The sequence below is a fragment of the Nonomuraea aurantiaca genome, from assembly GCF_020215705.1.
Lineage (GTDB): Bacteria > Actinomycetota > Actinomycetes > Streptosporangiales > Streptosporangiaceae > Nonomuraea > Nonomuraea aurantiaca.
The window spans coordinates 280,325-336,535 of the sequence record NZ_JAIWNB010000004.1 but is presented as its reverse complement, the minus strand read 5'-3'; the positions used below and the strand labels follow the sequence as shown (position 1 = coordinate 336,535).

Genomic DNA, 56,211 nt, shown 5'->3' with positions numbered 1-56,211 from the left:
TGGACGTCCCCGCGGGCGCCCGGCCCTATTACCGCGCGCTCGCCGACGCCGTGCGCGCGCTCATCATGGACGGTCAGCTGCCGGTGCGGGTGCGCCTGCCCGCCGAACGCGACCTGGCCAAGACCCTGGAGGTCAGCCGCACCACTGTAACGGCCGCCTACGACCTGCTGCGCGAGCGGGGCTACCTGGAGAGCAGGCAGGGCTCGGGCAGCTGGACCGCGCTGCCGGACCCGGCCATGTCGGCGGACAACCCGTGGCTGTCCGTCGACGGCGACGGGCTCATCCCGCTGCACTGCGCCGCCCCGCCCGGGCCGTCGGCGCTGGCCGAGGCCATGACCGAGGCCGTGGCGGACCTGCCCAGGTACGGCATGGGCCACGGCTACGACCCGATGGGCCTGCTCGCGCTCAGGGAGCGGATCGCCGCCCACTACACCGGCCGCGGGCTGGCCACCAGGCCGGAGCAGATCCTTGTCACCACCGGCTCCCAGCACGCGATCCAGCTCGTGCTGGGCCTGCTCGTCGGCGCGGGCGACCCGGTGCTCGTCGAGTCGCCCACCTACCCGCACGCCATCGACGTGGCCCGCCGGCGCGGCGCCCGGATGGTGCCCGTCGGCATCTCGCACGAGGGCTGGCAGGCCGACCTGGTCTCCTGCGCCATGCGCCAGTCCGCGGCCCGGCTGGCCTACCTGATGCCCGACTTCCAGAACCCGACCGGCGCGCTCATGGACGACGCCACCAGGGCCGCGATCGCCGGGGCCGCCAGGCGTACGGACACCGTGCTCGTGGTCGACGAGACCTGGTCGGAGCTGGCCCTGGACGAGGTGCCGCGCACGGCGCCCATGGCCGCCTTCGACACCGACAGCCGGATGATCAGCATCGGCTCGGCCTCCAAGCTGTGGTGGGGCGGGCTGCGCATCGGCTGGGTGCGCACCACGGCCGCGCTGGCCCGCCGCCTGGCCGTCCACCGCGGGGCCGTGGACATCGCCAGCCCGGTGCTGGAGCAGCTCGTGGTGGCGCGGCTGTTCGACCGGCTGGAGGAGACCAGGGCCGAGCGCCGCCGTACGCTGCGGGCCTCCCGCGACGCGCTCGTCGCCGTGCTCCGCGAACGGCTGCCCGGGTGGAGCTTCACCGTGCCGAAAGGCGGCGGCACGTTGTGGGTGCGGCTGGACGGGGGCTCCTCGGTCGCCCTCGCCGACGCCGCGGCCCATCAGGGGGTACGCCTGGCTCCGGGGCCCTGGTTCGGGCTGGAAGGCACGCTGGAGGGCTACCTGCGCCTGCCGTACACGCTCCCGCCCCAGGTGCTCGCCGAAGCCGTCAGCCGGATCGCGGCGGCCCACGAGCGCGGAACCGCCGGGATCAGCCCGCGGCTGCCCGATTCGCTCATGCCGATGGTCTGACGCGCCTGGGTCATTCGGGGGGTTTGACGCCCCTGGCCAGCGGGGCGCGCCAGTTGTAGCGCATCGCGGCGATGCGCAGGCCGAAGGCCAGCACGGCGGCGGCCAGCGTGGCGGGCCAGCCGTACAGCCCGTGCGTGTAGAGCGCGGCCATCACCGCCGAGCCGAGCATCGCGGGCACCGCGTAGAGCTGGCGGTCGTACAGCAGCGTCGGGATCTCCCCGGCCAGCACGTCGCGCAGCATGCCGCCGCCGATCGCCGTGGTGACGCCGAGCAGGGCCGCGTGCAGGGGGCCGAGCCCGTAGTCGAGCGCCTTCTCCGTGCCCACCGCGCAGAACAGCCCGAGGCCCGCCGCGTCGAGCACCAGGATGGCGGGCATCACCTTGGCCACGTGCGGATGCCAGAAGAACACGATGACCGTGGCCGCGAGCGGCACGAGCACGTACCCGGAGCTCTGGAAGGCGCTGGGCCGGACGTTGAGGATCAGGTCGCGCACGACGCCGCCGCCCAGCGCGGTCATCTCGGCGATCATCGCCATGCCCACCACGTCGAGCCGTTTGCGTACGCCCATCAGCGCGCCCGACAGGGCGAAGACGAAGATGCCTACGAGATCGAGAATTTCCGACACGAGAGAGATTTCTACCTGAGCTGCTCGGTGTGGTGCTCCGCCATCAGTACCCGCAGCCGCCGGGTGAACACCAGCAGCACCACTCCCGCCACGACCGCCGTCATGGCCAGGAGCAGGTAGTACGCGGGTTCGGACAGCACATCGCTGAGCCGCCCGGTCTGCCCGCCGACCGCGTCGCCCACCGACACCGCGATGAACCAGATGCCGAGCATCTGACCCTTGAACGCCCGCGGCGCCAGCTTGCTGGTGACCGAGAGACCGACCGGGCTCAGCGACAGCTCGCCGAACACCTGGATCAGATAGACCAGCACCAGCCACCAGACCGAGATCTTGCCCGTCTCGGCCAGCTTGGCGGCCAGCGCCATGACCACGAAGCTCAGCCCCGCCATGAACAGCGCGAACCCGAACTTCTGCGGCGTGCTCACCCGGGTCCCCAGCTTCGTCCACAACGCCGCGAACACCGGCACCAGGAGCAGGATGAACAGCGAGTTGAACGACTGCGTGGTCGCCGCCTGGATGGGGATGCCGAACAGCGACAGGACGGTGTTGTGCTGGGCGAAGAACAGCAGCTTGCTCGGCGCCAGGTCGAAGATCATCCAGAAGATCGCGGCCGCCACGAAGAGCCAGATGTAGGCCTTCATCCGCAACCGCTCGTCCTCGGTCAGGTCGTGACTGCCGAGCATGATGTAGCCGAAGTAGAGCACCGGCACCGCCAGCACCACGACCGTCACCACGACCGTGAGCCGGGACAGCGTGAACGTCCCCGTCGCCACCCAGATCGCCATGGCCACCACGGTCACCGCCACCGCGAACGAGACCAGCTTGACGGCCCGTGCCCGTTCGGGCGGCGTCAGCGGCAGGCCCGGCTCGTCGCCGACGCCTCTGAGGCTCTTCCTGCCCAGCGTGTACTGCAGCAGGCCGAACGCCATGCCGACCGCCGCCGCGCCGAAGCCCAGGTGCCAGCGGTCGTCCGCGGCCAGCGCGCCCACCACGATCGGCGCGAGGAAGGCGCCGATGTTGATGCCCAGGTAGAACAGCGAGAACCCGGCGTCCCTGCGCCCGTCGTCCTCGTCGCGGTAGAGCCGGCCGACCATGACCGAGATGTTCGGCTTGAGCAGGCCGGTGCCCGCGATGATCAGCAGCAGCCCGAGCCAGACGAAGAACGACCCGCTCACCGGGAGGGCCATGCTGATGTGGCCGCACATGATGATGAAGCCGCCCAGGAAGACCGACCTGCGCGGGCCCAGCACCCGGTCGGCGATCCAGCCGCCGGGCAGCGCCACCAGGTAGATCAGCGCGCCGTAGACGCCGACCACCGCCTGCGCGGTCTGCTCGGTCATGCCGAGGCCATGCTGGGCGGGGGAGGCCGCCATGAAGGTGGCCAGGATGGCGCGCAGGCCGTACCAGCTGAAACGCTCCCACATCTCGGTGCCGAACAGCGTCGCCAGGCCCCACGGATGCCCGAAGAACGTCCTTTCGCCCTTGCTCATGCGCCGCCCTCCTTCGTGCGCGACACATCACTCTACGTGACGAGAATGCCGTGCTCTTGCCGCTACCCCGGCGGTGTGGTGCGATGCATGCCAGCTGAGCAAGTGAGTACTGACTGGAGGCGGGTGCCATGGCAGATGTCCTCGAAGTCCGGGCGGAGATCGAGCGGTTAATCGCCGGCCGTACCGTATGCGGGCAGCTCGGCGAGCTGGCCGAGCGCTACCCGGACGCGCCCGCCTACTCCGACCCCGCCGACGACGGCTGGAACACGCTGAGTTACGGCGAGGCCCGGCAGCGGGTGCTCGAGATAGCGGCCGGATACGCCGCGCTCGGCCTCGAACCCGGCGAATCCGTCGCGCTGATGATGGTCAACAGGAGCGAGCACGTGCTCGCCGACCTCGGCGCGGTGCACGCGGGCGGCGTCGGCTGCACCGTCTACTCGACGTTCGCGCCCGACCAGATCGCGTTCGTCGCCGCCGACGTGAGTGCCCGGATCGCGGTGCTCGGCGGGCCCGCCGAGCTGGCCCGCTGGCAGCCGGTGCTCGATCGGCTGACGGGGCTCCGCAAGATCATCATGCTGGAGGGCGCGCCCGACGACGACCGGTTCCTGTCCTGGCCGGACTTCCTGGAGCTGGGCCGCTCCGCGCTGGCCGCGCGCCCGGACGAGGTCGAGGCCCGCTGGCGCGCCGTGACGGCGGACGACGTGGTCACCGTCCTGTACACCTCGGGCACCACCGGCCGCCCCAAGGGCGTCCCCCTCACCCACGCGAACGTCTTCTACGAGGTCGAGTCGACCGACCGCATCACCTCGCTGCCCCTCCAGGGCACGCAGATCTCCTACCTCACCTACGCGCACATCGCCGAGCGGGTGCTCAGCCTCTACCTGCCCCTGGTGAAGGTCTCCCACGTGTACTTCTGCACCGACCTGGCCAACCTCGGCGCCACGCTCGGGCAGGTCAAGCCGATGATGTTCTTCGGCGTGCCGCGCGTGTGGGAGAAGATGATGGCCCGCCTGCTGGCGGTCCTCGCCACCCAGACCGAAGAGCAGCAGGACGCCGTACGACGGGCCATGGCCGCCGGCGTCGCCTACGTCGAGGCCGGGCAGTACGGCGGCACGCTCACCCCCGAGATCGCCGCCGCCTACGAGCAGGCCGACTCCTCGCTGCTGTCCATCATCCGCGGCATGATCGGCTTCGACCGCGCCGAGTGGACCGCCACGGGCGCCGCGCCGCTCCCCGCCGAGGTGCAGCGCTTCTACGCCGGTCTCGGCCTCAAGGTCATCGACGTGTACGGCATGACGGAGACGACCGGTGCCTTCACCGGCAACAGCCCCTCCTGCTACCGCCTGGGCACCGTCGGGCGGGCGGAGCCGGGCGTCGAGATCCGCATCGCCGCCGACGGCGAGATCCTCACCAGGAGCCCGCTCAACACCCGCGGCTACCACAACCGTCCCGAGGACAGCGCCCAGCTGATCGACGAGGACGGATGGCTGCACACCGGCGACATCGGCTCGGTCGACGACGACGGCTTCTACCGGGTCGTCGACCGCAAGAAGGAGCTGATCATCACCGCCGGCGGCGAGAACATCTCCCCGGCCGAGATCGAGAACCACCTCAAGGAACACCCCCTCATCGGCCAGGCCCTCGCCTACGGCGACAACCGGGCCTACCCGGTGGCCGTGCTGACGCTCGACGCCGAGGTGTCGCCCGGCTGGGCGCAGGCGCGCGGCATCACGTTCGGCTCGCTCGCCGAGCTGGCCGAGCACTCCGCGGTGCTCAAGGAGGTGGAGGCCGCCGTCGTGGCGGCCAACGCCAAGCTGGCCAGGGTGCAGCAGGTCAAGCGGTGGGCGCTGCTCGGCACCGAGTGGACGGCCGAGACCGAGGAGCTGACCCCCAGCCTGAAGCTCAAGAGGCGGGTCATCCACGCCAAGTACGCCGACGTCATCGAGGGCCTGTACGCCGGCTGATCCTTTGCCGTTCGGGGCGTGCGTCGTGGTCCTGGTCATTACCGGGTGCTTCCTAGCGTCTCGATCATGACCAGAAGTCTTCTTCTCGTCTCGCTCGCGGCGGGGGCCCTCGCGGTGCCCATACCGGCGTCCTCCGCAGCGACCGAGCTCGCCATTCGTGAGATCAGCATCAGGCCCGCAAGCCCCGTCGTCGGAGCCGGGAACACCGTCCGCCTGGTGATCGACGTGGTCGCCAAGGGGGCGAAGGGCAAGGACGGGGTGACCATCAAGGTGGAGCCCGGCGCCACGCCCGGCGCCACGGGCCAGACGCCCATCACCGGCGGATCGCCCGTCGGCCCCCTACCGCCGGCCACGGGCGCCATGCGCGTCACCGCTCCGGGCGGCAAGCCCATTCGAGGTGTCAAGCCCGCTCCGGGCGGAGAGACCGTCGTGGACCCCGCCCAGGCAGCGGACCCGGGTGCGCGGCCCGCCGGGGAGGGGTGGCCGTCCTGGTTCGGCCCGGACATCTGGGCGTCGGCCCGGCGACCGCAGCCGCGACCCATCACCGTGGAGCCCGCGCTGCCGTTCATGCCGGCGTGGCGGACGGTGCCGGTCGGGACGCGGATGCTGGACGGCTGGCAGACCTGGCGGTTCCTGCCCGACAAGGTCCTCACCCGCTTCTACCCGTCGGGCACCTGGACGATCACCGCCACCGCGACGGGCGACGACGGGCAGAGCGTGACGCGCAACCAGACGTTCCAGCTCAGGCGGGAGACCAAGCTGTCGTCCGTACGGGCGGAGAAGGCGGGCGGAGCCGGCTCCGTACGGCTGCGCGGCTCCCTGACCAGGGTGGACCCGCGAGGTTACGAGGACTATGCGCCGTTCGCGGACCAGCAGGTGGAGATCCTGTGGCGCGCGGAGGCCGAGGACACGTGGGAGCGGGTGGCGATCGCGACCACCGGCGAGACGGGCGACTTCGGCAGGACGGTGCGGGGCCGCCCAGGCGGCTACTGGCGAGCCCGCTACCTGGGAACCGACCATTACGCCCCAAAGGTCTCGAAAATCCAAGAAAGCGGGATAAACACCTAAAAACGGCCCTATAAAGCCTGACGGGTGAATTGTCGTTGCAAGATTGTGATCGGGGCTTTCGCAACTTTTCCTTTCCCCAACGCGTCAATGGCGTTGACGTGCTCTGTCCTTGGGGCGCGTTCTCCACACGGGGAAGGAAGTTCATTCATGATGCGACGTCTCGCCGCCGGACTGGCTGCGGCTGCTCTGGGCGCCACGGTCGTGGCGACCGCCGCCACTCCGGCGCTGGCGGAACCCGAGCCCGACGGTGGTCACACCGCCCTGCAGTTCGACGCCAACCCCGAACCCGCCTGGCGCGGCAAGCCCCTCAACCTCGAGGGCAAGCTGTCGGTGCAGTGCGAAGAGGACTACATCAGCGGCTTCGTGTCCGTCCACCACGCCGACTACTGCAAGGAGTCGGAGTCGTGGCACCGCCTCGGCTGGAAGCGGATCACGATCCTCTTCCAGGCGGACGGCAGCGGCCGGTGGGAGTACGTGCGGTCGGTCCGGACCAGCCGTGACGGCTACTTCTCCACCAGCGTCCCGGCCTACACCTCGGGCACCTGGAAGGCGGTCTTCGAGGGCGCCGAGTGGCTCGACGGCTCACAGGCCACCGACTGGGTGAAGGTCGTCGGCCGCCGCCACTGACCGTACGCGGCTCGAGAAATGCCCGGTCCCCGTCACGGGGGCCGGGCATTTCTGGTCTTTACCCTTTTACACCGCTTTTCGGGTCCCGGTAGAGCACCAGGTGCTCGTGGTAGAGGACGCCGTCGCGAATGTCGCCCGTCGCGGTGAACCCGGTGTCGTCCACATAGTCCAGATGGGCGCCCGTCACGGTGTAGCGGCCGGTGTAGGCGCTGCGCCGCTCGCCGCGGGCCTCGTCGTAGCGCCCGTCCGGCAGAAGCTCCTGCCGGATGTAGCCGTCGGCCGTCACCCACATGCCCACCACGTTCACGTCGGACATCGGATCCCCCTCGTCGGTTCTCTTTCCCGTCGTCGTCAGTCTCCCGCCCGCCCCTGTCCGGTGACAGGCAGCGCTGTTCCTAGGTGCGCGCCACCCAGGCAGGCGCATGGCTCAACCGGTGATGGCGTAGAGTCCCGCGGATGATCGAAGAGCCGTTGGCGGGTGGCGGGGTCAATGAGGTCGTCCGGGTCGGGAACACCGTCCGGCGGCCGACCGGTCCCTGGACGCCGGCCGTACACCGTCTGCTGGATCACCTCGCCGCGGCCGGGTTCGACGGGGCGCCGCGCGCGCACGGGCTGGACGAGGCCGGACGGGAGATCCTCGACTTCGTGCCGGGCGACGTGGCGCACTACCCGGTGCCCGCCTACGCCTGGAGTGACGCCGCGCTGGAGGCGCTGGCCGTGCTCATGCGGGCCTATCACGACGCCACCACCGGCTTCGCGGCCCACGACGCCGAGTGGTACTTCCCGGCGCGCGAGCCGGCCGAGGTCGTCTGCCACGGCGACATCGCGCCCTACAACTGCGTCTACCGCGACGGCCTGCCGGTGGCGCTCATCGACTTCGACACCGCCCATCCCGGGCCGCGCCTGTGGGACGTCGCTTATGCCGCCTACCGGTTCGTCCCGCTGTCGGCCGTCGGCAACGGCGAGGCCGTGACGCCGGTGACCGAGCAGACAAGGCGGCTCCGGCTGCTCGCCGACGCCTATGGCCTTTCCGGCGCCGAGCGTACGGCGCTGCCCGAGGTGGCGGCCGAACGGCTGCGGGCGATGGTGGATCACATGCGGCGGCAGGCGGCGGCCGGGAACGAGGCGTTCGCCGCGCACCTGGCCGCCGGGCACGCCGACCTCTACCTGACCGACATCGAACACCTCACCCGCCACGCCACCGAGTTCCGGAACGCCCAGTGAGGAATCACCTGATCGCGAACCGCGTTGTCCTCCGGTGAGATGTCGAGTTTGGGGGCGGCCGGAAGGCCGACATAGGCTGGGCTCTGGCGACGGATTGGAGGTGACGCCATGTTGCGAGACTCGTTCGGACGGGTGGCGACGGATCTACGGGTGTCCCTCACGGACAAGTGCAACCTGCGCTGCACCTACTGCATGCCGCCCGAAGGGCTCGACTGGCTGCCCAACGCCCAGCTCCTCACGGCCGACGAGATCGTCAGGCTGGTCACGATCGGCGTCGAACGGCTGGGGATCACCGAGGTCCGCTACACCGGCGGCGAGCCGCTGCTGCGCCGCGAGCTGCCCGACATCGTCGCCCGCACCGTGGTGCTCGCTCCCCGGCCGCAGGTGTCGCTGACGACCAACGGCATCGGGCTGGCCCGGCTGGCCGGGGTGCTCGTCGAAGCGGGCCTCGACCGGGTGAACGTCTCACTCGACACCCTCGACCGCGACACGTTCAAGCGGCTCGCGCACCGCGACAGGTTCGACGACGTCATCGCCGGGCTCAGCGCCGCCCACGAGGTGGGCCTGCGCCCCGTCAAGGTCAACACGGTCCTGATGCGCGACATCAACGACCACGAGGCCGTGCCGCTGCTGCGCTACTGCCTCGAACAGGGCTACGAACTACGCTTCATCGAGCAGATGCCGCTCGACGCCCAGCACGGCTGGAGCCGCGAGGGCATGGTGACCGCCGACGAGATCCTCGCGATGCTGTCGGCCTCGTTCGACCTGACGGCCGACGATCTGGAGGATCGCGGCAGCGCCCCCGCCGAGCGTTTCCTGGTGGACGGCGGCCCCGCCCGGGTGGGCGTGATCGGGTCGGTGACGCGCCCGTTCTGCGGCGCCTGCGACCGCGTACGGCTGACCGCCGACGGGCAGATCCGCAACTGCCTGTTCGCCACCGAGGAGTCCGACCTGAAGACACCCCTGCGGGCCGGCGCCTCCGACGAGGAGCTCGCCGCTCGCTGGATCGCCGCCGTGTCGCGCAAGCGCGCCGGGCACGGCATCGACGACCCGTCCTTCCTCCAGCCGTCCCGCCCGATGTCGGCGATCGGCGGCTAGCCCTCTTAGTCGTACGTCGTACGGAGCTGCTTGCCCGTGCGGGTGCTGCCCCACCGATCGAGAGCCGTGGCCGAGGTGCGTACCGTGGGGGCGTGACGATCGGCGGAGAGTACGACGCGGTCATCCTGGCCGGGGGACAGGCGCGGCGGCTGGGCGGCGTGGACAAACCCGGCCTGAGTGTCGGAGCGCGGGCGATGATCGAGGACGTCGTCCTGGCCGCCTCCGGAGCCCGCAAGGTGATCGTGGTCGGCCCCGAACGCCCGCTGCCAGGGGTGATCTTCGCGCGGGAGGATCCGCCCGGCGGCGGGCCGGTCCCGGCGTTGCGGGCCGGGCTGCGCGAGGTCACGGCGCCACGGGTGGTGCTGCTCGCCGGCGATCTCCCCTACCTCAGAACCGGACACGTCGCCGAGCTGCTCCGCGCCTCGGCTCGCGCGGCGGGCGCCGGGGCCGACAGCGGCGTGGGCCTTGGGGGCGTCGGTGGCGGGGTTGTGGCGGTGGACGACGGCGGGCGGGAGCAGTGGTTGCTGAGCCTGTGGCCTGCCGAGACGCTGCGCCGGGCGCTGGACGGCTACACCGGGCGCTCCCTGAGAGGGCTGCTCGGACCGCTCGTCCACGCGCGCGTCGCGCTGCCCGGCCGGCCGTGGTTCGACTGCGACACAATGGACGATCTAGAGGAGGCTCGCATGAACGTGCTGAACGAGTGGACCGCCCTGGCCTGCAAGGAGCTGGGCATCGACCCGGCCCGCGTCGACCGGGACCTGATCCTGGACCTGACCAAGGAGGTGGCGCACGGCGTCGCCAGGCCCGCCGCGCCGCTGACCGCCTATCTGCTGGGACTCGCCGAGGGCGCCGGCACCGCGCCGGAGGACGCGGTCGAGCGGATTACCGCGCTCGCCAAGGACTGGCGTGAGACCGCGGCCGAGACGCTGACCGAGAGTTGACACGCCAACGAACTGTTGGTGTCAAGCCATGCTCAAAGTTGCGGATTTCCTGCGAATAATGAGCGCCAGAGAGCGTAAACGATTTTGGGAAAGCGGCCCTACCGGATGGGGTTCCAGGGCATTGGACTGATCGTCCGAGAGAGAGTTTCCCCAGGAAAAGGGCGACGCCGGGTGGTTACGGGGGCAAACCACCCGGCGTCGCTTCATCGGCGTTCCGACGGGGGCCCGGAACGCCGGCACCAGCACTCCGACGGGGGACCGGAGCGCTTGCCTAAAGCGTACACCTACAACCCATGGGATGCGTCAAGACTTAGTCACGACCCGATCTCGCGTCGATGCCTTGGTATCTCGCTTTGGTTAGCTTCCGGTGTGTGAAAGGTAGGCGGAGGGGCATCCTTGCCCCTCTCATTGGCCCCGATTACGGCTATGTATGGCAAAAAGACGGCCGCGGCGATGAACAGCAGCCGGTACGGCACGGGCACCGGCACGACGACGGCCAGGATCAGGCACAGCGTGCGGATCCCCATCTTGATGAGGTAGCTGATCTCCCGCCGGTGGATGTCCGAGCTCAGCGACGGTTTCGCGTCGGTGACCTGGTGGACGTCCTGCTTCTTGCGCCACCCCTTCATGACATCCACGGTAGACCTCGGGTGCGCCGCCCGCGACAGTGGCCGGGGACGGAGGGAGCGGTCATGCGATCATGGCCTTCGGGTAAGGAGCCTTCGCGTAAGGAGCCTTCGTGTAATGAGCCTTCGCGTAATGAGGATGTGGAGATGACGGATCGTACGTACCGGGTGACCGAGATCGTCGGCACGTCGGGGGAGAGCATCGACCAGGCCATCCGCAACGGGATCAGGCGCGCGTCGGAGACGCTGCGGCACCTCGACTGGTTCGAGGTGACCGAGGTGCGCGGGCACATCGACGCGGGCGAGGTGGCGCACTTCCAGGTCGGCATGAAGGTGGGCTTCCGCCTCGAGGACGCCTGACGGCCCCGGGAAGCACGCGAACGCCGGTGAAGCGGCAAAGAGCGCGTCCGGGTGACTCCCGGACGCGCTCTCAGTGCTACGGCGAAAGGGTCAGCTCGCCTGGCTGACCGTGGACATGTTGAAGTCCGGCACCCTGATGGCGGGCATCACGGTACGGCTGAAGTAGTCGCCCCACTCGCGCGGCAGCGTCTGCTCGCTGGCACCCACCTCCGACACCCGCCCCAGCAGGTCGACCGGGCTCTCGTTGAACCGGAAGTTGTTCACCTCGCCCACGACCTCGCCGTGCTCGACCAGGTAGACCCCGTCACGGGTGAGCCCGGTCACCAGCAGCGTCTGCGGATCGACCTCGCGGATGTACCACAGGCAGGTCAGCAGCAGGCCGCGCTCGGTGTCGGCGATCATCTCCGTCAGCGAGCGCCCGTCACCGGGGGCCCGCACGATCAGGTTGTCGATCGAGGGCGTGACCGGCAGCCCGCTGAGCTCGGCCGACAGGCGCGTCTGCCGCAGCGCCATGAGCTGCCCGTCACGCACCCAATCGGTCGACGACAGCGGCAGGCCGTTGTCGAAGATCGAGCTCTCGCGGCTGGAGGCGTGGGCGACCACGAACGGCGCGCACTCGATGCCCGGGGCGGCCGGATCGCTGACCAGCGTCAAGGGCAGCGTGGCCAGCCGCTCGCCGACCCGGGTGCCGCCACCCGGCTTGGCGAACACCGAGCGGCCGTCCAGCGCGTCCCTGGCGCCCGCGGACCAGTACGCGTAGACCATCAGGTCGGCCACCGCGCTCGGCGGCAGCAGGGTCTCGTAGCGCCCCGCGGGCAGGTCCACCCGGGTCTTGGCCCACTCGAGCCGCTGCGCCAGCGACGCGTCGAGCGCCGCCACGTCCACGTCGGCGAAGTCGCGCGTGCCCACGCCCGTCCAGGCCGAGCGCTTCAGGTCGGCCGACTTGGCGTTGAGCTCCAGCCGGCCGGACGGCTGGTCGTGGCGCAGCCGCAGCCCGCTGGAGGTGCCGAGGAACGTCGAGGTCAGCGAGTGCTCCGCGAAGCCGTACAGTCTCCTGCCGCCCGCCTCCGCGGCGGCGAACGCGTCGCCGAGCGCGGGCGCGAACCGTTCGAACACCCCGATGTCGGTCGGGGTCACCGGCTCGGCCCACGAGGCGCTCGCCGGCAGGCCCTCGACCAGCGGCCGCGCGTCCTCGGCCGGCTGCGCCTCGCGCGCCGCCCGGTCGGCCGCGGCCACCACGTCGGCGAGCTGATCCGGTCGTACGGCGGCGCGGGAGACCACGCCCACGCCCTGGCCCGCGATCGAGATCACGGTCAGCCGGGCGGAGCGGGCCACGCCGTTGGTGGTGAGCGTGTTGCCCGCGAACCGCAGGTTGGCCGTGGAACCCTCGTCCACGAGCACGACGCAGCCGTCGGTGGTGGACAGCTCCAGAGCCTTCTCCACCATGTCCTGCGGAGAGATCTGGACGGGCAGGCCGGTATGGCCCGCCGCGGATCGGTGCTCGCTCACTTTCCACCCTCCTGCACGGTGTTGAGGATCCGTACGCCCCTGAACAGGCCGGACGGGCAGCCGTGGCTGACCGGCGCGACCTGGCCCGGCTGCCCCTTGCCGCAGTTGAAGGCGCCGCCCAGCACGTACGTCTGCGGCCCGCCGACGGCCTCCATCGACTGCCAGAAGTCCGTCGTGGTCGCCTGGTAGGCGAAGTCGCGCACCTGCCCGGCCAGCCGGCCGTGCGAGATCCGGTAGGCCCGCTGCCCGGTGAACTGGAAGTTGTAGCGCTGCATGTCGATCGACCAGCTCTTGTCGCCGACGATGTAGAGGCCCCGCTCGACCCGCGAGATGAGCTCCTCGGTCGACGGTCCGTCTGGCGCGGCGGCCAGCGAGACGTTGGCCATCCGCTGGATCGGCATGTGCCCCGGCGAGTCGGCGAACGCGCACCCGTTGGACTGCCCGAACCCCTTCATCAGCGCCATCCGCCGGTCGAGCTGGTAGCCGACCAGGATGCCGTCCCTGACGATGTCGAAGCTCTGCCCCTGCACGCCCTCGTCGTCGAAGCCGATCGTGGCCAGGCCGTGCGTGACGGTCCTGTCGCCGGTCACGTTCATCACCGGGGAGCCGTAGACGAGCTCGTTGAGCTGGTCGAACGTGGCGAAGCTGGTGCCCGCGTAGGCGGCCTCGTAGCCGAGCGCCCGGTCGAGCTCGGTGGCGTGCCCGATCGACTCGTGGATGGTCAGCCACAGGTTGGACGGGTCGATCACCAGGTCGTGGTCGCCCGCCTCCACCGAGGGCGCCGCCAGCTTCTCCGCCAGCAGGCCGGGCAGCTGGGCCAGCTCGTCGGCCCAGTCCCAGCCCGTGCCCGTCAGGTATTCGTAGCCGCGGCCGACCGGAGGCGCGATCGTCGACATGTCGTCGAACCCGCCGTTGGCCGCCTTCATCGCGTTGAGCTTGGGATGCACCCGCACCCGCTGCTGGGTGGTGACCGTGCCCGCCGTGTCGGCGTAGAACTTCTGCTCCTTGACCTGGAGCAGCCGGGCCGAGACGTGGTCGGCGCCCTTGAGCAGCCCGCCCGACCAGTCGGCCAGCAGCGCCACCTTCTCCGCCGACGGCACCTCGAACGGGTCGACGTCGTAGGCGGAGACCCACACCACCTCGGAGTGGACCGGCTCGGGGGCCAGCTCGATGGGCTCCCGGTTGATGGGGGCGCTCACCTCGGCCACCCGGATCGCCTGCTCGGCCACCTTCGCGGCCGCCTCGGGCGTGAGATGGATGCCCGCGGCGAAGCCCCAGGTGCCGCCCTTGACGACGCGGACCGCGTAGCCGAGGTCGTCGGCGTCCATGGCTCCTTCGAGCCGGGCGTCGTAGAGGCTGAGCGACTCGGCTCTCACGCGTTCCAACCGGAAGTCGGCATGCTCGGCGCCCAGGTCACGAGCGCGTTGCAGGGCGGCGTCCGCCAGCTGCCGCATCGGCAGCTCCAGGAAATCGGAATCGATCTGGCGCATGTCCACGATCCTAACCCTGCGATCTTGTATCCCCCGGACAAGGGGATACCCGCCGGTAGGAGATAGCGTCAGGTGTCATGGCACGCTCTGTACTCGTCACCGGAGGCAATCGCGGCATCGGCCTCGCGATCGCCCGTGAACTAGCCGCGACCGGCGACGCCGTCGCGGTCACCTATCGATCGGGGGAGCCGCCGGAGGGGCTGTTCGGCGTCAAGTGCGACGTGACCAGCATGTCCGACGTGGAAGCCGCCTTCGACAAGGTCGAGGCCGAGCAGGGCCCGGTCGAGGTGCTGGTCGCCAACGCCGGCGTCACCAAGGACACGCTGCTGGCGATGATGAAGGAGGAGACCTTCACCGACGTCATCGACGCCAACCTGACCGGCGCCTACCGCGTGGCCAAGCGGGCCATCAGGCCCATGATGAAGCTCAAGCGCGGCCGCGTCATCCTCGTCTCCTCCGTCGTCGGCCTGTCCGGCTCGGCCGGCCAGACCAACTACGCCGCCTCCAAGGCGGGCCTCATCGGCTTCGGCCGGTCCATGGCGCGCGAGTACGGCTCGCGCGGCATCACCGTCAACGTGGTCGCGCCCGGCTTCGTCGCCACCGACATGACGGCCGACCTCGACGTCGAGGCCATCACCAAGAACATCCCGCTCGGGCGCCAGGCGTCGCCGAGCGAGGTCGCACGCGTCGTCCGCTTCCTGGCCAGCGACGACGCCTCTTACATCACCGGGGCCGTGATCCCGGTCGACGGCGGACTCGGAATGGGGCACTGACGTGGGAATTCTCCAAGGCAAGCGGATCCTGGTGAGCGGCGTGCTCACCGACGCGTCGATCGCCTTCTCGGTGGCCAAGCTGGCCCAGGAGGAGGGCGCCACCGTGGTGCTCACCGGGTTCGGCCGGATGAGCCTGGTCGAGCGCATCGCCAAGCGGCTGCCCGAGACGCCGCCGGTGATCGAGCTCGACGTCCAGAACAACGAGCACCTCGACACGCTGGCCGACCGGATCGGCGAGCACGTCGACGGCCTCGACGGCGTCGTCCACTCCATCGCCTTCGCCCCGCAGAGCGCCCTCGGCGGCAACTTCCTCAACACCACCTGGGAGGACGTCGCCACGGCCATGCACATCTCGACCTACTCCTACAAGTCGCTGGCCGTGGCCTGCCTGCCGCTGATGAAGGAGGGCGGCGCGGTCGTCGGCCTCGACTTCGACGCGAGCAAGGCGTGGCCGGTCTACGACTGGATGGGCGTGGCCAAGGCGGGCCTGGAGTCGTGCAACCGCTATCTCGCCCGCGACCTGGCCAAGCAGAACATCCGCGTCAACCTCGTCGCCGCCGGGCCGCTGCGCACGATGGCGGCCAAGTCGATCCCGGGCTTCAAGGAGTTCGAGGACAGCTGGCCGGAGCGCGCCCCGCTGGGCTGGGACCTGTCCGACACGATCCCCGCCGCCAAGGCGTGCGTCGCGTTGATGTCCGACTGGTTCCCGGCCACCACCGGCGAGATCGTCCACGTGGACGGCGGCGCCCACGCGATCGGCGCGTGACCTGAACGGCCTGACAGGCTAGTACGTTGGGCGGCGCCGCACCGGCGTCGCCCTCCTTGTCGTGGTGAGACCCTGGCATGGAGGGCAGGCGAGCGCGGATGCTGGTGTGATGGGGCGTGGTCTCAAGAACCCGGCAAGGCTGAAGACGCTCAGCAGGCTGAAGAACCCGTTGGTGCTGGTCGTGGTGGCCAGTATCGGTGCCGGGGTACCGTCCGTGGTGGTGCCGGGGGAGTGGCCTTGGTGGGGCCGGGCGCTGATCGCGACCGTAGTGGCCGCGTTGTCCGGCGCCAGCGGATCGTACTTCGGTGTGGCGTTGACCCGAGCCGAGAACGCCGCTGCGGCCATCGAGGCGCTGCACTCGGCTCTGGACCCGCTGATCCACCACCCGCAAAGCCCTGCCGGTGAAGAGGGCAGCGTGTTCGAGTTGCTGCTGCCGCAGTCGTGCCCCACCCCGTTCTGGGGACGGCGCGGCGAGCGGGACCGGTTGCGGGCCTGGTGCCATGAGGAGGCGGTGCCGGGGCTGCTGGTGGTGGACGGGCCGGGCGGGTGCGGCAAGACCCGGCTGGCGTTACGGGCCGCCCAGGAGGTCGTCGCGGACGGGTGGGTGGCCGGCTGGCTGCGCGAGGGCAAGGCCGCCGGCCTGGTCGACGCGGCCGCGGCGGTGGCCGATGCGCGGGTGCTGGTCCTGGTCGACAACGCCGACACCCGGACCGACCTGGCGAGCCTGCTGGGCGCACTGTCGCACTATCAGGGGCGGGCCCGGCTGCGGGTGGTGCTGATCACCCGGCACGGCGTCGAACTCGGCCAGGCACTACAAGCCCACCTCCCCGAACAGCACGCCCTGCTGGTGAAGAACGCCCCGGTGATGTCACTGCCCCCGTTCGGGGAGACCTCTGACCTGATCCGCTGGTACGGCGAGGCCGTAGGCGCGTTCGCCTCCGCGCGGGCGACGCCGGCGCCCCCGGTCTCGGACACGATCGCGCCGGTCCGGGAGGGCCAGACCATGGCGGAGGTGCTGACCCAGGCGATGGTGACGGTGTTACGCCGAGCCGCGCCGACCGGCTCACCCGCGCCCCTGGACGAGGTCGCCGGCGTACTGTTCGAGCACGAGGCGCGCTGGTGGCGCGGCACCGCCGCACTGGACCGGTGGGCGGTCGGGCCGGTCACCGACGTGCTGCTGGCCCGGATCATCGCCGCCCTGGCCCTGTTCGCCCCCGCCGACGAGCCGGAGGCCATCGGAGCGCTGAGGCGCGTCCCGGAATTGGCCGACGCCCCCACCGAACGGGTCACCAACCTGGTCCGCTGGGCTCACTCCCTCTACCCGCCCGCCGCGGGGGCGGGAGTGCGGATCGGCCCGAACCTGCTGGCCGACTGGTTCATCACCACCAGCCTGACCCGTACGGAGGGCGACCGCCATTTCGCCCGCCACCTGCTGAACGACCCGACCGAGGAGCAGGCCGCCCGGATCCTGACCCTGCTGGCCCGCGCCGGCGAACATCACCCACCCGCCCGGCTGCTGTTCGAGCAGCTGCTGGGCGGTGACCCGGTACGGCTGGCCCGCCACGCCATCTACGCCGCCCTCACCACCGCCACGAACCGGGGCGAGCTGGACCACACCACCGCCACCGCTCTCGCCGCCGCCGACCTCGACCCCGACACCACCACCCGGCTCCTGCGGCTCACCCCCGCGTACGCCTTGCCCCGCTGCGCCCTCACGCTGACCCGCCGCCGGTTGCAGGGCGCCCGCGCCACCGGCACCCCACTTGAGCTCGCCGACGCCCTGACCGACCTCGCGGCCGCGCTTGAGCGGGTGGGTGAGCACCGCGAGCAGGTTTTGGTGACGCGGGAAGCGGTCGGCCTGCGGCGCGGGCTGGCGGACGGTACTCCCGCCCGCCGATTCGACCTCGCCGAGGCCTTGGGCAACCTGTTGGTCGCGCTGAACGGGGCGGGTGAGCATCGCGAGCAGCTGCGGGTGGTACAGGAAGCGGTCGACCTGTACCGGGAACTCGCCGCCCACGACCCAGAACTGTTCCACCAGGCCTACATCGACAACCGCGCCACCCTACGGCGGCTACGGCCCCAACAAGACGACATCACTTTCGACCTGTGATGCGTCAATCGGGGTGTTGCTCGCCAGCCGGGCAGCTCATCGAAGGGTGGCCACGAACTTCCCGAGCCGGGCGAGCCCCTCGCGAAGATCGTCCGTCGGCGCCGCGTACGAGAGCCGGACGTGTGTCTCCGCGGTGTGGACGCCGAAGTCTCTGCCCGGAGTGAGGGCGACGTGTGCCTCCCGCAGCGCGCGCTCGCAGAACTGCCAGGAGGTGAGCCCGGTGCGGCCGACGTCGAAGTACACGTAGAACGCGCCGTCGGGCGGGACGGGAACCGGCAGCCCGATCCGCGCCAGCCCGTCGAGGACGAGCGCGCGCCGCTCGGCGAACTCGACGCGGCGTGCCTCACAGACCGCCAGGGACTCGGGGGTGAAGCAGGCCAGAGCGGCGTGCTGGGCGGGCGCGGACGCGCAGAGGAAGTAGTTCTGGGCCAGGCGTTCCATCGCCGGCACGAGGATCTCCGGGACGACGCACCAGCCGAGCCGCCAGCCGGTCATGCCGAAGTACTTCGAGAAGCTGTTGATGACGATGGCGCCGGGATCGAACGACAGCACGCTCCGCGGTGGCCGGCCCCGGTCGTCGTGGTCGCTCAGGTTGAGGTAGATCTCGTCGACCAGGCGCCACGCGTCACGCTCGCGGGCGAGTTCGCAGATCGCCGCCAGTTCGCCGGCCGGAACCGAGGTGCCCGTCGGGTTCGACGGGGTGGCGATCATGATCCCTCGAGTCCGGTCCGTCCAGCTCGACTTCACCGATGCCGCGTCCAGTTGGAAGCGGGTCTCGGCGGTGGCGGGGACGAGCGTGACACGGGCGCCGAAGCTCTCGGCGATCTGCCGGTTGCAGGGGTACGACGGGTCCGCGATCAGCACCTCGTCGCCCGTGTCGACGAGTGCCGCGGTGGCCAGCACCAAGGCGGCCGAGGCTCCCGCGGTCACGACGACCCGGGAAGGGGCGACCTCGATGTCGTGCTCGCTCCGGTAGAACCGGGCGATCGCCTGCCTCAGCTCGGGCAGCCCGAGTGCCGCCGTGTAGGGCATCGGCCTGCCGTCCATGGCCGCGCGCATCGCGTCGAGTACGGCCGGGGGCGCGCCGAAGTCCGGTTCGCCGATGCTGAGCTTGATGACGTGATGCCCCTGGGACTCCAGCGCCGCGGCGTGCTTGCCGAACTCCATCGCGAAGAACGGCGCGACAGCCTGCGCGCGCCGCGAGATTCTCACGCCACGATCTACAGCGCCGGTCACGCGGTTTCGCCCCTTCTTCCCACGAAAGTCATGAAATGGAAGCTTATGCGTAGTTTGCGAGAAGGTGTTCCTATCCGGCGGCGCGGCATCGCACGGTGCTCCCGGCGGTGGGCGGCCTGCTGGTCGGGCATCTGGCGGCCCCCGAGGTCGAGGCTCGCATCCGGGCCGGCTTCGAGCTCCAGGGACGATGCGCCACCTCGGTGCCCGACTGTCGCGGATCAGCCCGGGACACGTTCGGATCGTGCTCCCCAGCAGGCCGGAGATCACCCAACAACACGGCTACACCCATGTGGGGGCCACCAGCGCCAAGCTCATCGCGACCGGCCGGCAGACGCTGATCTGCCTGCGCTGAGGATCCGCCCAAGCCGGCCGAGGACCCGCCCGAGCTGTACGCGCGGACGCGCCGGGCCTGTCGAGCAGGGCGCTAAGCCAGGCGGTGGCGGCGGCCGTTGTTCGCTCGGGCCGGTTCGAAGGGGATCGAGTCCGGCTGCTCCGTGCGCTGGCGCCGCTGCTGCACGATGCGGGTCGCCAGGATCGCCGAGGCCAGCAGGGCGATCGTCAAGGAGGTGCCCAGGACGTCCGAGGTGGGTTTCGACGGGCGGATGATCGGCTGGTCGCGGAGGGGAGCCGTGAGGTCCTGGGCGAAGGGGTTGGGCCACAGGAGGTCGATACGGGGCACGTCCGTGTCGGCGGTCTGGATCTTGATCGGGTGCGCGGTCGTGTCCAGCCCGTCGGGCTCGGTCTCGGGCGGCGTCGGGCCCTCCGTCGGGAGGGTGGCCGTCGTCGAGTCCTTCTTCTCCCGCTTGTTCGGCTTCGCCGTGGGAGTGGGCTTGGCGGAGTCCTGGGGGCTCGGGGTCTCCAGGACGTGCTCGGGGTCCTTGTTGCGCGGCTGGGCGTCCTGATGCTCGCAGGCCAGCACCGGGAGGCAGACCTCGCTGAGGGTGTTGGGCAGCAGGTCCTGGTCCGAAGGAGTCGGCTGGGGCTGCCCCGACCTGGTGGGGTTCGCCGTCGGGACCGCGTCGCCCACCGTACCGAGGAGATCGTCGGCGGTGCCGCCGACCTTCTTCGTCACGGGTTTGAGCGTGTCGCCCGTGAGGGTGTCGACCGTGCCGGTGACCGCCTCCACGACGTCGCACAGGCCGTTGGTCACCCCGGAGAGCAGCCCGTCGCCGCGCTTGCAGTCGGCCGCCTCGGCCAGCGCGGGGGAGGAGACCACCGGGATCGCGGCCAGCGCCAGCGCGAGAGCTCCAGCCGAGATCGCGGTCCTGCTGCCCATCCGTCCCCTCCTGCGTCGCTTACGGGGGAAATCTTTATGGACATCGGCGGTGTGACGCAGGCGTTTTCCGGCTAAAGTTGCGATTCGGTATCGACGCGTGACACGCGAGCATGACTCTCGTTCGCCCTCAGTCGAGCGACGACACGTCATCCAGGGCCTCACGTATCTCTCGGGGCAACACCACGTCCTCGGCGGTCAGTGCGCCGGCGAGCTGGGCGTGCGTGCGGGCGCCGACGATGGCGGAGGCCACACCCGGCTGGTCGCGCACCCACGAGAGCGCCACGGCCAACGGCGAGACCCCGAGCCCGTCGGCGGCGGTCATCACGGATTCGACCACACGACGGCTCCGTTCGTCGAGATAAGGGCGGACAAAATCGGCGAAATGCGGCGTAGCGGCCCGCGAATCGGCCGGGATGCCCGTACGGTACTTCCCCGTCAGAACCCCCCTGCCGAGCGGCGACCAGGCCAGCACGCCCGCGCCCACGTGCTCGGCGGCCGGCAGCAGCTCGCGCTCCGGCTCGCGGGCCAGCAGGGAGTATTCGGCCTGGGCGGAGGTGATCGGGATGCGGCCCGGGATCGCCCGCTGCATGACCGCGGCGGCCGCCAGCTGCCAGCCGGCGTAGTCGCAGACGCCCGCGTAGACGGCCCGGCCCGAGGAGACGATCGCGTCGAGCGCCGCCATCGTCTCCTCCAGCGGCACCTCGGCGTCGTAGGTGTGCAGCTGCCAGAGGTCGATGTAGTCGAGGCCCAGGCGGTTGAGCGAGTCGTCGACCGCGGCGATCAGATGGCGCCTGGAGGCGTCGCGCGGCCGGCGGCCCGACGGCGTCACCACCGCCTTGGTCGAGATCACCAGCTCGGAGCGCGGCACCGAGTCGCGCAGCAACCGGCCGAGCAGGCGCTCGGCGTCGCCGCCCGTGTAGACGTCGGCCGTGTCGACCAGGGTGCCGCCCGCGCTCATGAAGGTGCGCAGCTGCGCCGCCGCGTCGTCGGCGCTGGTGTCACGCCCCCAGGTCATCGTGCCGAGCCCCAGGCGGGACACCGACAGGCCGCTCCGGCCGACATAGCGCTGCTCCATGATCCCGCCAGGTTACCGCCCGGCCGCGTCAAACGCCGTGATCCACGCCTGCGACACTTGGTCGGTGACCACCCTCCTTCTCGCCCGCCACGGGCTCACCGCACTCACCGGGCCGGTGCTGGCCGGCCGCACTCCCGGAGTGCATCTGAGCGAGGCGGGCCGGGCGCAGGCCGCGGCGCTGGCCGGGCGCATCGCGGGCGTCCGGCTCGACGCCATCGTCTCCAGCCCGCTCGAACGCTGCCAGGAGACGGCCCAGGCCGTCGCCGAGGGGCGCGGCATGACCGTGCAGACCGACGATCGGTTCGTGGAGTGCGGTTACGGAGCATGGACCGGGCGGCCGCTCAAGGAGCTGGCGAAGGAGCCGTTGTGGCAGGTGGTGCAGGCGCACCCCAGCGCGGCGACATTTCCGGAAGGGGAGGCCTTGACGGAAATGCAACACCGGGCCGTGGCCGCCGTACGGGAGTGGAATCAACTCCTGGGGGAGAAAGGAGTCTACCTGGCGTGCAGCCACGGAGACGTGATCAAGGCCATCGTCGCCGACGCCCTGGGCCTCCACCTGGATCACTTTCAGCGGATAACTGCAGATCCCGGAGCTCTCACCGTCATTCGCTATGCCCCCTTGCGCCCCTTTGTTCTCAGGCTTAACGATATGGGGGAATTGCAGCTTCCCGAGGATTCGGAGGAGAAAGACGGGGGAGAAAAACTCTCCGGGAGCGATGCCGCCGTCGGCGGTGGACCCGGAACCACGTAAGGTCAGGCTATGCCGGTCTTCGACTACGACCCACCAGAGAGGTTCGTGGCCGGTGCCTTGGGGCAACCGGGCGCGCGAGCCTTCTTTCTGCAGGCCAGAGCCGAGGGCAGACTGACCACGGTAGCGCTGGAGAAGCTGCAGGTGGCGGCGCTCGCGGGCAGGCTGGACGAGCTGCTCGACGAGGTGCTGCGCCGCAGTGGGGGCACCGCGCACGTGCCCGCCATGGCGCCCGCCGACCTGACGGACGACAAGCCCCTAGAGGTGCCTGTCACGGAGGACTTCAGGGTCGGCACCATGGCACTGGCCTGGGATCCCGATACTTCACAGGTGGTGATCGAAGCGCAGGAGATCATCGACGAGGAAGCCGTCGAAGCACCCGAGCCCGCCATGCTGCGGGTGCGGATCAGCGCCGGGGCCGCCCGTGCGTTCACCCAGCGGGCGCTCCAGCTCGTCGCTGCGGGCCGACCGGCCTGTCCCCTTTGCGGGCAGCCACTCGACCCCGAGGGACACGTCTGCGTCCGTCTCAACGGCTATCGCGGGGGTGAGGCGACATCATGAGCGCTCCGGAGAGCGAACCGGCTACCAGGCCGTCGCACCCGTCGCCCATGGAGGACGAGGGGGCGCTCAAGCTGCTCCGCGACGGCCGCCTGGAAGTCGCGGGCCGCCTCGTCGAGGCGACCAACATGACGCTCTACTGCTCGATCACGCTCGGCGAGCGCACCGCCGCCTGCGTGTACAAGCCCGTACGCGGCGAGCGCCCGCTCTGGGACTTTCCCGACGGCACGCTGGCCGCCCGCGAGGTCGCGGCGTTCGAGGTCTCCCAGGCGACCGGCTGGCAGATCGTGCCGCCGACCGTCCTCCGGGAGGGCCCGTTCGGTCCAGGCATGTGCCAGCTCTGGATCGACACCGAGCGTGAGGTCGACCTCATGCGCCTCGTACGCAGCCGCAACCCGGTGGTGCGCCGGATGGCGGTGTTCGACGCGGTGGTCAACAACGCCGACCGCAAGGGCGGCCACCTGCTGCCGCTGCCCACGGGCCATGTCTACGGGGTCGACCACGGCGTCTGCTTCTCCGCCGAGGACAAACTGCGCACCGTGCTCTGGCAGTGGCGGGGCAAGCCGCTGGCCCGCGACGCCGTGGCCACGCTCACCAAGCTGGAGCGCGACATCGAGTCGGGCCAGCTCGGCCGCAGGCTGCGCGAGCTGCTCACGCTCGCCGAGGTCGAGGCGACCTGGACCCGGATCAGGCGGCTGCTGGAGACCGGCCTGCACCCCTACCCCTCCCGCGACTGGCCGGCCATCCCGTGGCCGCCCATGTAGACAGACCCCATGTAGACAGACCCGATGTAGACAGATACGTCAACCGGCCATCCCCCGGTCGCCGATGGAAAGCCGTTTACTACGCTTTGCCCTATGTGCACGGTGATCGTGAAGACGGGTCAGCCCCTGACGCTGATGGGCGTGCGAGACGAGTTCGCCGACCGGCCCTGGGAAGGGCCGGGAGAGCACTGGCCCGAACACCCCGGCGTGCTGGGCGGGCGCGACCTCAAGGCGGGCGGCACCTGGCTGGCCGTCGACCCCGCCCGGCGCCGCGCCGCCGCCCTCCTCAACGGGCACGGCCGGCCCGCGGCCGAGGCCACCAAGATCTCCCGCGGCGACCTGCCGCTCCTCGCCGTCGCGGCCAACGACCTGCCCGACGTCGACCTGACCCGCTACGACCCCTTCCACCTCCTGCTCGCCGACCTGACGCGGGTGCGGCTGTTCGGCTGGGACGGGGAACGGCTCAGCGCCGCCGATGTCCCCGACGGCACCAGCATGATCGTCAACACCGGTCTCAACCCGGAACACGAACGGGTGGCCGCCTTCCGGCCGCGCTTCGAGGACGCCGCCGACTGGCGCGAGCTCATCGCCGCCGCCCCCTCGGCCGACCCGGCGGCCCTGATCATCCGGCACGAGCTGCCCGACGGCCGCGTCTTCGCCTCCCTGTCGGTGACCCTGGTCACGCTGGCGGCGGAGGGTGTGACGTACGAGTTCACGGACCTGACCGCTGATTCTGGACGGATAGGCTCAAAGGCATGAGATCGTGGTCTGCCCCCGCCATTCCCGCGCTTCCCGGTGAGAGCGTCCCACTGCGGCTCTACGACACGGCGGCCGGGAAGGTCCGGCAGAGCGACCCGGGTCCGACCGCCCGCATGTACGTCTGCGGCATCACCCCCTACGACGCCACCCACCTGGGCCACGCCAACACCTACCTGGCCTTCGACATGGTCGGCCGGGTGTGGCGCGACGCGGGCCACGAGGTCCACTACACCCAGAACGCCACCGACGTCGACGACCCGCTCCTGGAGCGGGCCGAGCAGACCGGTGTCCGCTGGCAGGACCTGGCCGAGCGGGAGATCGAGCTGTTCCGCACGGACATGGAGGCGCTGCGCATCGTGCCGCCGCGCGAGTACGTCGGCGTGACCGAGGTCGTCGGCCGGGTGGCCGAGCTGATCGCCAGGCTGGCGGCCAAGGGCGTCACGTACGACCTCGACGGCGACGTCTACTTCAGCGTGGCGGACGCGCCCAAGTTCGGGCAGGTGTCCGGCTACAGCGAGGAGCTGATGGTCGAGCTGTTCGCCGAGCGCGGCGGCGACCCCGACCGGCCCGGCAAGCGCCACCCGCTCGACTGGCTGCTGTGGCGGGCCGAGCGGCCCGGCGAGCCGTCATGGGAGTCGGCGCTCGGCCGCGGCCGGCCCGGCTGGCACATCGAGTGCACCGCGATCGCCCTCGACAACCTGGGCCCCGGCTACGACGTCGCGGGCGGCGGCACCGACCTGATCTTCCCCCACCACGAGTGCGGCGCCTCCGAGGGGCACGCGGCCACCGGGGAGTGGCCGTTCGCCAAGTTCTACACCCATGCCGGGATGGTGGCGCTCGACGGCGAGAAGATGTCGAAGTCCAAGGGTAACCTGGTCTTCGTCTCCAAGCTGCGGGGCCGGCACGACCCGATGGCGATCCGGCTCGTGCTGCTCGCCCACCACTACCGCGAGGACTGGGAGTACGTCCCGGACCAGCTCGCCGCGGCCGAGGCCCGGCTGGCCACGTGGCGCTCGGCGGCCGGGCTCGCCACCGCGCCCGAGGCGGGCCCGCTGCTGGCCGAGGTACGCGAACGGCTCGCCGACGACCTCGACACGCCGGGCGCGCTGGCCGCCGTCGACGCCTGGGCCGAGCGGGCACTGTCGGAGGGCGGCGCCGACCCGGCGGCGGCACCCCTGGTCCGCGACCTGACCGACGCCCTGCTGGGCGTCGCCCTCTAGCCGGTTCAGGCGCTCAGCCGGCAGCCGGTTCAGGTACTCAGCCGGGCCAGCGGCTCGCCGGCGGACAGCTCCGCCGCGAGCCAGTCGATCGTCCGGCGCAGCCCCTCGGCCGCCGGCACCACGGCCCGCCAGCCCAGCCGTTCCGCCGCCAGCGACGTGTCGGGCCGGCGCACCTGGGGATCGTCCGCCGGCCGGTCGACGAACTCGATCGGCGACGACGACCCGCTCAGCTCCTTGATCAGCCCGGCCAGCTCCACCATGGTCAGCTCGTCCGGATTGCCGATGTTGACCGGCCCGGCGAAGTCGCTGCCGGCCATGGCCAGGACGCCCGCCACGGTGTCGTCGACGTAGCAGATCGAGCGGGTCTGCGTGCCGTCCCCGGTGATCGTGATCGGCTCACCGAGCAGCGCCTGCCTGATGAACGTCGGTATCGCCCGGCCGTCGAAGGGTCGCATGCGCGGGCCGTAGGTGTTGAAGATGCGCACGATGCCGGTGTCGGTGCCGCGTGAGTGGCGGTAGGCGGTGGTCAGCGACTCGGCGAAGCGCTTGGCCTCGTCATAGACGCTGCGTGGCCCGACGGGGTTGACGTTGCCCCAGTACGTCTCCCGCTGCGGATGTTCGAGCGGGTCGCCGTACACCTCGCTGGTGGACGCCAGCACGAACCTGGCGCCCTTCTCGCGGGCCAGCCCCAGCGCGTGGAGGGTGCCGACGCTGCCCACCCGCAGCGTCTCGATCGGATAGCGCAGGTAGTCGGCGGGCGAGGCCGCTGAGGCGAAGTGCAGGACGAGGTCGAGCCGATCGGGTACGTGCACGTACCCGGTCAGGTCGCACTCGATGATCCGGAACGCCGGCCGGTCGATCAGGTGCTCGACGTTGCGCGGGCCGCCGGTGAGGAAGCTGTCCATGCAGATCACCTGCGCCCCCTCGTCCAGCAGCCGCTCGCAGAGGTAGGAGCCCAGGAACCCGGCGCCGCCGGTGACCAATGCCCTCATGATGTGACCTCCAAGGCGGCGTCGACGACTTCGGAGACTTCGATTCTCAGCAGGCCCGGGTCGGGCGCCGTGCCGTGCGGGTCGCCTTTGCGGCCCGCCCACAGCGCCACGTGCCGCCACCCCGGTGGCGGCCCCCACAGCGCGGGCGACACCGGCCCGAACAGCACCACCGACGGCACGCAGAACGCCGTCGCCAGATGGGCGACGCCCGTGTCGCCGCAGACCACCAGCCGGGCCCGGCCGACCAGCTCGATCAGCCCCGCCAGGTCGGTACGCCCGGCCAGCATCCGCTCCGGCGGCAGCCCCGCCAGCTCGGCCACCTCGCGGGCCAGCGGCACCTCGGCCGCGTTCCCCGTGACGACCACGTCGTCCAGGGCGGCGGCGACGCGCGCGAACCGCTCGGGCGGCCAGCGCCGCGCGGGGTAGGCGGCCCCCGGATGCACGATCACGGGTCCCGTCCGGTCGGAGACGCCGAACGTCAGATCCGCCGGGTCGGCCTCGAGGCCGTACCACCGCAGCAGGTCGCACCAGCGCCGCACCTCGTGCACGCCGTCGCGCCACGGCGGCCCGGCGCCGTGGCTGATCAGCCGTCCCGGATCGGTACGCCGCAGCGCCTCGACGCTCTGCGGGCCCCGGCCGTGCAGGTTGACCGCGATGTCCGGCCGGTCGAACGGAACCGGGCCGGGACCCGACACGTCGATCTGCTCGTCCACCGCCCCCGTCAGGGGCAGCAGGGGGGCGAGCCCGGCGGACGCGGCCAGCGTGATCCGGTGCCGGGGGAAGCTCTGACGCAGGGCGCGCAGCGCGGGTACGGCCGTGAGGAGGTCCCCGAGGCCCAGCCCGCGCAGCACGAGAAGATCTAGGGCCATGACGTCTCCGTGGAAGGGCAGACGACGAGCTCTCTCACCTCGCATCCGGCGGGCTGGGCGAGGGCGAAGACGATGGTCTGGGCCACGTCGGCGGGGTTGTTCAGGCCCGCCTCGGGTCCCGGTCGGTACTGCTCGGGACGGCCGTCGAAGAAGCCCGTCCGCATGCCGCCGGGGATCAGCAGCGTCACCCCCACCTGCCCGCGCAGCTCGACGGCCAGGCCGCGGGTGAACCCGACGACGCCGAACTTCGAGGCGCAGTAGGCGGACGCGTCGCTCAGCGGGCGCAGCCCGAGCGTCGAGGCGCAGGTGACGACCTTGCCGTGGGAGCGCGTCAGGTAGGGCAGCGCCGCCCGTACGACCGAGGCCGTGCCCAGCAGATTGACCATGATCACCCGGTCCCAGTCGTCGGCGGGCACGTCGGCCAGCCGCCCGCAGGCGTCGATCCCGGCCGCGGTGACCACGGCGTCGAGACCGCCGGCCCGCTCGGCCAGCTCCGTGACGGCCCGCTCGGCCTGTCCCCGGTCGGCCAGGTCGGCGATCGCGTGCTCGACGTCCTGCTCGGGCTCCCGCACGTCCACGACCAGCGGCCGCCAGCCCTCCTTCCGCACCGCCTCCGCCGTCGCCAGGCCGAGCCCGGAGGCGCCCCCAGTGATCAATATGTTCATCGGATCTCCCTGATGAGGTTGGTCGTCGATCGTCCCGGCAAGGTGCTGAGCACGACGATCTCGGCGCCGATCCGCCGCAGCACGGCGGACTCGGGCAGCACGTCGCCCTCGTAGTCGCCGCCCTTCACCCACACGTCGGGGCGCAGCCGCTCGATGACGGCGGCGGGCGTGTCCTCGTCGAACACCAGCACCGCGTCCACGCAGCCGAGCGCCCTGAGCACCTCGACGCGGTCGCGCACGTCCACCACGGGCCTGGTGGGGCCCTTCAGCCGGCGTACCGACTCGTCGGAGTTGACGCAGACGACGAGCGCGTCGCCGAGCGCCCTGGCCCGCCGCAGCAGGCTCACATGCCCCGCGTGCAGCAGGTCGAAACAGCCGCCGGTGGCGATCAGCCGCCCGCCGTTCGCGTGGGTCAGCTCGGCCACCTCCAGCGCGGTGCGCGGCCGGTCGCCGAGCCGCTGCTCGGCCAGGCGGACGCCGGGCCCGCGCTGGGCGCCGTCCACGGAGGCGGCGCCGCCGCCTTCGATGAAGCGCGAGGCCGCGGTCACGCCGGTCGTGACCGCCTCCTCGGCGTCCGCGCCGTCGCCCAGCGCGAGAGCCGCGGCGCCGGCGAAGCGGTCGCCGGCCCCGCACACGTCCCGGACAGCGGCGAGGACCGGCGCGGGCACCCGCTTGGCCGGGCCGCCGCCCCGCAGCGCCAGGGCGGCGCCCCGGGGACCCAGCGTGACGGCCACCGCCTCGGCGCGCAGGTCGCGCAGCAGGCGGCGGGCCGCCTGGTCCGGCCCGTGGTACGGGTGCGAGCAGAGCTGCCTGGCCTCCGGCTCGCTGGGCGTCAGGAGCGCGCAGCCGGGCACCGGCTCCTCACCCCTGGGATGCGGGTCCCACACGATCGGCGCCTCGGCCGCGCGCAGCAGCCCGCGCGCCACCCCGGCCACTCCCCGGCCGTAGTCGGAGACCAGCACCACGGCGGCCCGGCCGAGGGCCTCGGCCACCTGGGGCCCGTGGGCGTACCCGGCCCGGCCGTTGCCCGTGTCCATCCTGAGCAGCGTCTGGTCCCTGGCCCGCACCCTGGTCTTGCGTACCGTGCTGCCGCGCAGCGGGAGGCGTACCAGATCGACCTCCGCCGACAGCAGCCCGCACAGGCGGCGGCCCGGCGGGTCGTCGCCGATGGCGGTGATCAGCACGACCTCGGCGCCGTCGCGGGCGGCCAGCAGCGCGGCCAGGCCCGCGCCGCCCGGACGGGCGCGCTCGGCGGCGACGTCCAGCACGGGGACCGGCGCGTCGGGGCAGAGCCGTTCGGCGTCGCCTTCGACGTCCAGGTCCAGCAGCGTGTCGCCGACGACGACCAGGGGGCCCCTCACAGGGCCTCCTCGACCGCGTCGCACAGGAGGTGGATCATGGCGAGATGCACCTCCTGTACGGTGCACACCTCCTCGGCGGGCACGGCGACGACCTCGTCGCAGAGGGCGGCCAGCGGGTTCGGGGCCGGCCCCGTCATCGCCCATGCGATCACCCCCCGCTCCTGCGCGGCCCGCGCCGCGGCCAGCACGTTGCCGCTGCCGCCGCTGGTGGACAGGCAGACCAGGACGTCTCCGGGCCGGCCGTGCGCGCGCACCTGCCGGGCGTACATCTCCTCGGCGCCGAAGTCGTTGGCGATCGCCGTCAGCGACGAGGTGTCGGCGTGCAGGGCGATCGCCGAGTACGGCGGCCTGTCGGCCCGGAACCGGCCGACCAGCTCGGCCGTGAGATGCTGCGCCTCGGCCGCCGAGCCGCCGTTGCCGCAGGCCAGCAGCCTGCCTCCGGCGCCCAGCACCCCCGCGAGCTTGCCGCCCCACGCGCGGACCGTGGCCGCGTGGTCGTCGACCCTCGACAGGGCCCACCAGAGTTTCTCCAGATGCGTGTCCATGTTCAGCCCCCAAGATCCATGTTCAGCCCCCAAGAGCGGCGAAGCGGCCCACCTTGCCGTCGATCACCTGCGTGTACACGGCCTCGGTCTGCTGCGCGACGCGGGCCCAGCCGTACCTCTCCTGGGCGCGGCGTGCCCCGGCCGCGCCCAGCGCCCGGCGCCGGTCCTCGTCGGCGAGCACGTCGCGCAGGGCCCTGGCCAGCGCGCGCGGGCGGCGGGGCGGCACCAGCACGCCGCAGTCCGCGACCGTGTCGAGGTGGCCGCCGACCGCGGAGGCGACGACCGGCACGCCGCACGCCATCGCCTCGACCGCCACCATGCCGAACGGCTCGTACCAGGGCACGCAGACCACCACGTCCGCCGAGCGCATGAGCGCCGGGACGCGCTCGCGGGAGACGCTGCCGATCACGTGCACGCGGTCCCCGACGCCGTACCGGGCCGCGAACGCGCGCAGCCGCGCCGCCTCCTCGCCGTCCCGCTGACCGCCGGCGATCACCAGGTCGGCCCCGGGGAGCCCGCGCATGGCCTGGATCACGGTGTCGACGCCCTTGCGCGGCACCTGGCGGCCGATGCTGAGCACCATCGGGCGCCGGCCGCCCACCGCCAGGCGCGGCGCGACCGGGCCCCGGGGGCAGAACTCGGTCAGGTCGACGCCGCACGGCACGACCGCGACGCGCTGCTCGGGTACGCCCATCGCACGCAGCTCGTTCACCTCGTCGCCGCAGGTGGCGATCACTCTGTCGGCGCGGGCGCCGATCTCGCGCTCCGTCGCGAGGCGGTGCGCGGGGCTGGTGTCCGCGGAGCCCTGCCAGCGCCGCTTGACCGTGCCCAGCGCGTGGAACGTCTGCACCACCGGTACGTCCTCGGTGGCCTGCAGGGCCGCCTGGCCGCTCATCCAGAAGTGCGCGTGCGCGACGTCGGGCCGGCGCACCGCCCAGCGGTCGGCGAGGCGATCGGTGAACTCCGGCATGTACAGCGGGAGTTCGTCCTTCGGGATCGGAACCGCGGGCCCGGCCGTGACGTACTCGACCGTGACGCCGGGCGCCAGAGGCACCGAGACCGGCTGGGCCGGATCGGAGCGGCGGGTGTGGACGACGACCGTGTGCCCGCGCTCTCCCAGCGCGACGGCCAGCGCGGCGACGTAGACGTTCTGGCCACCTGAGTCGACGCTGCCGATCGCGGCCAGGGGGTCCGCGTGTTCAGAGATCAGATCGACATTCACTGGTCAGCTCCCTCACTGCCTTGACCACCTGCTCGCTTGTCACCTGTGACAGACATGGGTGCCCGGAGACCGGGCACTCCCGTGCCCTGGTGTCCCGGCAGAGGGCTCGCTGATCGCCGAGGAGCACCGTGGGCACTCCGTAGGGGGCCCACCGGGCAGCCGGGACGACCGGGGCGAACAGGCTCACGACAGGCGTACCGACCGCGGCTGCCAGGTGCGCGGGGCCGGTGTTTCCGGCCACGAGCACGCCGGCCCGCTCGATGAGGGCTGCCAGCTGTGAAAGCGTCGTTCTTCCGCCGAGGTCGACCGCAACATCGTGGGCGACATAGGCGGTGAGCTCGCGCTCCTTGCCTGTCACGACGACCCGGTGCCCGTCCTCGGCCAGCTCCCGGACCGCCTGCCGATGCCGTTCGGCAGGCCAGGTCCTGGCGGGTGCTGACGTCCCCGGGTGCACCACTACATACGCGCCTTCGCCGGCGCCTGTGCCGGTATCTACAAGGTTCCCGATAACGTGCCCGATATCCGGGAGAGGGCGGCGGACAGCGAGTTTTCCCTGATCATCGGGCGGCAATTCGAACCCGGCCGCCCGCGCGAGCGCGAGCATCCGCTCCGCCTCGGGCACGTCGCGGCTCTCGTCCACCACGTGACGGACGTCCAGGAGCGAGCCCGGGTAGTCCTCGCTGATCGCCGAGATCCGCCGTACGCCGGCCAGCCGCAGCAGCAGGGCGAGCGGCAGCGCCGACTGGTGGAAGGAGGTCAGGATCAGCGCCTCGTCCACCCTCCTGGCCTGCTGGACCAGCTCATCGACCCGGTCCATGTCCACCGGCGGCGGGTCGTGGTCGATCCACGGCGCCCGCCACTCGATCACCCGGTCGACGCCGGGCAGCAGCTCGGCGGCGGCCTTGCCGCGCGGCCCGGCCAGCATCACCACCTCGCGCGCGCCCGCTCGAACGGCGCGTACGGCGGGGCCGGCGAGCAGCACGTCGCCCGCGTCGTCCAGCCGGGCCACGAGCACCCGGCCGCGGGTTTCCCCGCCTCCCGAAGGCTTCCGGCTCGCGGTCGGCTCTCCACTCGCGACCGACGCTTGGCTCGCGACCGGCTCTTGGCTGGCGGTCCGCTCTCGGCTCGTGGCCGGCTCGCTCGCCGTGGCCGGTGTCGTGAGGGCGCGCGGGACGCTCATCGCCGGACCCTCCATTCCCCTCGCAGCCGGTGCGCGCAGGCGACCGGCGGTATCGCCACGCTGGTGACGGCCATCCGCAGGACCTCCGCGGGCGTCCGCGGCCCCGGCGCGATCCGCGCCCAGGCGAACTCGGCGCTCAACACGGCCCACGCGGCGGCGGCCGGAGCGGCGATCACGGCCAGGCGCCGTCCCCGAGTGAGAGCGGCCGCCGCCAGGGCGGCCGCGGCGCAGCCGAGGCCCGTGGTGAGGGCGTGGCGGCGCAGCCGGCCCGGCGCGCCACCCAGCGCCGCCCGCCACGACGGCCCGTGCAGCCGCCGCATGAGCGCGTCGTCGGCGTTGCCGCGCTGGAAGCGCACGCTCGACCAGAACCCGTCGTCGCGCACCGGGTGCACCGTCACCCGCTCGCCCCTGACCAGTCGATATCCCGCGCGGAGCAGCCGCAGCGCGAGGTCGGCGTCCTCCCGGTAGGCCCGAGGGAAGCGCTCGTCGAACCCACCGGCCGCCTCCAGCGCGCTCCTGCGGTAGGCCATGTCGGCGGTGATCCACTCCGCGGTGGACAGCCCCGCGGTGTTCCGCTCGGCGTCCGTCGGCCGGCGGCCGGGCGGCAGCGGCACCTCGACGCGGCCCTGGCTGCCCGCCACGTCGCCGGCCAGCTCCGCGAGGTCCGCCCACACGGCCTCGGCCCAGCCCGGCCGCGGGACCACGTCGTCGTCGAGGAAGGCGACCCACGGCGTGGCCGCCGCCCGCCACCCGGCGTTGCGCGCCGCCGCGGGCCCCCGGCCCCAAGACCGCACGACCCGTACCCGCTCGGGCACGTCGAGCGGGCCCGCCCGGCTCGCGGGACGGTCGTCCACCACGATGACCGGCAGCCGGGTGCCCACCGCCGCCAGCGTGGCGCCCAGGCTGGGCCGCCCGATCGTGGGAACCACGACGGTGATCACGACGCGAACACCTGCCCGCGCCGCACCAGATACGGCCCCAGGGCCAGCACCTCGACCGGCGAGGAGCCGAAGCACTCCAGCGCGTCACGCGGATCGTCCACCATGGGCCGTCCCGCGGTGTTCAGGCTGGTGTTGACCACCACCGGCAGCCCCGTACGGGCCTCGAAGTGGGCCAGCATGCTGGCCAGCAGCGGGTCCGAGGCGGGCGAGACCGTCTGGATACGCGCGGTCCCGTCCACGTGCACGACCGCCGGGATGCGCTCCCGCCAGTCCGGATGGACGTCGTGCACGAACAGCATGTACGGCGAGGGCACCGGCCCCCGTCCGAAGATCTCCGCGGCCCGCGAGTCGAGCACCATGGGCGCGATCGGCCGGAACTGCTCCCTGCCCTTCACGTCGTTCAGCCGCTCGGTGTTGTACGGGAACCCGGGATGGGCGAGCAGCGACCGGCGGCCCAGCGCCCGCGGGCCGTACTCCGACCGGCCCTGGAACCAGGCCACGATCCGGTCGGCGGCCAGCTCGGCGGCGACCGCGGCGGCCAGGTCGGCGGGCCGCGAGTACGGCACCCGCGCCACGTCCAGCCAGGCGCCCAACTCCTCGTCGGTGAAGCCGCGCCCCAGGTCGGCCCCCGGCATGGGCGCGGCCGGCTCCCCGTACGCCTGCGCCAGGTGCAGCGCGCCGCCCAGCGCGGTGCCGGAGTCACCGGCGGCCGGCTGGACCCACATCTCCTCGAACGGCCCCTCGGCCAGCAGCCGCGAGTTGGCCACGCAGTTCAGCGCGACGCCGCCGGCCAGTGCCAGCCGCCGCTCGCCGGTGCGCTCGTGCAGCCACCCGATCAGCTCCAGCAGCACCTCCTCCAGCCGCGCCTGCACGCTGGCGGCCAGATCGGCGTGGTCGGCGGTCCACGGGGCGCCCCGGGGCAGGGCCTTGGCGTAGGTGTTCCAGTCGACGGGGTCGGTACAGAAGCCGCCGTCCCCGGTCGTGCGGACGAACTCGCGCAGCGATTCGAGGTGACGCGGCCGGCCGTAGGAGGCCAGGGCCATCACCTTGTACTCGTCGCAGGAGCGCAGGAAGCCCAGATGTTCGGTGACGTCCTCGTACATCAGCCCCAGAGAGTGCGGCAGCTCCTGCGCGGCCAGCACCTCCAGCTCGCCGTCGCGGTAGCGGCCGGCCAGGTGCGAGACGTTCTCGCCGCGCCCGTCGCAGACCAGCACCGCGCAGTCCCGGTACGGCGAGGCGAGGCCGGCCGAGGCGGCGTGCGCCACGTGGTGGGGGACGTAGCGCACCCGGGCGGGGTCGAGGCCGGGCAGGGCGGTGGCCAGGAAGTTCGGCACCCGCACGGCGTACCTGGTGCGCAGGTCCTCCCAGTCGCCGTCGGGGCGCTGCCGGACCAGCGACGGGTCGTAGGAGTAGGCGACCGCGTCCAGGTCCTCGGGATGGAGCCCCGCCTCGCGCAGGCACCAGGCGGCCGCCTGCTCCGGCAGCTCCCACGCCGAGAAGGGCACCGGGCGCTTGCCGTGCTTGCGGCGGCTGAACCGTTCCTCCTCCGCGGCGGCGACGATCCGGCCGTCGGCGACCAAGGCGGCGGCAGGGTCATGAAATATCGCGTTGATGCCGAGAAATCTCATTACGTTCCTCCCCCAGGACGTAGAGAGTGGCTACCGAGAGAAGCGGCTCTCAAACCTGGCCCACCCCTCTGTCCTGCGAAAACAGGCCGAACGTTCTGCGGTTGGTCACGCTGAGTAGTTGTTTGTGGAGGGGGCCCTCGGGTAGCTGGCTGACAGCGCGACGGAGGTGAAAGTGTTCGAACAACGACGTCCCGGAGCGGTGCTCTTCGACCGGGACGGGACCCTGATCAAGGACGTCCCCTACAACGGCGACCCGGCCAGGGTCGAGCCGATGCCGGGCGCGCTGGAGGCGCTGGTGCGGCTGCGCCGGGCCGACGTACCGGTGGCGGTCGTCACCAACCAGTCGGGCGTGGCCAAGGGGCTGCTCACGCCGGACGAGATGGATCAGGTGAACGCCAGGGTCGAGGAGCTGCTCGGCCCGTTCGACGCGTGGGCCATCTGCGTGCACGACGACTCCGACGGCTGCACCTGCCGCAAGCCCGCGCCGGGCCTGGTGATCAGGGCGGCGGCCGTCCTCGACGTCAGCCCGCGCGACTGCGTCGTGGTGGGCGACATCGGCCGGGACATGGAGGCGGCCAGGGCGGCGGGGGCCAGGGGCATCCTGGTGCCGACCGGCGAGACCCGCAGGGAGGAGATCCAGCAGGCCGCCGAGGTGGCCGAGGACCTGTCCGACGTGGCGGACCGCGTGCTGAACGCCGTCGCCCAGGCCGGCGAGGCGACTCGGGTGAGCGCGGGCGCCGCGGTCTGGTCGCCGCTGGTGGGCTGGAGCCGTTGGTGAGGATCCTGCACTGGCATGTGCACGGCTCGTGGACCAGCTCCTTCGTACGCGGCGAGCACGACTACGTGCTTCCGCTCGTCCCCGGCCGGGGTCCGGACGGCCGGGGGCGGGCGATGACCTTCGACTGGCCGGAGCGCGCCCGCGAGGTGCCCTGGGACCGGCTGCGCGACGAGCACATCGACGTCGCCGTCTACCAGCGCCCGCACGAACCCGAGCTGGCCCGCGAGTGGCTCGGCCGCGACGTGCCGGGCGTCTACGTGGAGCACAACACGCCCGCGGGCGACGTGCCGCGCACCCGCCACCCGCTCGCCGGCCGCGCCGACCTCACGCTGGTGCACGTCACCCACTTCAACGAGCTGTTCTGGGACAGCGGCCGGGCGCCCACCCGGGTGATCGAGCACGGCATCCCCGACCCCGGCCACCTCTACACCGGCGAACTGCCCAGGGCCGGCGTGGTGGTGAACGAGCCGGTCAGGCGCACCCGGGTGGCCGGGACCGACCTGCTGCCCCGCTTCGCCGCCGAGGTGCCGCTCGACCTGTTCGGCATGGAGGTGGACGGCCTGCCGTACGGGGCCTATGACCTGCCGCAGGCGCGCATGCACGCCGAGCTGGCCAGGCGGCGCGTCTACCTGCACCCCTACCGGTGGACCTCCCTCGGGCTGGCCCTCATCGAGGCGATGACGCTCGGCCTGCCGGTCGTCGCGCTGGCCGTCACCGAGGCCGTCGAGGCGGTGCCGCCCGACGCGGGGGTGCTCTCGACGCGGGTGGACGTCCTGGCCGACGCGCTCAGAGGCTTCGTCGAGGACCCGGAACTCGCCGCCCAGACCGGCAAGGCGGCCCGCGCCGCCGCGCTGGCCCGTTACGGGCTGCCCAGGTTCCTGGCCGACTGGGATCGCCTTCTTGAGGATGTATGACCGGAAAAGTGGTGGGTAGGGCCATTTGGCATGATGACAATAGATTGGTCGCACAAGGCCGCCTGCCTGGTCGTAGACCCGGAATTGTTCTTCCCGATCTCGCCCGAAGGACTGGGCCACGCGGAAGCGGAGCGCGCGAAAGTCGTCTGCCGCGACTGCCCGGTACGTGAGCCCTGCCTCGACTACGCGCTCAGCACCGGACAGGCCTACGGCGTCTGGGGCGGCACCGACCCGTCGCAACGGCGGGAGATCATCATGGCATCACCTCGGCGAGAAAGCGTTGGCGCTCGCCGTCCTCGAGGCGGTCGCTGAACAGCACGCCGTCGAGGTGGTCGACCTCGTGCTGCAGCACTCTGGCCAGCACGCCCAGCGCCCGCACGGTCACGCCCTTGCCGAACGCGTCGCGGCCCCGAGCCGTCACCATGTACGAACGTTCCAGCGGCCACCACAGGCCCGGCGCCGACAGGCACGCCTCGTCAGCCGTGACACGCCGCTCCGACAGCTCCAGCCGCGGATTGACCAGGCACCCCGACTTGCCGTCGTAGGAGTAGACGACCACGCGTAGCGGCACCCCGATCTGGGGCGCGGCCAGCCCGGCGCGGCCGGCTCCCGCGCGCATCGTCGCGGTCAGGGACTTGACCAGCCCCCGGAGTTCGCGGTCGAAGTCGTGAACCGGCGCCGCCACCGAGCGGAGCACCGGATCGCTGAACATGCGGATAGGGCGGACTGTCACCGCAACTCCCCGATTGGTCGCGTGGCCTGGGGTGGTGCTTCCCACCCGCCTTCGGGATCAACCGCCAGGGTTCTGGGATGTAGCACGGTGGTGACGGTTCTGGGTCGCGGCAGGGCGGAAACGGTTCTGGGTTGTAGCACAGCGGTAACAAGGGAGACCCAGCGGCGAAACCGCCCGAAAGCACTATCTAACCTGTGATCTCACTTCCGGCTCATGGACCTGTGATGTTCGGCCGGGCGCTCGGGGCCCGACCGGACACTCCATCACGGGGGGTGTTCGCGTGAGCAAGCTTCCCCTCGACGACCCTGCGCGGGAGCTGGAGACGGCGCCGGACGCGCTGTCCGGCTTCACCGTCGGCGTGACCGCCACCCGGCGGCGCGAGGAGTTCGGCGCGCTGCTCGAACGGCGCGGCGCGCGAGTGGTGAGCGCGCCCGCCATCAGGCTGGTGCCGCTCTCCGAGGACTCCGACCTGCTGGCCGCCACCCGGCTCAGCCTGGCCGGCCCGGTGGACGACGTGGTGATCACCACCGGCGTCGGCTTCCGCGGCTGGATGGCGGCGGCCGAGGGCTGGGGCCTGTCCGCCGACCTGGCCGACCACCTGACCAGGGCGCGCCTGCTCACCCGCGGTCCCAAAGCCAGGGGAGCGGTGCGCGCCGCCGGCCTGAACGACCACTGGACCCCCGCCACCGAGTCCTGCGAGGAGGTCAAGCAGTACCTCCTGGCCCAGGATCTGCACGGCCGCCGCATCGCGGTGCAGCAGCACGGCGAGCCGCTGACGGAGTTCGTCGAGGCGCTGCGGGAGGCCGGGGCCGAGGTGATCGAGATCCCGGTCTACCGGTGGCTGCCGTACCGCGACCCTTCGCCGCTGCGCCGCCTCATCACCCAGACGCTCTCCGGCGCCGTGGACGCCGTGGCCTTCACCAGCGCGCCGGCCGTACACGCCATGCTCGGCGCCGCCCGGGCCGAAGGGCTGGAGGACCAGCTGCTGGCGGCGTTCGGTGGCCGCGTCGTGGCGGCCTGCGTCGGGCCGGTCACCGCCGGGCCGCTGGTCACGCGCGGGGTACCCACCCTGCAGCCCGACAGATCACGCCTCGGCGCCCTGGCCAGGGCACTGGCCAGGCACCTGCCCGAACACGGCGTCACCCGGCTGGTGGCGGGCGGGCACCGGCTGGAGATCCGCGGGCACGCGGTGGTCGTCGACGGCGAGCTCAGGCCGCTGCCGCCCGCGCCCATGGCCGTGCTCAAGCGCCTGGCCGACAAGCCCGGCAATGTGGTCTCCCGCACCGACCTGCGTACCGTGCTGCCGGGCAGCCTGTCACGCGACTCGGCGGAGCACGCGGTGGAGATGGCGATCACGCGACTGCGGCGCGCACTGGGGCCCGCCGGGATCGTCGAGACGGTGGTCAAACGGGGCTACCGGCTCGCCTGCAGCCACGAGACGGCATCCCTGTGACGACGTCTGCGCCCCAGGGGGCCACTCCCGCTTCTGGCGCGCCGCTTCTGGGCGCGTCCGCACCGGTCGGTTCGAGCGGATCGGTGCAGATCGGTTTGAGCGGATCGGTGTCGCTTGCATCCGTGCGGGCCGGTTCGAGCGCATCGGTGCCGGGCGTGTCCGTGCGGGCCGATTCGGTCGTGCCCACGCTGGTCCTGGCCGCACACGGGACGCGGAGCGCGGCGGGGGAGCGGTCCCTGGCCGCTCTGGCGGCGGCGGTCAGGCGGGCGCGGCCCCGGCATCGCGTCGAGCTGAGCTACCTGGAGATCAGCTCGCCCCTGCTGGCCGACGTGCTGCCCGCCGTCCCCGGGCCCGTGGTCGTGGTGCCGCTGCTGCTCGCCGGCGGCTACCACGTGCACATCGACCTGCCGAACGTCGTCGCCGAGCACCGCCCTGACGCGCTCGTAGCGCCGCCGCTCGGCCCGCACCGGCTGCTCACCACCGCGCTGGCCCGCAAGCTGGCCCGCGCGGGACTGCGCCCCGCCGACACGGTCATCCTGGGCGCGGCTGGCTCCTCGGACCCGGCCGGGCTCGCCGACGTCCGCGCCGCCGCCCACCTGCTGGCGGTACGGCTGGGCCGCCCGGTCACTGCCGCGTTCACCTCGGCGGGCAGCCCGTCGCTCGGCGAGGCCGTGGAACGCCTCAGATCGGGCCCGTTGCTCGGCGAGACTGTGGGGCGCGTCAGATCGAGTCCGTTGCTCGGCGAGGCTGCGGAGCGCGTCAGCTCAGGCCCGGCGTCGCGCCTGGCGGTCGCCTCGTACCTGCTGGCGCCCGGCTTCTTCCACGGTCGCCTGGCGGAGGCGGGCGCGGACCTGGTCACCGAGCCCCTGGGAGCCGACCCGGCCGTGGTGGAGCTGATCTGGCACCGCTTCGACCAGACGACGACCCGGGCGGCCGTACCGAACACCTGGAGCGCCGTACAGACCGCTTAGCTCGGCTCACCCGCCCCCGACGGCGTCCCCGGCCGCGACACTTCAGGGCCCGGGACACTCGCGGCCGCAACACTCACGTCCGCGCCGCCCCGATCCCGGCGCTCCCGATCCCGTTTGGCGCGATCCTGGTGCTCGCGATCCGGAGGGGGTGATTCCGGCGTCCCCCATCCCGGCGCCCGCGATCCCCGCGGAGGCCATGGTCGTCGGGCGCCGTGGTCGGTGGGCGGTAAAGAGGGTGGGGGCGGTGCGGGAGGTGTCAGGCGGGGGTGGGTTCGAGGCGGAGTTCGCGGACGATCTCCTGGGCGCCCGCGTCCCGGGACGGTCCCGCGTGGGCGCCCATGAACATCTCGATGTAGGCGTGGTGGAAGCACCCCGCCAGCAGCAGCCGGGCGGTGCCCTCCGGATCGACGTCGGCGGCCACCCGTCCCAGCCGCTGCTCACCCTCCAGATACGCGGCCAGTGGGAGGATCTCCGCCATCGGCCCGAGCCCGTGATCGCGTACGGCCTGCCGGAAGCGGACGGTGACGGACGGCGAGGTGAACGCGGGCAGCGCCACGGCCTGCACATCCGTGTAGTAGTCGATGCCCGCCCGCACGATGGGCAGGAGGTTGTCGGCGACGCCGCCCCTGCCGACGCGGTGGGACAGTCCGTGCAGGATGCTGAGCCAGAGCGGGAGCCGGTCCTGCAGCAGGGCGAGGAAATGGTCCACGGAGCCGCCGGGGCGGTCCTCCCTGAGAGAGAGCGCCATCTCCAGGATGCGTCGCCGGGTGTCCTGACTCCTCTGATGCGGGTCTACGTGGGAAGTCGCCATGGTCGGCCTAACGTGCGCAGTCACATGGGTAGGTTCGCGTTGGGAGGGTTCGCGTTGGGAGGGTTCGCGTTGGGAGGGTTCGCGTTGGGAGGGTTCGCGTTGGGAGGGTTCGCGTTGGGAGGTTCAACGGGTTCAACGGGGCGTTCGCGGCCGGGGTCCTCGTGACAAGCCGGGCCTGGGGTTCCAACGGTTACTGATTATTACGCGAAACTTCCAGAAAGTTCGGCAAAAAAGGCTCCGAGTCAGCTGTCAGTGTCGCGGTCCCGGCGCCGCAGGTAGCGCTCGAACTCGGCGGCGATCGCGTCTCCACTGGCCTCGGGCAGCTCGGCGGCGTCCTTGCGCTCCTCGAGCTCCTTGACGTATTCGGCCACCTCGCTGTCCTGGGAGGCGAGCTCGTCCACGCCGTTCTCCCAGGCGCGGGCCTCCTCGTCGAGATCGCCGAGCGGCATCGGGATCTCCAGCAGGTCTTCGAGGCGGCGCAGCAGCGCCAGCGTGGCCTTGGGGTTGGGCGGCTGGGCCACGTAGTGCGGCACCGACGCCCACAGCGAGACGGCGTTGAGGCCGGCATCGCCGAACGACTGCTGGAGCACGCCCACGATGCCCGTGGGGCCCTCGTAGCGGCTCAGCTCCAGGTTGGTCGAGCGGGCCAGGTCCTCGTCCGTGGCGCCGCCCAGGATCGGCACGGGGCGGGTGTGCGGCGAGTCGTTGAGCAGCGCGCCGAGCATCACGGCCAGCTCGACGCCGAGCTCGCGGCAGACCTCCACGATGTCGGCGCAGAACGAGCGCCACCGCATGTTGGGCTCGATGCCGCGCAGCAGCACCACGTCACGCTCGACGCCCGGCGGCCGGGCGCGCAGCAGGCGCGTCGTCGGCCAGATGATGGAGCGGGTCAGCCCGTCGCCCATCTCCACGACGGGCCGGGTGACCTGGAAGTCGTAGTAGTCGTCGGGATCCAGCTCGACCAGCGGCTCCGCCTTCCAGGCGGACTCGAGGTGGGCGATCACACCACTGGATGCCTCGCCGGCGTCGTTCCACCCTTCGAACGCGGCTATGAGCACCGGGTCGACGAGCTCGGGGAACCTTTCGAACTCGATCACGTGTCGCCTCCTCTCTCCGCTGTCCAGCTAAGCCTATGCGGTGAGGAGGCGGTCATGTCACGGAGTAACGATGATCAGTCATCGTCGCGGAGAGACCGGTCAGACGCCGTCACGCGGCGACGGCCCGGCGCCCTCAGGGCAGGCGCTCTCATCGGGTGAGCCCGGGCGGGCGCTCTCACTGAGCGAGGGGTCAGCCGCGGCCGCCGGAGATGATCCGAGGCCCGGGGATCTCACTGAGTAAGGGGTCAGGCGCGGAGGGAGCCGGACGCTCCCGCTCAGTAGTGGGTGAGGGTCAGGCGCGGCCGCCGGTGGTGCTGTGGACGATCAGTACGTCGCAGGAGGCGCGGTGGGCGACGTGCGACGGCACCGAGCCGAGCAGCCGCCCCGCCAGGCTGTTGAGGCCGCGGTTGCCGACGACCAGCAGATCCGCCTGGTGCGCGGCGGCCAGCGTGATGAGTACGTCGACCGCGTCGCCCTCCTCCGCCGCCAGGACGACCTCGGTCGCGCCGGCGGCGACGGCGTGCTCGCGGGCGGCCCTCAGAGCGTCGTCGGCGGGAGTGGAGCCGCTCACCTTGTACGCCAGGTCGCCGAGCCGGTCCGCGGCGGCGGCCCGCTCGCTCGCCCGCATGGGCAGGTACGCGCACGCCAGGACGAGGGTCGCGCCGGTGGCGCTGGCCAGGGACGCCGCCGCGGAGACGGCGCGGAAGGAGGAGGCGGAGCCGTCGGTGCCGGCCAGCACGGTGCGGTAGGCCATCGGAAACCCCTATTAGACATTGGGTCAATTGTCTTCCTGGCAGAATAGCCGTCCGCTCAAGCCTTTCTGCACAGCCGATAAGCTCTAGCCCATGAGCAGCTCCCCGTCCTTCCGTGAAGTGTTGTCCCAGCGAGTGATCGTCGCCGACGGGGCGATGGGGACGATGTTGCAGGCCCAGGACCCCACCCTCGACGACTTCGAAGGTCACGAGGGCTGCAACGAGGTGCTGAACGTCACCCGTCCCGACATCGTGAGCGGCGTCCACGACGCCTACTTCGCCGTGGGCGTCGACTGCGTGGAGACCAACACCTTCGGCGCCAACCTGGCGGCCCTGGGCGAGTACGACATCCCCGAGCGGGTCTTCGAATACTCCGAGGCGGGCGCCAGGATCGCCCGCGAGCGGGCCGACCACTGGTCGACGCCCGAGCAGCCGCGCTTCGTGCTCGGCTCGATGGGCCCCGGCACCAAGCTGCCCACCCTGGGGCACCTGCCGTACCACAACCTGCGCGAGTCCTACCGCGAGAACGCGGCGGGCCTGATCGCGGGCGGCGCCGACGCGTTGATCATCGAGACCTGCCAGGACCTGCTCCAGGTCAAGGCCGCCGTCATCGGCGCCAAGCGGGCCGCCGAGGAGTCCGGGCGCGACGTGCCGATCATCGCCCAGGTGACGATCGAGACCAACGGCGCCATGCTGCTGGGCTCCGAGATCGGCGCCGCGCTGACCGCGATCGAGCCGCTCGGCGTCGACCTGATCGGCCTCAACTGCGCCACCGGCCCGGCCGAGATGAGCGAGCACCTGCGCTACCTGGCCCGGCACTCCCGGCTGAAGCTCTCGTGCATGCCCAACGCCGGTCTGCCGGTGCTGACCTCCGACGGCGCGTACTATCCGCTCGGCGCCGACGAGCTCGCCGACGCGCACGAGACCTTCACCCGCGACTACGGCCTGTCGTTGGTCGGCGGCTGCTGCGGCACCACCCCCGAGCACCTGCGCAAGGTCGTCGAGCGCGTGCGCGGCAAGCAGCCGGTCGCGCGCCGCCCGCACCCCGAGCCGGGCGCGTCCTCGCTCTACCAGACCGTGCCGTTCCGCCAGGACACCTCCTACCTGGCCATCGGCGAGCGGTGCAACACCAACGGCTCCAAGGCCTTCCGCGAGGCCATGCTCGAAGGCCGCTGGGACGACTGCGTGGAGATGGCCCGCGAGCAGGCCCGCGGCGGCGCCCACCTGCTCGACCTGTGCGTCGACTACGTGGGCCGCGACGGCGTGGCCGACATGAAGGAGCTGGCGTTCCGGCTGGCCACCGCCTCCACGCTGCCGATCATGCTCGACTCGACCGAGTCCGAGGTGCTGCGGGCCGGGCTGGAGATGCTCGGCGGGCGCGCGGTGGTCAACTCGGTCAACTACGAGGACGGGCGCGGCCCCGACTCACGCTTCCACAAGACGATGACGGCCGTACGCGAGCACGGCGCCGCCGTCGTGGTCATGTGCATCGACGAGAACGGCCAGGCCCGCACGGCCGCCGAGAAGGTGCGCATCGCGAGCGAGACCATCGACGACCTGGTGGCCAACTGGGGCATGCAGGTGTCCGACATCATCGTCGACTGCCTCACCTTCACCATCGCCACCGGCATGGAGGAGAGCCGCCGCGACGGCCTGGAGACCATCGAGGGCATCCGCGAGCTCAAGCGCCGCTACCCCGACGTGCAGACCACGCTGGGCCTGTCCAACATCTCCTTCGGCATCAACCCGGCCTCGCGCATGGTGCTCAACTCGGTGTTCCTCAACGAGTGCGTCAACGCCGGGCTCGACTCGGCCATCGTCCACGCCTCCAAGATCCTGCCGATGTCGCGCATCCCCGACGATCAGCGTCAGGTCGCGCTCGACATGGTCTACGACCGCCGCCGCGAGGGCTACGACCCGCTGCAGCGCTTCATCGACATGTTCGAGGGCGTCGACGCCTCGGCCATGCGGGAGGGCCGGGCCGAGGAGCTGGCCGCGCTGCCGCTGTGGGAGCGGCTCAAGCGCCGCATCATCGACGGCGAGAAGAAGGGGCTGGAGGCCGACCTCGACGCGGGCCTGGAGGAGCGGCCGGCCCTGGAGATCATCAACAACGTGCTGCTCGACGGCATGAAGACGGTCGGCGAGCTGTTCGGCTCGGGGCAGATGCAGCTGCCGTTCGTGCTGCAGTCGGCCGAGGTGATGAAGACCGCCGTCGCCTACCTCGAACCGCACATGGACCGCGTCGAGGGTGAGACGAAGGGCCGCATCGTGCTGGCCACGGTCAAGGGCGACGTGCACGACATCGGCAAGAACCTGGTCGACATCATCCTGTCCAACAACGGCTACCAGGTGGTCAACCTCGGCATCAAGCAGCCGGTCTCCGCGATCCTGGAGGCGGCCGACGAGCAGAAGGCCGACGTCATCGGCATGTCCGGCCTACTGGTGAAGTCGACGGTCATCATGAAGGAGAACCTGGAGGAGATGAACTCCAGGGGCATCTCCGCCCGCTACCCGGTGCTGCTCGGCGGCGCCGCCCTCACCCGCGCCTACGTCGAGCAGGACCTGGCCGAGCTGTTCGCCGGCGAGGTCCGCTACGCCCGCGACGCCTTCGAGGGGCTGCGGCTCATGGACTCCTTCATGGCCGTCAAGCGCGGCGTCGCCGGGGCCACGCTGCCGCCGCTGCGCGAGCGCCGGGTCAAGACCGGCGCCGTTCTGACCCGCACGCCGGAGGAGGAGCTGCCCGCGCGCTCCGACGTGGCCGCCGACAACCGGGTGCCGGTGCCGCCCTTCCAGGGCGACCGCATCGTCAAGGGCATCTCGCTGAGCGACTACTCGGCCTTCCTCGACGAGCGGGCGCTCTTCCTCGGGCAGTGGGGCCTCAAGCCCACGCGCGGCGGCGACGGCCCCGGCTACGACGAACTCGTCGAGACCGAGGGACGGCCGCGCCTGCGCATGTGGCTCGACCGCATCCAGACCGAGGGCCTGCTGGAGGCGGCCGTCGTCTACGGCTACTTCCCGTGCGTCAGCGACGGCGACTCGCTGATCATTCTCGACGAGGCCGGAGACGAGCGCACCCGCTTCGCCTTCCCGCGCCAGCGCCGTGACCGGCACCTGTGCCTGTCCGACTTCTTCCGCTCGCGCGAGTCGGGCGAGGTGGACGTGGTCGGCTTCCAGGTCGCCACGATGGGCGGCAAGATCTCCGAGGCGACGGCCAAGCTGTTCGCCAAGGACGCCTACCGTGACTACCTGGAGCTGCACGGGCTGTCGGTGCAGCTCACGGAGGCGCTGGCCGAATACTGGCACGCCCGGGTCCGCGCCGAGTGGGGGATCGGCGGCGAGGAGTCGCTGGACGACATGCTCAAGGTCAACATCCAGGGCTGCCGCTACTCCTTCGGCTACCCGGCCTGCCCCAACCTCGAGGACCAGGTGCAGCTGTTCCAACTCCTCGACCCGGAGCGGATCGGGGTCACGCTGTCGGAGGAGTTCCAGCTCCACCCGGAGCAGGCCACCTCCGCCCTGGTCGCCCACCACCCGGAGGCCAAGTACTTCAACGTCTGACCGGCACCTGAGCGACCTGTGAGCGCCGCTCATCCGGGCAGCCTCCCGAGGACTCCGGACACCTGCTCGGCGGCCTCGCGAGACCTCTCGCACACCCGGTCGGGCGGCCCTCGGTCCCGGCGAGGGCATTCCTCAGGGAGGTCGCCTGGCGCTGTGGGGGGCGCTCGTTCGGCCTCGCTCCCGGTCGCGCCGTGGGTGAGGCCCCCGGCGCTCGCGATCTTCTGCTCGGCGGTGAGAATGGCGGGACGGGGTGCCGTCGCGGTGCCGTACACGAACCGATCGGGGGATGCATGGAAGCCGTCTTCTTCGACATGGACGGGTTGCTGGTCGACAGCGAGAAGGTGTGGCTGGAGATCGAGACCGAGGTGATGGCGCGACTCGGCGGCGAGTGGACGCTCGATCACCAGGCGCACCTCGTGGGCGGCTCCATGGAACGCACCGTCGCCTACATGCTCGCCGTCTCGGGCTCGTCCGTCGCTCCGGAGGACCTGCGCGAGTGGATGATCGACGGCATGGTGGCCCGCCTGGCGGACGGCGTGGCGGTCATGCCCGGCGCCTCCGAGCTGCTCGACGCCGTACGCGAGGAGGGCATCCCGGTCGCCCTGGTGACCTCGTCGCTCAGGGAGATCGCCGACGCGGTGCTCAAGGCCGTCGGCCGTGACCGGTTCGACGCCATCGTGACGGCCGACGACGTCACCCGCACCAAGCCCGACCCCGAGCCGTACCTGACGGCGGCCGAGTTGCTGGGCGTCGACCCGGTGCGCTGCGTCGTCCTGGAGGACTCGCCCAACGGGGTTGCCGCCGCCACGGCGGCGGGCTGCGCGGTCGTGGCGGTCCCCAGCCTCCTGCCCATCGACCCGGCCCCCGGTCGCCTCGTGGTCCCGTCCCTGGCCGACGTCACGATCCCCACCCTGCGCGCGTTGATCCCCTGACCGGGCCGACCCCCTGACCGCCTCGGCTTCTTGACCGGGCCGATTCCCTGCCCCGTACGGCGGGTGGCGGGTTCCCCATGCTTGCCGTACAAAAAAGTAAAGCTTTCAGTCCGGCAAAAGACGACCCCTAAGGGAGGGCCGGTACTTGGGGAGGAGGGGCGGCGGGAGGGAGCGTGCCAGGATGGGAGCACAGCCACATAACAGAGGGGCGGCGGAATGACTTTCGAGCAGATTTACTGGTTGCCGCTGTGCGCCGGTGTGACCATCGCGGGGTTGGTGCTCAGTTTCCTGGCGTTCCGGCGCAGAGGCGCGGCGGCCGGCATGAGGATGGCCGCGTGGGCGCTGCTCCCGCTGGCCGCCTACCTGACCGGCGCGTTGCAGTCACTGTGGACCATCGGCGCCACCATCGTGAGCTTCGTGACGAGCCTGATCTTCAACCCCCTTGTCTGGGCGGGCGTCGCCGTGACCGGGTTGTCCGTGGTGCTGTTCGTGGCCTCGGGGTTCATGCGCGGCCGGAAGCTGAGGCTGGCGCGGGACGGCAAGCCGGGTAAGCCTGCGGACGCACCGGCCGCGCCGCAGCAACGCGCGGTCGGCCAAAGGACAGGGCCGACGGCCGGGCAAACGGCAGGGCGGCCGGCAGCCCAGCCTGCAGGAAAGCCTGCCGCGGCGGCGGCGAAGAAGAACAACGACGACGACTTCTCCGACATCGAGGATATTCTCAAGCGCAGGGGCATCAGTTGATCCGAGGTGTGTCACAGTTCCGAGACGCAACCGGGACGGGGCGTAGACAATCCTCCCAAGATCGATACGAATGAGTTTCGCGTCAATCACAGTTGAGCCACATCACGCCCTGAGGGACTGGTCACACCAGCTCAGGCCATAGATTCTGCCTCCTGAGGACGCGACTAGCGACTTCACCAGCGTGGCGCATAACCTGACCGGGACCGCGCCCATTCGGACGACGTCGTCTGGCATCCAGGGGGCTATTGGCATGACCGCACCGCTCGATGTTCCGGGCTCGGCTATCGAAGCCGGACCGGAAACCGTTCTGGAGGGCGCGGACTCCTCAGTCATCCGAGGGCGTTCCCTTGGCCAGATCGCATGGATGCGGCTGAAGCGCGACAAGGTCGCGATGATCGGCGGCATCGTCATCGTCGTGCTGATCCTCGTCGCCATCTTCGCGCCGCTGCTGGTGTCGTGGCTCGGCCACCCGCCGGCCGAATGGCACCGGGAGAAGATCGACCCGGCCATCCAGGCGCCGCTCGGCACGTTCGGCGGCATCAGCTCCGACTTCCTGTTCGGGGTCGAGCCCACCACGGGCCGCGACCTGTTCAGCCGGATCCTCTACGGCGCGCGCATCTCGCTGCTCATCGCGTTCTTCGCGACGCTGCTCTGCGTCCTGCTCGGCACCGTGTTCGGCATGATCGCCGGTTTCTTCGGCGGCTGGGTCGACACGGTCATCAGCCGGCTCATGGACATCTTCCTCGCCTTCCCGCTGCTGGTGTTCGCGCTGGCGCTCGGCGGGGTGATCCCCGACAAGGCGTTCGGGATGTCCGGTGACACGCTGAGGATCAGCCTGCTCGTGTTCATCATCGGCTTTTTCAACTGGCCCTATATTGGGCGTATTATCCGAGGTCAGACGCTATCTCTGCGTGAACGGGAGTTCGTCGACGCCTCCAGGAGCCTGGGCGCGCGCAACCACATCATCCTGTTCAAGGAGATCCTGCCGAACCTGCTGGCCCCGATCCTGGTCTACTCGACGCTGCTGATCCCGTCGAACATCCTGTTCGAGGCCGCGCTGTCCTTCCTCGGCGTGGGCGTGCGCCCGCCGACCCCGACGTGGGGAGGCATGCTGGCCGAGGCGGTCCACAACTACGACGTGGCGCCCAACTTCATGCTCTTCCCCGGCCTCGCGATCTTCGTCACCGTGCTGGCGTTCAACCTGCTCGGCGACGGCCTGAGGGACGCCTTCGATCCCAAGGCTCGATGACCTCGTGAGTTATTCCGCAAATTTTGGACTCCTAGTTACAAGGGGTGTGTCAGGTCGATGAAGATAAGATCCACGGCGTCGGCGGTCGCGATCACCGCTGCTCTCGCCCTGGTCGTCTCCGCGTGTGGCGGTGGCGGCTCTGCCAAGAAGACCGGTGGTTCCGGTGCTGAGGCACCCGCCAGCCAGTACAACGCCGGAGTGACGCAGGTCGTCAACCCGTCCGACAAGACGGGCGGCACGCTCCACATGGGCATGCCGGGCGACTTCGACTCGGTCGACCCCGGCGACCAGTACTACGGCTACGCCTGGAACTTCTCCCGCCTTTACACGCGCGCGCTGACCATGTTCAAGCCGGTGCCGGGCAAGGAGGGCCTCGAGCTCGTCGGTGACCTGGCCGAGGGCCTCGGCAAGGCCAGCGACGGCGGCAAGACCTGGACGTACACGCTGCGCAAGGGCATCAAGTTTGAGGACGGCACCCCGGTGACGTCCAAGGACGTGAAGTACGCCGTCGCCCGCTCGCTGGACAAGGAGATCCTGCCCAGCGGCCCGACCTACTTCAACGACTGGCTCGACAACGGCGACTACACCGGCCCGTACAAGATGAAGGACAAGCTCGACTCCTGGAAGGGCATCGACACGCCCGATGACCAGACGGTCGTCTTCCATCTGAAGAAGGCCTACGGCGGCTTCGACTACTTCGCCATGCTCCCGTCGACGGCCCCGGTGCCGGCGGCCAAGGACACGGGCACCAAGTACAAGGAGCACCCGGTCGCGACCGGCCCGTACATGTTCAAGGCCCACGAGCTCGGCAAGCGCATCGAGCTGGTCAAGAACCCCAACTGGGACGCGGCGACCGACCCCAACCGCAAGCAGCTCAACGACTCCGTCGAGGTGCTGCTCGGCCAGAACGAGGACGACCTCGACCAGCGCCTGCTCTCGGGCAAGATCGACGTCAAGATCAACAGCACCGGCGTGGGGGCCAACGCCCGCAAGACCGTCCTGACGGACGACAAGGTCAAGCAGTACGCCGACTCCGCGCCGCTCGACCGCACCTGGTTCACCAACCTCAACGCGGACGTGCCGCCGCTGGACAACGTCCACTGCCGCAAGGCCGTGCTGTACGCGGCTGACCGCTCCGCCATCCAGGGCGCCTACGGCGGTCCCGACGCCGGTGGCGAGGTCGCCCTCAGCCTCATGCCGTCGAAGATGACCGGCTACGAGAAGAACGACCTCTACGGCGTCGAGGCCAACCCCGGCGGCGACGTCAACAAGGCGAAGGAAGAGCTGAAGGCCTGCGGCCAGCCCAACGGCTTCAGCACCACCATCTCCTTCCGCGTCGAGCGCGCGGCGGAGAAGCAGACCGCCGAGTCGCTGCAGCAGTCGCTCGGCCGCGTGGGCATCAAGCTGGAGGTCAAGGGCTTCCCGCAGGGTGACTACTTCAAGCTGTACGCCGGCAAGCCCGACTTCGCCAAGAAGAACGGCCTGGGCCTCATGGTCTACGGCTGGGGCGCCGACTACCCCGAGGGCTTCGGCTTCTTCCAGCAGATCGTCGACAGCCGCGTCATCCGCGCCGCCGGTAACACCAACCTCGGCGTGAAGGACCCGGAGATCGACAAGCTGGTCGATCAGGCCGCGGCCGAGCAGGACGCCACCAAGCGCAACTCGATCTGGGCCTCGGTCGACAAGAAGGTCATGGACGACGCGTTCATCCTGCCCTACGTCTGGGCGCACGGCCTGTTCTACCGGCCGCCGACGCTGAAGAACGCCTTCATCAGCCAGAACTTCGGGATGTACGAGTTCCTGACGCTGAGCACCCAGTAACCCGGTCCGGGAAAACCTCCGGAACGTTCGTCGAAAGCAGGTGAAGGCTTCGGCGGCCGGGCCCACAAGGCCCGGCCGCCATAGCCGAGATCAGTGGCCACATACATCATCAGACGGTTGATAGCGGCCGTCATGCTGCTCTTCGTGGTGAGCATCGCGACGTTCGCCATCTTCTTTCTCGTCCCGCGACTCGCCGGGATGTCCGCTGACGACCTCGCTTCCCGCTACGTGGGCAAGGCCGCCAACGACCAGATGATCCACGAGGCCGCCATCAGGCTGGGCTTCAACGACCCGCTGGTCGTCCAGTACGGGCGGTTCGTGAAGGGCATCTTCGTCGGTGTCGACCGCAACTACGGTCCCGGCATCGAGCACTGCCCCGCCCCGTGCCTCGGTTACTCCTACGTCACCCAGAACCCGGTGCTGCCCGACCTGCTCGACCGGCTGCCGATCACCCTGTCGCTGGCGCTCGGCGCCGCCGTGGTGTGGGTGGTGTTCGGCGTCTCGACGGGCGTGCTGTCGGCGCTGCGGCGCGGCAGCTTCTTCGACCGCCTCTCGATGGGTGTGGCCCTGGCGGGCGTCTCGCTGCCGATCTTCTTCACCGGCATCGTGTCGCTGGCCATCTTCCGCGACCAGCTCGGCCTGGTCGGCGACGTCGCCGACTGGGTGCCGTTCTCGGAAGACCCGCTCACCTGGGCGAACAACCTCATCCTGCCGTGGGTGACGCTGGCCTTCCTGTACGCCGCCGGTTATGCCCGGCTCACCAGAGCGGGCATGCTGGAGACCATGTCGGAGGACTACATCCGCACGGCGCGGGCCAAGGGCCTGCCCGAACGCATGGTGGTGGTCAAACACGGCCTGCGTGCCACGCTCACGCCCGTGATGACGATGTTCGGCCTCGACCTGGGCCTGCTGCTCGGCGGCGCGGTGCTGACCGAGAGCACCTTCTCGCTGCCCGGCATCGGCAAGTACGCGGTCGACGCCATCAACAACAACGACCTTCCCCAGGTGATGGGCGTCACGCTGACCGCGGCGGTCTTCATCATCCTGGCCAACCTGATCGTCGACCTGCTCTACGCGGTGGTTGACCCGAGAGTGAGGCTGACGTGAGCGAGAGTCCCTTTCTCGACGTCAAGGACCTGAAGATCCACTTCTCGACCGACGACGGCGTGGTCAAGTCCGTCGACGGGCTGTCCTTCAGCCTCGAACGCGGCAAGACCCTGGGCATCGTCGGCGAGTCCGGATCGGGCAAGTCCGTCACCAGCCTCGGCATCCTCGGCCTGCACCGCGGCAAGAGCGCCAACGTCTCCGGCGAGATCTGGCTCGACGGCGAAGACCTCGTCACCGCCTCGCAGGAGCACGTACGCCGGCTGCGCGGCCGGAAGATGGCGATGATCTTCCAGGATCCCTTGTCGTCGATGCACCCCTTCTACTCGGTGGGCGACCAGATCATCGAGGCGTACCGCATCCACCACAAGGTCTCCAAGAGCGTGGCCCGCAAGCACGCCATCGACATGCTGGGCCGGGTCGGCATCCCCGAGCCCAAGCGCCGGGTCGACTCCTACCCGCACGAGTTCTCCGGCGGCATGCGCCAGCGCGCCATGATCGCGATGGCGCTCTCGTGCGACCCCGAACTGCTCATCGCCGACGAGCCGACCACCGCGCTCGACGTGACCGTACAGGCGCAGATCCTCGACCTGATGCGCGACCTGCAGCGGGAGTTCAACTCCGCGCTGATCATCATCACCCACGACCTGGGCGTGGTGGCCGAGCTGTCCAACGACATCCTGGTCATGTACGCGGGCAAGTGCATCGAGTACGGCTCGGCCGAGGACATCTTCTACCGGCCCGAGCACCCCTACACGTGGGGCCTGCTCGGCTCGATGCCCCGGCTCGACCGGGAGCCCACCGAACGGCTCCTGCCCGTCAAGGGCACCCCGCCGTCGCTGATCAACGTGCCGTCGGGCTGCGCCTTCCACCCCCGCTGCCCCTACTCCGACCAGACCGACGGTCAGTCCAAGGCCGAGATCCCTGCCTTGATCAACACCGACCCCGGCCACCTGGTGCGCTGCCACCTGAGCAGGACGCAGCGGCGGACGCTGTGGGAGAACGAAGTCAAGCCAGTGCTGGAGACGCAGTGACCACCTCGAACGAGCCGCTTCTTTCCGTCCAGGACCTGGAGAAGCACTTCCCGGTGACCAAGGGCCTGCTCAAGCGGCAGGTCGGGGCCGTCAAGGCGGTCGACGGGATCAGCTTCGACGTGTTCAAGGGTGAGACGCTCGGCCTGGTGGGGGAGTCGGGCTGCGGCAAGTCCACCACCGGCCGGCTGGTGACCAGGCTGCTGGAGCCGACCGGAGGCAAGGTCGTCTTCGAGGGCCGCGACATCACCCACATGAGCCAGGGCAAGCTCCGGCCGCTCCGCCGCGACATGCAGATGATCTTCCAGGACCCCTTCTCGTCGCTCAACCCCCGCCACACGGTCGGCACCATCGTCGGCGCCCCCTTCCACATCCAGGGCGTGCAGACCGAGCACGGGGTCAAGAAGGCCGTCCAGGACATCCTCCAGCTGGTCGGCCTCAACCCGGAGCACTACAACCGCTACCCGCACGAGTTCTCCGGCGGCCAGCGCCAGCGCATCGGCATCGCCCGCACGCTCGCGCTGAAGCCCAAGCTGATCATCGCCGACGAGCCGGTCTCGGCGCTGGACGTCTCGATCCAGGCCCAGGTGGTCAACCTCCTGGAGGACCTGCAGAACGAGCTGGACCTCACCTATGTGGTCATCGCCCACGACCTGTCGGTGGTCCGCCACATCAGCGACCGGGTCGCGGTGATGTACCTCGGCAAGATCGTGGAGATCGCCGACCGCAAGCGCCTCTACAGCAGCCCCATGCACCCCTACACCAACGCGCTGCTGTCGGCGGTACCGATCCCGGATCCCAAGGCCCGCGCGGACGGCGACCGCATCAGGCTGACGGGCGACGTCCCGAGCCCGCTCAACCCGCCGCCGGCCTGCCGCTTCCACACCAGGTGCTGGAAGGCCCAGGACATCTGCAAGACGGTGGAGCCGCCGCTGGAGGAGCTGGCCAGTGGCCACCGGGTGGCCTGCCACTTCCCGGAGAACGCCCCCGAGCCGGCGCCGAAGACGGCCGCCGCGACCTCCTGACGCCGGTCGGCGGATGGGGCCCCACCGCCGACCGGTTTCGAGCGGATCGGCGGATGCCGGCCGCCACCAGACCGGCGGATGCCGGCTGCCGCCGGACCGGCGGATGCCCACCGCCACTGGATCGGCGGTTGCCGGTCGCCACGGTGACGATCAGGAAGCGGCGCCCGGCGTGGCGAGGCCCGTCTCATAGGCGAGGACGACCGCCTGCACGCGGTCGCGCAGGCCCAGCTTGGTGAGCACATTGCCGACGTGCGTCTTGACCGTCGTCTCGCTGACCACCAGCTTCCGCGCGATCTCGGCGTTGGACATCCCCTTGGCGATCAGCCGCAGCACCTCCAGCTCCCGCTCGGTCAGCCGGTCGAGCCGCGCCGGGGTCGCCTGCTCGTACGCCGACGGCAGCCGCTTCGAGAACCGGTCCAGCAGCCGCCGGGTCACGCTGGGCGCCACGATCGCGTCGCCCGCCGCCACCACCCGGATCGCCTGCACCAGTTCGTCCGGCGGCACATCCTTCAGCAGGAACCCGGAGGCGCCCGCCCGTAGCGCCTCCACGATGTACTCGTCCAGGTCGAACGTCGTCAGCACCAGCACCTTCGGTACGTGCGCCGTCGGCGCCGCCTCCCGTACGATCCTGCGTGTCGCCTCGATGCCGTCGACCCCGGGCATCCGGATGTCCATCAGCACGACGTCGGGCAGCAACGCCCGCGTCTGCTCCTGCGCGTCCTTGCCGTCACCGGCCTGCCCCACCACCGTGATGTCGGGCTCGGCCTCGAGTATCAGGCGGAAACCGGTGCGCAGCAGCGGCTGGTCGTCCACCAGCAGCACCCTGATCGTCATGGTGAGTCCTTCAACGGGAACCTCGCGCGCACCTCGAAACCGCCCCCCGGTCGCGGACCGATGCTGAGGATTCCACCATAGAGGGCAACTCGCTCGCGAATGCCCACCAAACCATGCCCTGGCGGCCCGGAGAGGCTCGCCGCCCCCCGCCCGTCGTCCTCCACCCGCACGTCCAGCTCACGCGGACCATGGCGTACGGTCACCACCGCCTCGGCGCCCGTGCCCGCGTGCCGCAGGCTGTTGGTCAGACCCTCCTGGATCAGCCGGTAGGCGGCCAGATCGACTCCGGCGGGGATCGGCCGGGCATCACCCTCGATCGACAGCCGCGTGGGCAGCCCCGCCTCCCGCATCTGCTCCACCAGCGCCGGCAGGTCGTCGATCCCCGGCTGCGGCCCCAGCTCGGCCCGGGCGTCGGTGCGCAGCACGCCCACGATGTTGCGCATCTCGCTCATCGCCATCCGGCCCGTGTGCTCGATGGCCGACAGCGCCTCACGCGCCATATCCGGATCGGCGGCCAGAACCCGGCGCGCGGCCGCCGCCTGCACCGTCATCACGCTCACGTGATGGGCCACGACGTCGTGCAGCTCGCGGGCTATCCTCGAGCGCTCCTCGGCCCGCGCGGCCCGCGTGTCGGCCGCGTAGGCGCGCTCCAGCCGGGCCGCGCGGTCCTTCAGCTCCTCCAGGTAGGCGCGGCGCAGCCGCAGGCTCCGCCCGGCCCCCCAGACCGCGAGGAGCACGATGAACGCCACCAGGTGCTCACTCCAGTTGGCGCCGGTGACCGGGCTCAGCGTCCCGGCGAACGCGTAGGCCAGGAACGACAGCAGCAGCGCGCACAGCGCCACGGCCAGCCCCCGCAGGGACGCCACCGAGTAGAGCAGCACCAGCACCGGCGCCGCCGCCACGCCGGAGCCGTAGCCCAGCCCGGTCAGCAGCGTCTCGGGCAGCAGCCCCGCGCACAGCGTGGCCAGCGGCCAGCGCCTGCGCACCGCGACCGGGGCGCACGCCAGCACCACCAGCACGGCGCCGAACGTGTCGGCGCCCCGTATCCCGTCGGCCGCCTGCCCGCCGGCCGGCTCCAGCAGCGCCGCATCGGAAGACAGGAAGAGCCAGACCGAGACCGCGGCCAGCGCCACGGCGAACAGGGTGTCGTGGAACCTGGCCCGATCGATGCGCACCGCTTCACTGTAGGTCCAGGTGAGAGCCAGGAACCTCCTCCCAGGGGAGGAGAGCCGGACTCCTACAGCCGTCCATGGCCGCCCGCCGGTCGCTCCGGACCGTGCCGCCGGTGACCGCCCGCCGA

General features: G+C 71.1%; 53 protein-coding genes (1 of these 53 running past the window's edge). 29 read left to right on the top strand and 24 right to left on the bottom strand.

The window, feature by feature from the left end; all coding sequences use genetic code 11:
- A protein-coding gene (yczR, locus tag LDL49_RS13425; RefSeq protein ID WP_225291336.1) for a MocR-like transcription factor YczR crosses the window boundary here: on the top strand, window positions 1–1,397 show its 3' portion. 37 nt of this gene lie to the left of the window's left edge; the window shows 1,397 of its 1,434 coding nt (coding positions 38–1,434); its start codon lies off the left edge, out of view; the stop codon is at window positions 1,395–1,397.
- Window positions 1,398–1,407: 10 nt separating this feature from the next.
- On the opposite strand, the gene LDL49_RS13420 is transcribed toward yczR, so the two are convergent.
- Together LDL49_RS13420 and LDL49_RS13415 are read right to left on the bottom strand one after the other, a co-directional pair.
- Window positions 1,408–2,022 carry a trimeric intracellular cation channel family protein gene (locus LDL49_RS13420; protein ID WP_225291335.1) on the bottom strand — a complete coding sequence of 205 codons (615 nt, stop codon included), beginning with the start codon at window positions 2,020–2,022 and terminating at the stop codon, window positions 1,408–1,410.
- Window positions 2,023–2,033: 11 nt separating this feature from the next.
- Window positions 2,034–3,512, bottom strand: a complete 1,479-nt coding sequence (locus tag LDL49_RS13415; RefSeq protein ID WP_225291334.1) for a peptide MFS transporter — start codon at window positions 3,510–3,512, stop codon at window positions 2,034–2,036.
- A 128-nt stretch (window positions 3,513–3,640) separates the two neighbouring features.
- Here LDL49_RS13415 and LDL49_RS13410 point away from each other — a divergent pair, with 128 nt between their 5' ends.
- The 3 genes from LDL49_RS13410 to LDL49_RS13400 all read left to right on the top strand — a co-directional run bounded on the left by LDL49_RS13410 (window position 3,641) and on the right by LDL49_RS13400 (window position 7,171).
- Window positions 3,641–5,476: an AMP-dependent synthetase/ligase gene (locus LDL49_RS13410; RefSeq protein WP_225291333.1), complete on the top strand. Its 1,836-nt coding sequence runs from the start codon at window positions 3,641–3,643 to the stop codon at window positions 5,474–5,476.
- Window positions 5,477–5,542: 66 nt separating this feature from the next.
- Window positions 5,543–6,544, top strand: coding sequence for a hypothetical protein (locus LDL49_RS13405; RefSeq protein WP_225291332.1), 1,002 nt, complete (start codon window positions 5,543–5,545; stop codon window positions 6,542–6,544).
- Window positions 6,545–6,691: 147 nt separating this feature from the next.
- Entirely contained in the window at window positions 6,692–7,171 is a 480-nt protein-coding gene (locus LDL49_RS13400) for a hypothetical protein (RefSeq protein ID WP_225291331.1), read from the top strand.
- Between the two features lie 58 nt (window positions 7,172–7,229).
- Here LDL49_RS13400 and LDL49_RS13395 read toward each other — a convergent pair whose 3' ends face one another.
- The gene (locus tag LDL49_RS13395) at window positions 7,230–7,487 is read right to left on the bottom strand and encodes an Atu4866 domain-containing protein (protein WP_225291330.1); all 258 of its coding nucleotides are present in this window, start codon (window positions 7,485–7,487) and stop codon (window positions 7,230–7,232) included.
- 140 nt (window positions 7,488–7,627) lie between these two features.
- On the opposite strand from LDL49_RS13395, the gene LDL49_RS13390 reads away from it, so the two are divergent.
- From LDL49_RS13390 to LDL49_RS58330, 3 genes are all read left to right on the top strand, one after another.
- Window positions 7,628–8,395 carry a phosphotransferase gene (locus LDL49_RS13390; protein ID WP_225291329.1) on the top strand — a complete coding sequence of 256 codons (768 nt, stop codon included), beginning with the start codon at window positions 7,628–7,630 and terminating at the stop codon, window positions 8,393–8,395.
- Between the two features lie 108 nt (window positions 8,396–8,503).
- Window positions 8,504–9,493, top strand: coding sequence for a GTP 3',8-cyclase MoaA (moaA, locus tag LDL49_RS13385; protein ID WP_225291328.1), 990 nt, complete (start codon window positions 8,504–8,506; stop codon window positions 9,491–9,493).
- A gap of 92 nt (window positions 9,494–9,585) precedes the next feature.
- On the top strand, window positions 9,586–10,434 hold the full coding sequence (locus LDL49_RS58330) for a DUF6457 domain-containing protein (protein ID WP_308016115.1): 849 nt from the start codon (window positions 9,586–9,588) through the stop codon (window positions 10,432–10,434).
- Window positions 10,435–10,748: 314 nt separating this feature from the next.
- On the opposite strand, the gene LDL49_RS13375 is transcribed toward LDL49_RS58330, so the two are convergent.
- Window positions 10,749–11,063, bottom strand: a complete 315-nt coding sequence (locus LDL49_RS13375; protein ID WP_225291327.1) for a DUF3099 domain-containing protein — start codon at window positions 11,061–11,063, stop codon at window positions 10,749–10,751.
- A 144-nt stretch (window positions 11,064–11,207) separates the two neighbouring features.
- On the opposite strand from LDL49_RS13375, the gene LDL49_RS13370 reads away from it, so the two are divergent.
- A complete protein-coding gene (locus LDL49_RS13370) occupies window positions 11,208–11,420 on the top strand; it encodes a dodecin (protein ID WP_225291326.1) in 213 nt (70 codons plus the stop codon).
- Window positions 11,421–11,510: 90 nt separating this feature from the next.
- Here the strand turns inward: LDL49_RS13370 and LDL49_RS13365 are convergent, their stop codons facing one another.
- Both LDL49_RS13365 and LDL49_RS13360 read right to left on the bottom strand, forming a co-directional pair.
- Complete coding sequence (locus tag LDL49_RS13365; protein WP_225291445.1) at window positions 11,511–12,866, bottom strand: metallopeptidase TldD-related protein; 1,356 nt, start codon at window positions 12,864–12,866, stop codon at window positions 11,511–11,513.
- A gap of 59 nt (window positions 12,867–12,925) precedes the next feature.
- Window positions 12,926–14,419 (bottom strand): TldD/PmbA family protein, encoded by a 1,494-nt coding sequence (locus tag LDL49_RS13360; RefSeq protein ID WP_225291325.1) that lies wholly within the window; start codon window positions 14,417–14,419, stop codon window positions 12,926–12,928.
- 77 nt (window positions 14,420–14,496) lie between these two features.
- On the opposite strand from LDL49_RS13360, the gene fabG reads away from it, so the two are divergent.
- The 3 genes from fabG to LDL49_RS13345 all read left to right on the top strand — a co-directional run bounded on the left by fabG (window position 14,497) and on the right by LDL49_RS13345 (window position 18,068).
- Window positions 14,497–15,192, top strand: a complete 696-nt coding sequence (gene fabG / locus LDL49_RS13355) for a 3-oxoacyl-ACP reductase FabG (RefSeq protein WP_225291324.1) — start codon at window positions 14,497–14,499, stop codon at window positions 15,190–15,192.
- Window position 15,193: 1 nt separating this feature from the next.
- Window positions 15,194–15,958, top strand: a complete 765-nt coding sequence (fabI, locus tag LDL49_RS13350; protein WP_225291323.1) for an enoyl-ACP reductase FabI — start codon at window positions 15,194–15,196, stop codon at window positions 15,956–15,958.
- Window positions 15,959–16,067: 109 nt separating this feature from the next.
- Window positions 16,068–18,068, top strand: a complete 2,001-nt coding sequence (locus LDL49_RS13345; protein WP_225291322.1) for a P-loop NTPase — start codon at window positions 16,068–16,070, stop codon at window positions 18,066–18,068.
- A gap of 36 nt (window positions 18,069–18,104) precedes the next feature.
- Here LDL49_RS13345 and LDL49_RS13340 read toward each other — a convergent pair whose 3' ends face one another.
- From LDL49_RS13340 to LDL49_RS13330, 3 genes are all read right to left on the bottom strand, one after another.
- A complete protein-coding gene (locus LDL49_RS13340; RefSeq protein WP_225291321.1) occupies window positions 18,105–19,280 on the bottom strand; it encodes a pyridoxal phosphate-dependent aminotransferase in 1,176 nt (391 codons plus the stop codon).
- Window positions 19,281–19,728: 448 nt separating this feature from the next.
- On the bottom strand, window positions 19,729–20,580 hold the full coding sequence (locus LDL49_RS13335) for a hypothetical protein (RefSeq protein ID WP_225291320.1): 852 nt from the start codon (window positions 20,578–20,580) through the stop codon (window positions 19,729–19,731).
- A gap of 127 nt (window positions 20,581–20,707) precedes the next feature.
- Window positions 20,708–21,655, bottom strand: coding sequence for an aldo/keto reductase (locus LDL49_RS13330; RefSeq protein ID WP_225291319.1), 948 nt, complete (start codon window positions 21,653–21,655; stop codon window positions 20,708–20,710).
- A gap of 64 nt (window positions 21,656–21,719) precedes the next feature.
- Between LDL49_RS13330 and LDL49_RS13325 the strand changes: the two genes are divergently transcribed.
- The 5 genes from LDL49_RS13325 (at window position 21,720) to mshC (ending at window position 25,704) form a co-directional block, all read left to right on the top strand.
- Window positions 21,720–22,406 (top strand): MSMEG_4193 family putative phosphomutase, encoded by a 687-nt coding sequence (locus LDL49_RS13325; RefSeq protein ID WP_225291318.1) that lies wholly within the window; start codon window positions 21,720–21,722, stop codon window positions 22,404–22,406.
- A gap of 9 nt (window positions 22,407–22,415) precedes the next feature.
- Window positions 22,416–22,964 carry a DUF3090 domain-containing protein gene (locus LDL49_RS13320; protein WP_225291317.1) on the top strand — a complete coding sequence of 183 codons (549 nt, stop codon included), beginning with the start codon at window positions 22,416–22,418 and terminating at the stop codon, window positions 22,962–22,964.
- On the top strand, window positions 22,961–23,725 hold the full coding sequence (locus LDL49_RS13315) for an SCO1664 family protein (protein WP_225291316.1): 765 nt from the start codon (window positions 22,961–22,963) through the stop codon (window positions 23,723–23,725). Before LDL49_RS13320 ends, LDL49_RS13315 begins: the two co-directional genes overlap by 4 nt.
- Window positions 23,726–23,818: 93 nt before the next feature.
- The gene (locus LDL49_RS13310; RefSeq protein WP_225291315.1) at window positions 23,819–24,484 is read left to right on the top strand and encodes an NRDE family protein; all 666 of its coding nucleotides are present in this window, start codon (window positions 23,819–23,821) and stop codon (window positions 24,482–24,484) included.
- Window positions 24,481–25,704 carry a cysteine--1-D-myo-inosityl 2-amino-2-deoxy-alpha-D-glucopyranoside ligase gene (gene mshC / locus LDL49_RS13305; RefSeq protein ID WP_225291314.1) on the top strand — a complete coding sequence of 408 codons (1,224 nt, stop codon included), beginning with the start codon at window positions 24,481–24,483 and terminating at the stop codon, window positions 25,702–25,704. The genes LDL49_RS13310 and mshC overlap by 4 nt, the downstream gene beginning before the upstream one ends.
- Window positions 25,705–25,733: 29 nt before the next feature.
- Here the strand turns inward: mshC and LDL49_RS13300 are convergent, their stop codons facing one another.
- From LDL49_RS13300 to LDL49_RS13260, 9 genes are read right to left on the bottom strand one after another with little or no spacing between them, the layout of a single operon-like run.
- Complete coding sequence (locus tag LDL49_RS13300) at window positions 25,734–26,696, bottom strand: UDP-glucuronic acid decarboxylase family protein (protein ID WP_225291313.1); 963 nt, start codon at window positions 26,694–26,696, stop codon at window positions 25,734–25,736.
- Window positions 26,693–27,565 carry a glycosyltransferase family 9 protein gene (locus tag LDL49_RS13295; RefSeq protein ID WP_225291312.1) on the bottom strand — a complete coding sequence of 291 codons (873 nt, stop codon included), beginning with the start codon at window positions 27,563–27,565 and terminating at the stop codon, window positions 26,693–26,695. The genes LDL49_RS13300 and LDL49_RS13295 overlap by 4 nt, the downstream gene beginning before the upstream one ends.
- Window positions 27,556–28,230 carry an SDR family oxidoreductase gene (locus LDL49_RS13290; RefSeq protein ID WP_225291311.1) on the bottom strand — a complete coding sequence of 225 codons (675 nt, stop codon included), beginning with the start codon at window positions 28,228–28,230 and terminating at the stop codon, window positions 27,556–27,558. The genes LDL49_RS13295 and LDL49_RS13290 overlap by 10 nt, the downstream gene beginning before the upstream one ends.
- Window positions 28,227–29,591 (bottom strand): PfkB family carbohydrate kinase, encoded by a 1,365-nt coding sequence (locus LDL49_RS13285; protein WP_225291310.1) that lies wholly within the window; start codon window positions 29,589–29,591, stop codon window positions 28,227–28,229. Before LDL49_RS13285 ends, LDL49_RS13290 begins: the two co-directional genes overlap by 4 nt.
- Window positions 29,588–30,136, bottom strand: coding sequence for a D-sedoheptulose-7-phosphate isomerase (locus tag LDL49_RS13280; RefSeq protein ID WP_225291309.1), 549 nt, complete (start codon window positions 30,134–30,136; stop codon window positions 29,588–29,590). Before LDL49_RS13280 ends, LDL49_RS13285 begins: the two co-directional genes overlap by 4 nt.
- 22 nt (window positions 30,137–30,158) lie before the next feature.
- Entirely contained in the window at window positions 30,159–31,358 is a 1,200-nt protein-coding gene (locus LDL49_RS13275; RefSeq protein WP_225291308.1) for a glycosyltransferase, read from the bottom strand.
- Entirely contained in the window at window positions 31,336–32,538 is a 1,203-nt protein-coding gene (locus tag LDL49_RS13270; protein WP_225291307.1) for a glycosyltransferase family 9 protein, read from the bottom strand. Before LDL49_RS13270 ends, LDL49_RS13275 begins: the two co-directional genes overlap by 23 nt.
- Window positions 32,535–33,479 (bottom strand): glycosyltransferase family 2 protein, encoded by a 945-nt coding sequence (locus LDL49_RS13265; protein ID WP_225291306.1) that lies wholly within the window; start codon window positions 33,477–33,479, stop codon window positions 32,535–32,537. The genes LDL49_RS13270 and LDL49_RS13265 overlap by 4 nt, the downstream gene beginning before the upstream one ends.
- Window positions 33,476–35,107, bottom strand: a complete 1,632-nt coding sequence (locus tag LDL49_RS13260) for a carbamoyltransferase family protein (RefSeq protein ID WP_225291305.1) — start codon at window positions 35,105–35,107, stop codon at window positions 33,476–33,478. Before LDL49_RS13260 ends, LDL49_RS13265 begins: the two co-directional genes overlap by 4 nt.
- A gap of 172 nt (window positions 35,108–35,279) precedes the next feature.
- Here LDL49_RS13260 and LDL49_RS13255 point away from each other — a divergent pair, with 172 nt between their 5' ends.
- The 3 genes from LDL49_RS13255 to LDL49_RS13245 are packed head-to-tail and all read left to right on the top strand — an operon-like array spanning window position 35,280 to window position 37,111.
- Entirely contained in the window at window positions 35,280–35,885 is a 606-nt protein-coding gene (locus LDL49_RS13255) for a D-glycero-alpha-D-manno-heptose-1,7-bisphosphate 7-phosphatase (RefSeq protein ID WP_225291304.1), read from the top strand.
- Window positions 35,882–36,799 (top strand): glycosyltransferase, encoded by a 918-nt coding sequence (locus LDL49_RS13250; protein WP_225291303.1) that lies wholly within the window; start codon window positions 35,882–35,884, stop codon window positions 36,797–36,799. The genes LDL49_RS13255 and LDL49_RS13250 overlap by 4 nt, the downstream gene beginning before the upstream one ends.
- A 30-nt stretch (window positions 36,800–36,829) precedes the next feature.
- Window positions 36,830–37,111: a WhiB family transcriptional regulator gene (locus tag LDL49_RS13245; RefSeq protein ID WP_225291302.1), complete on the top strand. Its 282-nt coding sequence runs from the start codon at window positions 36,830–36,832 to the stop codon at window positions 37,109–37,111.
- Here LDL49_RS13245 and LDL49_RS13240 read toward each other — a convergent pair.
- Entirely contained in the window at window positions 37,053–37,532 is a 480-nt protein-coding gene (locus LDL49_RS13240) for a peptide deformylase (protein WP_225291301.1), read from the bottom strand. The two genes, LDL49_RS13245 and LDL49_RS13240, sit on opposite strands and share 59 nt — an antisense overlap.
- A gap of 280 nt (window positions 37,533–37,812) precedes the next feature.
- Here LDL49_RS13240 and LDL49_RS13235 point away from each other — a divergent pair, with 280 nt between their 5' ends.
- Both LDL49_RS13235 and LDL49_RS13230 read left to right on the top strand, forming a co-directional pair.
- Window positions 37,813–38,985: a uroporphyrinogen-III synthase gene (locus LDL49_RS13235; protein ID WP_225291300.1), complete on the top strand. Its 1,173-nt coding sequence runs from the start codon at window positions 37,813–37,815 to the stop codon at window positions 38,983–38,985.
- Between the two features lie 107 nt (window positions 38,986–39,092).
- Complete coding sequence (locus LDL49_RS13230; protein WP_225291299.1) at window positions 39,093–39,956, top strand: sirohydrochlorin chelatase; 864 nt, start codon at window positions 39,093–39,095, stop codon at window positions 39,954–39,956.
- A gap of 256 nt (window positions 39,957–40,212) precedes the next feature.
- On the opposite strand, the gene LDL49_RS13225 is transcribed toward LDL49_RS13230, so the two are convergent.
- The 3 genes from LDL49_RS13225 to LDL49_RS13215 form a co-directional block, all read right to left on the bottom strand.
- Window positions 40,213–40,704 (bottom strand): hypothetical protein, encoded by a 492-nt coding sequence (locus tag LDL49_RS13225; RefSeq protein WP_225291298.1) that lies wholly within the window; start codon window positions 40,702–40,704, stop codon window positions 40,213–40,215.
- Between the two features lie 305 nt (window positions 40,705–41,009).
- Window positions 41,010–41,864: a PAC2 family protein gene (locus LDL49_RS13220; RefSeq protein WP_225291297.1), complete on the bottom strand. Its 855-nt coding sequence runs from the start codon at window positions 41,862–41,864 to the stop codon at window positions 41,010–41,012.
- A 292-nt stretch (window positions 41,865–42,156) separates the two neighbouring features.
- Window positions 42,157–42,618 carry a universal stress protein gene (locus LDL49_RS13215; protein WP_225291296.1) on the bottom strand — a complete coding sequence of 154 codons (462 nt, stop codon included), beginning with the start codon at window positions 42,616–42,618 and terminating at the stop codon, window positions 42,157–42,159.
- Window positions 42,619–42,709: 91 nt separating this feature from the next.
- On the opposite strand from LDL49_RS13215, the gene metH reads away from it, so the two are divergent.
- The 8 genes from metH to LDL49_RS13175 all read left to right on the top strand — a co-directional run bounded on the left by metH (window position 42,710) and on the right by LDL49_RS13175 (window position 54,077).
- Window positions 42,710–46,174 carry a methionine synthase gene (gene metH, locus LDL49_RS13210; protein ID WP_225291295.1) on the top strand — a complete coding sequence of 1,155 codons (3,465 nt, stop codon included), beginning with the start codon at window positions 42,710–42,712 and terminating at the stop codon, window positions 46,172–46,174.
- Window positions 46,175–46,464: 290 nt separating this feature from the next.
- Entirely contained in the window at window positions 46,465–47,106 is a 642-nt protein-coding gene (locus tag LDL49_RS13205; protein ID WP_225291294.1) for an HAD family hydrolase, read from the top strand.
- Between the two features lie 216 nt (window positions 47,107–47,322).
- Window positions 47,323–47,847 carry a cellulose synthase gene (locus LDL49_RS13200; protein ID WP_225291293.1) on the top strand — a complete coding sequence of 175 codons (525 nt, stop codon included), beginning with the start codon at window positions 47,323–47,325 and terminating at the stop codon, window positions 47,845–47,847.
- Window positions 47,848–48,097: 250 nt separating this feature from the next.
- Window positions 48,098–49,096, top strand: a complete 999-nt coding sequence (locus tag LDL49_RS13195) for an ABC transporter permease (protein ID WP_225291292.1) — start codon at window positions 48,098–48,100, stop codon at window positions 49,094–49,096.
- 57 nt (window positions 49,097–49,153) lie between these two features.
- Window positions 49,154–50,917 (top strand): ABC transporter substrate-binding protein, encoded by a 1,764-nt coding sequence (locus tag LDL49_RS13190; RefSeq protein WP_225291291.1) that lies wholly within the window; start codon window positions 49,154–49,156, stop codon window positions 50,915–50,917.
- Between the two features lie 93 nt (window positions 50,918–51,010).
- Window positions 51,011–52,024 (top strand): ABC transporter permease, encoded by a 1,014-nt coding sequence (locus LDL49_RS13185; RefSeq protein ID WP_225291290.1) that lies wholly within the window; start codon window positions 51,011–51,013, stop codon window positions 52,022–52,024.
- Window positions 52,021–53,055 carry an ABC transporter ATP-binding protein gene (locus LDL49_RS13180; RefSeq protein WP_225291289.1) on the top strand — a complete coding sequence of 345 codons (1,035 nt, stop codon included), beginning with the start codon at window positions 52,021–52,023 and terminating at the stop codon, window positions 53,053–53,055. Before LDL49_RS13185 ends, LDL49_RS13180 begins: the two co-directional genes overlap by 4 nt.
- Window positions 53,052–54,077 carry an ABC transporter ATP-binding protein gene (locus LDL49_RS13175; protein ID WP_225291288.1) on the top strand — a complete coding sequence of 342 codons (1,026 nt, stop codon included), beginning with the start codon at window positions 53,052–53,054 and terminating at the stop codon, window positions 54,075–54,077. The genes LDL49_RS13180 and LDL49_RS13175 overlap by 4 nt, the downstream gene beginning before the upstream one ends.
- Before the next feature lie 150 nt (window positions 54,078–54,227).
- Here the strand turns inward: LDL49_RS13175 and LDL49_RS13170 are convergent, their stop codons facing one another.
- Both LDL49_RS13170 and LDL49_RS13165 read right to left on the bottom strand, forming a co-directional pair.
- A complete protein-coding gene (locus tag LDL49_RS13170) occupies window positions 54,228–54,911 on the bottom strand; it encodes a response regulator (protein ID WP_225291287.1) in 684 nt (227 codons plus the stop codon).
- Window positions 54,908–56,086 (bottom strand): sensor histidine kinase, encoded by a 1,179-nt coding sequence (locus tag LDL49_RS13165; RefSeq protein ID WP_225291286.1) that lies wholly within the window; start codon window positions 56,084–56,086, stop codon window positions 54,908–54,910. The genes LDL49_RS13170 and LDL49_RS13165 overlap by 4 nt, the downstream gene beginning before the upstream one ends.
- Window positions 56,087–56,211 lie beyond the last annotated feature (125 nt).

Bases quoted from the DNA above. Each gene is read 5' to 3' on its own strand.
- LDL49_RS13415 (WP_225291334.1), bottom strand. From the start codon at position 3,512: ATGAGCAAGGGCGAAAGGACGTTCTTCGGGCATCCGTGGGGCCTGGCG.
- LDL49_RS13410 (WP_225291333.1), top strand. From the start codon at position 3,641: ATGGCAGATGTCCTCGAAGTCCGGGCGGAGATCGAGCGGTTAATCGCC.
- LDL49_RS13405 (WP_225291332.1), top strand. From the start codon at position 5,543: ATGACCAGAAGTCTTCTTCTCGTCTCGCTCGCGGCGGGGGCCCTCGCG.
- LDL49_RS13400 (WP_225291331.1), top strand. From the start codon at position 6,692: ATGATGCGACGTCTCGCCGCCGGACTGGCTGCGGCTGCTCTGGGCGCC.
- LDL49_RS13395 (WP_225291330.1), bottom strand. From the start codon at position 7,487: ATGTCCGACGTGAACGTGGTGGGCATGTGGGTGACGGCCGACGGCTAC.
- LDL49_RS13390 (WP_225291329.1), top strand. From the start codon at position 7,628: ATGATCGAAGAGCCGTTGGCGGGTGGCGGGGTCAATGAGGTCGTCCGG.
- moaA (WP_225291328.1), top strand. From the start codon at position 8,504: ATGTTGCGAGACTCGTTCGGACGGGTGGCGACGGATCTACGGGTGTCC.
- LDL49_RS13375 (WP_225291327.1), bottom strand. From the start codon at position 11,063: ATGAAGGGGTGGCGCAAGAAGCAGGACGTCCACCAGGTCACCGACGCG.
- LDL49_RS13370 (WP_225291326.1), top strand. From the start codon at position 11,208: ATGACGGATCGTACGTACCGGGTGACCGAGATCGTCGGCACGTCGGGG.
- LDL49_RS13365 (WP_225291445.1), bottom strand. From the start codon at position 12,866: ATGGTGGAGAAGGCTCTGGAGCTGTCCACCACCGACGGCTGCGTCGTG.
- LDL49_RS13360 (WP_225291325.1), bottom strand. From the start codon at position 14,419: ATGCGCCAGATCGATTCCGATTTCCTGGAGCTGCCGATGCGGCAGCTG.
- fabG (WP_225291324.1), top strand. From the start codon at position 14,497: ATGGCACGCTCTGTACTCGTCACCGGAGGCAATCGCGGCATCGGCCTC.
- LDL49_RS13345 (WP_225291322.1), top strand. From the start codon at position 16,068: ATGGGGCGTGGTCTCAAGAACCCGGCAAGGCTGAAGACGCTCAGCAGG.
- LDL49_RS13335 (WP_225291320.1), bottom strand. From the start codon at position 20,580: ATGGGCAGCAGGACCGCGATCTCGGCTGGAGCTCTCGCGCTGGCGCTG.
- LDL49_RS13330 (WP_225291319.1), bottom strand. From the start codon at position 21,655: ATGGAGCAGCGCTATGTCGGCCGGAGCGGCCTGTCGGTGTCCCGCCTG.
- LDL49_RS13320 (WP_225291317.1), top strand. From the start codon at position 22,416: ATGCCGGTCTTCGACTACGACCCACCAGAGAGGTTCGTGGCCGGTGCC.
- LDL49_RS13315 (WP_225291316.1), top strand. From the start codon at position 22,961: ATGAGCGCTCCGGAGAGCGAACCGGCTACCAGGCCGTCGCACCCGTCG.
- LDL49_RS13310 (WP_225291315.1), top strand. From the start codon at position 23,819: ATGTGCACGGTGATCGTGAAGACGGGTCAGCCCCTGACGCTGATGGGC.
- mshC (WP_225291314.1), top strand. From the start codon at position 24,481: ATGAGATCGTGGTCTGCCCCCGCCATTCCCGCGCTTCCCGGTGAGAGC.
- LDL49_RS13300 (WP_225291313.1), bottom strand. From the start codon at position 26,696: ATGAGGGCATTGGTCACCGGCGGCGCCGGGTTCCTGGGCTCCTACCTC.
- LDL49_RS13295 (WP_225291312.1), bottom strand. From the start codon at position 27,565: ATGGCCCTAGATCTTCTCGTGCTGCGCGGGCTGGGCCTCGGGGACCTC.
- LDL49_RS13290 (WP_225291311.1), bottom strand. From the start codon at position 28,230: ATGAACATATTGATCACTGGGGGCGCCTCCGGGCTCGGCCTGGCGACG.
- LDL49_RS13280 (WP_225291309.1), bottom strand. From the start codon at position 30,136: ATGGACACGCATCTGGAGAAACTCTGGTGGGCCCTGTCGAGGGTCGAC.
- LDL49_RS13270 (WP_225291307.1), bottom strand. From the start codon at position 32,538: ATGAGCGTCCCGCGCGCCCTCACGACACCGGCCACGGCGAGCGAGCCG.
- LDL49_RS13260 (WP_225291305.1), bottom strand. From the start codon at position 35,107: ATGAGATTTCTCGGCATCAACGCGATATTTCATGACCCTGCCGCCGCC.
- LDL49_RS13245 (WP_225291302.1), top strand. From the start codon at position 36,830: ATGATGACAATAGATTGGTCGCACAAGGCCGCCTGCCTGGTCGTAGAC.
- LDL49_RS13225 (WP_225291298.1), bottom strand. From the start codon at position 40,704: ATGGCGCTCTCTCTCAGGGAGGACCGCCCCGGCGGCTCCGTGGACCAT.
- LDL49_RS13215 (WP_225291296.1), bottom strand. From the start codon at position 42,618: ATGGCCTACCGCACCGTGCTGGCCGGCACCGACGGCTCCGCCTCCTCC.
- metH (WP_225291295.1), top strand. From the start codon at position 42,710: ATGAGCAGCTCCCCGTCCTTCCGTGAAGTGTTGTCCCAGCGAGTGATC.
- LDL49_RS13205 (WP_225291294.1), top strand. From the start codon at position 46,465: ATGGAAGCCGTCTTCTTCGACATGGACGGGTTGCTGGTCGACAGCGAG.
- LDL49_RS13200 (WP_225291293.1), top strand. From the start codon at position 47,323: ATGACTTTCGAGCAGATTTACTGGTTGCCGCTGTGCGCCGGTGTGACC.
- LDL49_RS13195 (WP_225291292.1), top strand. From the start codon at position 48,098: ATGACCGCACCGCTCGATGTTCCGGGCTCGGCTATCGAAGCCGGACCG.
- LDL49_RS13190 (WP_225291291.1), top strand. From the start codon at position 49,154: ATGAAGATAAGATCCACGGCGTCGGCGGTCGCGATCACCGCTGCTCTC.
- LDL49_RS13170 (WP_225291287.1), bottom strand. From the start codon at position 54,911: ATGACGATCAGGGTGCTGCTGGTGGACGACCAGCCGCTGCTGCGCACC.